This is a genomic window from Pantoea graminicola (genome assembly GCF_048452665.1).
Lineage (GTDB): Bacteria > Pseudomonadota > Gammaproteobacteria > Enterobacterales > Enterobacteriaceae > Pantoea.
In genome coordinates, this window is the sequence record NZ_JBLWSJ010000001.1 from 623,024 (window position 1) to 680,694 (window position 57,671).

At 57.7% G+C, this 57,671-nt stretch carries 55 protein-coding genes (2 of these 55 running past the window's edge); 39 read left to right on the forward strand and 16 right to left on the reverse strand.

Annotated elements, in window-relative coordinates:
- From ACNY69_RS03090 to grxB, 9 genes are all read right to left on the reverse strand, one after another.
- Positions 1–124 carry the 5' end (the start) of a YceI family protein gene (locus ACNY69_RS03090; protein WP_111138614.1) on the reverse strand. Its footprint begins 452 nt before the window's first position, so 124 of the gene's 576 nt are visible here — the first part of the coding sequence; it begins with the start codon at positions 122–124; its stop codon lies beyond the left edge, outside the window.
- A gap of 1 nt (position 125) precedes the next feature.
- Positions 126–701, reverse strand: coding sequence for a cytochrome b (locus ACNY69_RS03095; protein ID WP_367396240.1), 576 nt, complete (start codon positions 699–701; stop codon positions 126–128).
- 296 nt (positions 702–997) lie between these two features.
- Positions 998–2,110 carry an N-methyl-L-tryptophan oxidase gene (solA, locus tag ACNY69_RS03100; protein WP_293773987.1) on the reverse strand — a complete coding sequence of 371 codons (1,113 nt, stop codon included), beginning with the start codon at positions 2,108–2,110 and terminating at the stop codon, positions 998–1,000.
- A 94-nt stretch (positions 2,111–2,204) separates the two neighbouring features.
- Entirely contained in the window at positions 2,205–2,456 is a 252-nt protein-coding gene (gene bssS, locus ACNY69_RS03105; protein ID WP_111138617.1) for a biofilm formation regulator BssS, read from the reverse strand.
- Positions 2,457–2,698: 242 nt separating this feature from the next.
- Complete coding sequence (locus ACNY69_RS03110; RefSeq protein ID WP_111138618.1) at positions 2,699–2,971, reverse strand: hypothetical protein; 273 nt, start codon at positions 2,969–2,971, stop codon at positions 2,699–2,701.
- 144 nt (positions 2,972–3,115) lie between these two features.
- The gene (dinI, locus tag ACNY69_RS03115; protein ID WP_111138619.1) at positions 3,116–3,361 is read right to left on the reverse strand and encodes a DNA damage-inducible protein I; all 246 of its coding nucleotides are present in this window, start codon (positions 3,359–3,361) and stop codon (positions 3,116–3,118) included.
- Between the two features lie 62 nt (positions 3,362–3,423).
- Entirely contained in the window at positions 3,424–4,467 is a 1,044-nt protein-coding gene (gene pyrC / locus ACNY69_RS03120) for a dihydroorotase (protein WP_111138620.1), read from the reverse strand.
- 133 nt (positions 4,468–4,600) lie between these two features.
- The gene (locus ACNY69_RS03125; protein WP_111138621.1) at positions 4,601–5,164 is read right to left on the reverse strand and encodes a lipoprotein; all 564 of its coding nucleotides are present in this window, start codon (positions 5,162–5,164) and stop codon (positions 4,601–4,603) included.
- A gap of 113 nt (positions 5,165–5,277) precedes the next feature.
- On the reverse strand, positions 5,278–5,925 hold the full coding sequence (gene grxB / locus ACNY69_RS03130; RefSeq protein WP_293773993.1) for a glutaredoxin 2: 648 nt from the start codon (positions 5,923–5,925) through the stop codon (positions 5,278–5,280).
- A gap of 275 nt (positions 5,926–6,200) precedes the next feature.
- Between grxB and rimJ the strand changes: the two genes are divergently transcribed.
- From rimJ to murJ, 4 genes are all read left to right on the forward strand, one after another.
- A complete protein-coding gene (rimJ, locus tag ACNY69_RS03135; protein ID WP_111138623.1) occupies positions 6,201–6,794 on the forward strand; it encodes a ribosomal protein S5-alanine N-acetyltransferase in 594 nt (197 codons plus the stop codon).
- 13 nt (positions 6,795–6,807) lie between these two features.
- Entirely contained in the window at positions 6,808–7,446 is a 639-nt protein-coding gene (locus ACNY69_RS03140) for a DUF480 domain-containing protein (protein ID WP_418797293.1), read from the forward strand.
- Position 7,447: 1 nt separating this feature from the next.
- Positions 7,448–8,368 carry a Gfo/Idh/MocA family protein gene (locus ACNY69_RS03145; protein WP_111138625.1) on the forward strand — a complete coding sequence of 307 codons (921 nt, stop codon included), beginning with the start codon at positions 7,448–7,450 and terminating at the stop codon, positions 8,366–8,368.
- Positions 8,369–8,489: 121 nt separating this feature from the next.
- The gene (murJ, locus tag ACNY69_RS03150; RefSeq protein ID WP_367396243.1) at positions 8,490–10,028 is read left to right on the forward strand and encodes a murein biosynthesis integral membrane protein MurJ; all 1,539 of its coding nucleotides are present in this window, start codon (positions 8,490–8,492) and stop codon (positions 10,026–10,028) included.
- A 61-nt stretch (positions 10,029–10,089) separates the two neighbouring features.
- Here the strand turns inward: murJ and flgN are convergent, their stop codons facing one another.
- From flgN to flgA, 3 genes are all read right to left on the reverse strand, one after another.
- Positions 10,090–10,521: a flagellar export chaperone FlgN gene (flgN, locus tag ACNY69_RS03155; RefSeq protein WP_111138627.1), complete on the reverse strand. Its 432-nt coding sequence runs from the start codon at positions 10,519–10,521 to the stop codon at positions 10,090–10,092.
- Positions 10,522–10,526: 5 nt separating this feature from the next.
- Positions 10,527–10,829 (reverse strand): flagellar biosynthesis anti-sigma factor FlgM, encoded by a 303-nt coding sequence (gene flgM / locus ACNY69_RS03160; RefSeq protein ID WP_111138628.1) that lies wholly within the window; start codon positions 10,827–10,829, stop codon positions 10,527–10,529.
- A 104-nt stretch (positions 10,830–10,933) separates the two neighbouring features.
- Positions 10,934–11,593, reverse strand: coding sequence for a flagellar basal body P-ring formation chaperone FlgA (gene flgA / locus ACNY69_RS03165; protein ID WP_111138629.1), 660 nt, complete (start codon positions 11,591–11,593; stop codon positions 10,934–10,936).
- Between the two features lie 154 nt (positions 11,594–11,747).
- Between flgA and flgB the strand changes: the two genes are divergently transcribed.
- From flgB to flgL, 11 genes are all read left to right on the forward strand, one after another.
- Complete coding sequence (gene flgB, locus ACNY69_RS03170) at positions 11,748–12,161, forward strand: flagellar basal body rod protein FlgB (RefSeq protein WP_128085685.1); 414 nt, start codon at positions 11,748–11,750, stop codon at positions 12,159–12,161.
- Positions 12,162–12,163: 2 nt separating this feature from the next.
- The gene (gene flgC / locus ACNY69_RS03175) at positions 12,164–12,568 is read left to right on the forward strand and encodes a flagellar basal body rod protein FlgC (RefSeq protein WP_111138631.1); all 405 of its coding nucleotides are present in this window, start codon (positions 12,164–12,166) and stop codon (positions 12,566–12,568) included.
- A 12-nt stretch (positions 12,569–12,580) separates the two neighbouring features.
- Complete coding sequence (flgD, locus tag ACNY69_RS03180) at positions 12,581–13,252, forward strand: flagellar hook assembly protein FlgD (RefSeq protein WP_111138632.1); 672 nt, start codon at positions 12,581–12,583, stop codon at positions 13,250–13,252.
- Between the two features lie 26 nt (positions 13,253–13,278).
- Positions 13,279–14,535 (forward strand): flagellar hook protein FlgE, encoded by a 1,257-nt coding sequence (flgE, locus tag ACNY69_RS03185; RefSeq protein WP_418797294.1) that lies wholly within the window; start codon positions 13,279–13,281, stop codon positions 14,533–14,535.
- Positions 14,536–14,555: 20 nt separating this feature from the next.
- Complete coding sequence (locus tag ACNY69_RS03190) at positions 14,556–15,311, forward strand: flagellar basal body rod protein FlgF (RefSeq protein WP_111138634.1); 756 nt, start codon at positions 14,556–14,558, stop codon at positions 15,309–15,311.
- A 17-nt stretch (positions 15,312–15,328) separates the two neighbouring features.
- Positions 15,329–16,111: a flagellar basal-body rod protein FlgG gene (flgG, locus tag ACNY69_RS03195; RefSeq protein ID WP_009090877.1), complete on the forward strand. Its 783-nt coding sequence runs from the start codon at positions 15,329–15,331 to the stop codon at positions 16,109–16,111.
- Positions 16,112–16,171: 60 nt separating this feature from the next.
- Positions 16,172–16,882: a flagellar basal body L-ring protein FlgH gene (locus ACNY69_RS03200; protein ID WP_111138635.1), complete on the forward strand. Its 711-nt coding sequence runs from the start codon at positions 16,172–16,174 to the stop codon at positions 16,880–16,882.
- 9 nt (positions 16,883–16,891) lie between these two features.
- Entirely contained in the window at positions 16,892–18,001 is a 1,110-nt protein-coding gene (locus ACNY69_RS03205; RefSeq protein ID WP_111138636.1) for a flagellar basal body P-ring protein FlgI, read from the forward strand.
- Positions 18,001–18,960, forward strand: a complete 960-nt coding sequence (flgJ, locus tag ACNY69_RS03210) for a flagellar assembly peptidoglycan hydrolase FlgJ (RefSeq protein WP_111138637.1) — start codon at positions 18,001–18,003, stop codon at positions 18,958–18,960. Before ACNY69_RS03205 ends, flgJ begins: the two co-directional genes overlap by 1 nt.
- 123 nt (positions 18,961–19,083) lie before the next feature.
- Positions 19,084–20,733 (forward strand): flagellar hook-associated protein FlgK, encoded by a 1,650-nt coding sequence (flgK, locus tag ACNY69_RS03215; RefSeq protein WP_418797296.1) that lies wholly within the window; start codon positions 19,084–19,086, stop codon positions 20,731–20,733.
- A 14-nt stretch (positions 20,734–20,747) separates the two neighbouring features.
- Positions 20,748–21,716, forward strand: a complete 969-nt coding sequence (gene flgL, locus ACNY69_RS03220) for a flagellar hook-associated protein FlgL (protein WP_111138639.1) — start codon at positions 20,748–20,750, stop codon at positions 21,714–21,716.
- Positions 21,717–22,018: 302 nt separating this feature from the next.
- Here the strand turns inward: flgL and rne are convergent, their stop codons facing one another.
- Complete coding sequence (rne, locus tag ACNY69_RS03225; protein ID WP_418797298.1) at positions 22,019–25,441, reverse strand: ribonuclease E; 3,423 nt, start codon at positions 25,439–25,441, stop codon at positions 22,019–22,021.
- A 573-nt stretch (positions 25,442–26,014) separates the two neighbouring features.
- Here rne and rluC point away from each other — a divergent pair.
- A complete protein-coding gene (gene rluC, locus ACNY69_RS03230) occupies positions 26,015–26,971 on the forward strand; it encodes a 23S rRNA pseudouridine(955/2504/2580) synthase RluC (protein ID WP_111138642.1) in 957 nt (318 codons plus the stop codon).
- Positions 26,972–26,982: 11 nt separating this feature from the next.
- Here rluC and ACNY69_RS03235 read toward each other — a convergent pair whose 3' ends face one another.
- Positions 26,983–27,570, reverse strand: a complete 588-nt coding sequence (locus ACNY69_RS03235; RefSeq protein WP_418797300.1) for a Maf family protein — start codon at positions 27,568–27,570, stop codon at positions 26,983–26,985.
- 140 nt (positions 27,571–27,710) lie between these two features.
- On the opposite strand from ACNY69_RS03235, the gene yceD reads away from it, so the two are divergent.
- The 14 genes from yceD to ptsG all read left to right on the forward strand — a co-directional run bounded on the left by yceD (position 27,711) and on the right by ptsG (position 39,922).
- Positions 27,711–28,232, forward strand: coding sequence for a 23S rRNA accumulation protein YceD (yceD, locus tag ACNY69_RS03240; RefSeq protein ID WP_111138644.1), 522 nt, complete (start codon positions 27,711–27,713; stop codon positions 28,230–28,232).
- Between the two features lie 14 nt (positions 28,233–28,246).
- Positions 28,247–28,417, forward strand: a complete 171-nt coding sequence (gene rpmF, locus ACNY69_RS03245; RefSeq protein ID WP_003849870.1) for a 50S ribosomal protein L32 — start codon at positions 28,247–28,249, stop codon at positions 28,415–28,417.
- A gap of 25 nt (positions 28,418–28,442) precedes the next feature.
- Positions 28,443–29,483 (forward strand): phosphate acyltransferase PlsX, encoded by a 1,041-nt coding sequence (plsX, locus tag ACNY69_RS03250; RefSeq protein ID WP_367396247.1) that lies wholly within the window; start codon positions 28,443–28,445, stop codon positions 29,481–29,483.
- Positions 29,484–30,437, forward strand: coding sequence for a beta-ketoacyl-ACP synthase III (locus ACNY69_RS03255; protein ID WP_098050954.1), 954 nt, complete (start codon positions 29,484–29,486; stop codon positions 30,435–30,437).
- A gap of 16 nt (positions 30,438–30,453) precedes the next feature.
- The gene (gene fabD / locus ACNY69_RS03260; RefSeq protein WP_111138646.1) at positions 30,454–31,386 is read left to right on the forward strand and encodes an ACP S-malonyltransferase; all 933 of its coding nucleotides are present in this window, start codon (positions 30,454–30,456) and stop codon (positions 31,384–31,386) included.
- 10 nt (positions 31,387–31,396) lie between these two features.
- The gene (gene fabG / locus ACNY69_RS03265) at positions 31,397–32,131 is read left to right on the forward strand and encodes a 3-oxoacyl-ACP reductase FabG (protein ID WP_111138647.1); all 735 of its coding nucleotides are present in this window, start codon (positions 31,397–31,399) and stop codon (positions 32,129–32,131) included.
- Between the two features lie 154 nt (positions 32,132–32,285).
- Positions 32,286–32,522 (forward strand): acyl carrier protein, encoded by a 237-nt coding sequence (gene acpP / locus ACNY69_RS03270; RefSeq protein WP_003849865.1) that lies wholly within the window; start codon positions 32,286–32,288, stop codon positions 32,520–32,522.
- 86 nt (positions 32,523–32,608) lie between these two features.
- On the forward strand, positions 32,609–33,850 hold the full coding sequence (fabF, locus tag ACNY69_RS03275) for a beta-ketoacyl-ACP synthase II (RefSeq protein ID WP_111138648.1): 1,242 nt from the start codon (positions 32,609–32,611) through the stop codon (positions 33,848–33,850).
- 91 nt (positions 33,851–33,941) lie between these two features.
- Positions 33,942–34,757: an aminodeoxychorismate lyase gene (gene pabC, locus ACNY69_RS03280; RefSeq protein WP_111138649.1), complete on the forward strand. Its 816-nt coding sequence runs from the start codon at positions 33,942–33,944 to the stop codon at positions 34,755–34,757.
- Positions 34,754–35,773, forward strand: coding sequence for an endolytic transglycosylase MltG (gene mltG, locus ACNY69_RS03285; RefSeq protein ID WP_418797301.1), 1,020 nt, complete (start codon positions 34,754–34,756; stop codon positions 35,771–35,773). Before pabC ends, mltG begins: the two co-directional genes overlap by 4 nt.
- Entirely contained in the window at positions 35,763–36,395 is a 633-nt protein-coding gene (gene tmk, locus ACNY69_RS03290; RefSeq protein WP_111138651.1) for a dTMP kinase, read from the forward strand. Before mltG ends, tmk begins: the two co-directional genes overlap by 11 nt.
- Positions 36,395–37,384 carry a DNA polymerase III subunit delta' gene (gene holB / locus ACNY69_RS03295; protein WP_111138652.1) on the forward strand — a complete coding sequence of 330 codons (990 nt, stop codon included), beginning with the start codon at positions 36,395–36,397 and terminating at the stop codon, positions 37,382–37,384. The genes tmk and holB overlap by 1 nt, the downstream gene beginning before the upstream one ends.
- 18 nt (positions 37,385–37,402) lie before the next feature.
- Positions 37,403–38,194, forward strand: a complete 792-nt coding sequence (locus ACNY69_RS03300) for a metal-dependent hydrolase (protein ID WP_111138653.1) — start codon at positions 37,403–37,405, stop codon at positions 38,192–38,194.
- 291 nt (positions 38,195–38,485) lie between these two features.
- Positions 38,486–39,922 (forward strand): PTS glucose transporter subunit IIBC, encoded by a 1,437-nt coding sequence (gene ptsG, locus ACNY69_RS03305; RefSeq protein WP_111138654.1) that lies wholly within the window; start codon positions 38,486–38,488, stop codon positions 39,920–39,922.
- A 54-nt stretch (positions 39,923–39,976) separates the two neighbouring features.
- Here ptsG and bglB read toward each other — a convergent pair whose 3' ends face one another.
- Together bglB and ACNY69_RS03315 are read right to left on the reverse strand one after the other, a co-directional pair.
- Positions 39,977–41,116, reverse strand: a complete 1,140-nt coding sequence (bglB, locus tag ACNY69_RS03310) for a beta-galactosidase BglB (protein ID WP_418797302.1) — start codon at positions 41,114–41,116, stop codon at positions 39,977–39,979.
- Positions 41,113–42,714, reverse strand: a complete 1,602-nt coding sequence (locus tag ACNY69_RS03315; RefSeq protein WP_111138656.1) for an MFS transporter — start codon at positions 42,712–42,714, stop codon at positions 41,113–41,115. The genes bglB and ACNY69_RS03315 overlap by 4 nt, the downstream gene beginning before the upstream one ends.
- A gap of 359 nt (positions 42,715–43,073) precedes the next feature.
- Here ACNY69_RS03315 and hinT point away from each other — a divergent pair, with 359 nt between their 5' ends.
- From hinT to ACNY69_RS03360, 9 genes are all read left to right on the forward strand, one after another.
- Positions 43,074–43,424: a purine nucleoside phosphoramidase gene (gene hinT, locus ACNY69_RS03320; protein WP_111138657.1), complete on the forward strand. Its 351-nt coding sequence runs from the start codon at positions 43,074–43,076 to the stop codon at positions 43,422–43,424.
- A gap of 18 nt (positions 43,425–43,442) precedes the next feature.
- Positions 43,443–43,811, forward strand: a complete 369-nt coding sequence (locus ACNY69_RS03325) for a YcfL family putative periplasmic lipoprotein (RefSeq protein ID WP_111138658.1) — start codon at positions 43,443–43,445, stop codon at positions 43,809–43,811.
- Between the two features lie 11 nt (positions 43,812–43,822).
- Positions 43,823–44,422 (forward strand): penicillin-binding protein activator LpoB, encoded by a 600-nt coding sequence (gene lpoB / locus ACNY69_RS03330; RefSeq protein ID WP_111138659.1) that lies wholly within the window; start codon positions 43,823–43,825, stop codon positions 44,420–44,422.
- Between the two features lie 16 nt (positions 44,423–44,438).
- A complete protein-coding gene (gene thiK / locus ACNY69_RS03335; RefSeq protein WP_418797363.1) occupies positions 44,439–45,221 on the forward strand; it encodes a thiamine kinase in 783 nt (260 codons plus the stop codon).
- A 39-nt stretch (positions 45,222–45,260) separates the two neighbouring features.
- On the forward strand, positions 45,261–46,301 hold the full coding sequence (gene nagZ / locus ACNY69_RS03340) for a beta-N-acetylhexosaminidase (protein WP_293774036.1): 1,041 nt from the start codon (positions 45,261–45,263) through the stop codon (positions 46,299–46,301).
- A gap of 40 nt (positions 46,302–46,341) precedes the next feature.
- Positions 46,342–46,884: an alpha/beta hydrolase YcfP gene (gene ycfP, locus ACNY69_RS03345; protein WP_111138661.1), complete on the forward strand. Its 543-nt coding sequence runs from the start codon at positions 46,342–46,344 to the stop codon at positions 46,882–46,884.
- 212 nt (positions 46,885–47,096) lie between these two features.
- Positions 47,097–48,401: an NAD(P)/FAD-dependent oxidoreductase gene (locus ACNY69_RS03350; protein WP_111138662.1), complete on the forward strand. Its 1,305-nt coding sequence runs from the start codon at positions 47,097–47,099 to the stop codon at positions 48,399–48,401.
- A gap of 581 nt (positions 48,402–48,982) precedes the next feature.
- Positions 48,983–50,692 (forward strand): ShlB/FhaC/HecB family hemolysin secretion/activation protein, encoded by a 1,710-nt coding sequence (locus ACNY69_RS03355; protein WP_418797303.1) that lies wholly within the window; start codon positions 48,983–48,985, stop codon positions 50,690–50,692.
- A gap of 39 nt (positions 50,693–50,731) precedes the next feature.
- Positions 50,732–57,671, forward strand: the 5' portion of a protein-coding gene (locus tag ACNY69_RS03360; RefSeq protein WP_418797304.1) for a hemagglutinin repeat-containing protein. Its footprint extends 3,155 nt past the window's final position; only the first 6,940 of its 10,095 coding nucleotides appear in the window; its start codon is at positions 50,732–50,734; the stop codon falls past the right edge of the window.

Genomic DNA, 57,671 nt, shown 5'->3' on the forward strand with positions numbered 1-57,671 from the left:
GAATACGGAACTGGATAAAGGCGTGCTGGCCCTCCTTGTCGATTTTATAGTCTGCCGCATGGGCGCTCAGTGAGCCAAGCAGCAGGCTGGCGCTGGTCATCGCCAGCAACGTTTTCCTGAACATATTATCTATCCTTTTCAAGGGGAGTGGAGAGAGGGTAACCGGACATTCGTTTCAGGGTAATGTCGCGGTCGACGAAATGGTGTTTGAGCGCCGCGAGCCCATGCAGAACCGAAAGAATGATCACTGTCCAGGCGAGCCAGAGGTGAATATCGCCCGCCAGATCGGCCTGTTCACCTGCACCGCTGAACAGGGCGGGCAGAGTAAAGAGGTTAAAGACGGTGATGGGCTTTCCGTCCGCGGTGGAGATCAGATAGCCGCTAATCAGAATCGCCAGCAGCAGGGTGTAGAGCAGCAGGTGCGCCACCACGGCGCTGATGCGCACCAGCGGCGAATATGAGCTGAGCGGTTCTGGCGGCGGAGAAATAACGCGCCACAGCAGGCGAACAATCAGCGTCAGAAACAGGATCACGCCAATGCTTTTATGAATCTCCGGGGCGTCGTGATACCAGCTGTCGTAATAGCCAAGACCGACCATCCATAATCCCAGCGCAAACATGGCATATATCGCCAGCGCCATTGTCCAGTGCAGCAGCACAGCAATCAGTCCGAACTGATGAGAGGTATTCCGTATTAACATAATGAGGCGTTCACAGGGAAATAATATGAAATAAGCATCTACATTATGAAATATAAAAGCAATCGTCCTTACGCTTCTATAAATTCTGGCGTGGCCCAATAAATGACTGAATAAAAGTCGGGATAATGCGCAATATTATTGAATGAGAATTTTCCAGGACAGGACGCGGTCAACGAAATAGCGGGGAAATTAACATTAAGGGCGAAACAGCCGTGCCCTTATCTGTCAGTAATAATCAGGTTTCGTCAATTTTTGTCAGCCGGAGGCGTGCGTGACGATCCCCTCCGGCTGCAATATCAGAAGCGGGAAAGTCGGAAGGGCGTTAAATCAAAGGAGAAGGGTTTTCCCTGAGCAAATTCCGCCGCCAGCTCGCCTAAGACGCTGGCAAATTTAAACCCGTGTCCGCTGAGACCGGTAATCACCAGCCGATCGGGTTCCCCCGGCAGGGTATCAATAATAAAATCTTCATCCGGACTGAAGTCATAGCTGCACGCTTCACCGTGCAGACAGACGCCCACTCCCGGCAAAAACTGACGCAGGAAGCTAAAGGCTTCGCTGCCATCGGAGGCGACAGTGCCAAAGGGTCTGCGATCCTCTGGCTGCTGCATCCGCTGGCCGCCATCATGACGGCCCACTTTCAGGGCGTTGTTATCTGCCGGGAAACCGTAGAACTGGCTGCCGTCGCGCATCTCCACGGTAAAACCGGGGAACTGGTTATTTTCACTGTAGCGGCCATCGGCCTGATACCAGGCAAATACTTTGCGGGTCGGGGCGACCGGCAGATCCGGGACCAGTTTTCCGACCCAGGTGCCCGCGCTGACCAGCATTTTACGCCCCCGGTAGACACCATCCAGCGTAGTCACCTGCTGCAGGTCGCCATCGCGGCCCAGCGCGGAAACCGGGCAGTTGAACAGCTGCGCACAGCCTGCCTGTTCGGCCAGCTGGATCCAGCTGCGAACCGCCTGTTCGCATTTCAGAAAACCGGACTGCGGTTCGAATACGCCCAGATAACCCTCCGGCACGTTAATCTGCGGCCAGCGTTTGCGCACCTCATCGGGCTGCATCACCTGAATATTGAGCTGCCAGCGGGTGGCGCTGTCGATGACGTTGCGGATAAACGGCGACGCCTGCGGGGCCAGGTTTAGCACGCCACTGCGATGCATGATGCGTTCACCAGCCTGCTGCTCCAGCTCATCCCACAGCGTCTGCGCCCGCAGCACCAGCGGAACATAGCGTTCGCCTTCGCCATAAGCGTGACGAATCAGGCGGCTCTCGCCATGATGAGTGCCCTGCTGATGGGGAGGGTGGGCACTGTCGATCATCAGCACCGATAAACCCGCCTGGGTGGCATAGTAGCCTGCCGCCGCGCCCACCGAGCCGCTGCCAACGACAATAAGATCATAAATCATGATAACCACGCTCTAAGAGTCAGATAATCAAAAGCATACCAGAAACAGAAACGAAAAAGGCACCCCTGAGGGTGCCTGTCTGATGTGGCAGAAATTAATGCTTACTGAGGAGTCGCTCTATCTGTTCGGCTGATTCTATCTTGGCAATCCCCGCTTCGAGGATCGAGATAAACTGCCTTGCCACATCCGTTGTCAGCCAGTAGGTAGGGCCAACATCCGCTTCTTCTTCTTTTTGATCCTGCGACGACAACGAGTGCAGGCGGATCATCATGGCGTCATAACTGTCAACGGTACTGATATCCCAGCCCACCAGCGGGTGAGTCTGAATCACATCTTTTCTGTCCATTATAACCTCCTTATTACTCGTTAAACGAAGTGCATGGTGAGGTTCAATGCGGCTTTTTTATTCCAGTCGAAAAACAATTATAACAGTAATCCCGGGTATCACTGTTTAAAAAGTGCCGTGAAACAGCTTCTCACAGAACATTCGTGTTTAACAGGCCGGAGATGAAAAATAAAATGCCTGACGGGCAGGCATTTTTATCATGATTCAATGGACAGGCAAAAAGCGGATAAGGCCAGATCGGATCAAAGCGTCGGCGTTTCCGGCACGATGCCGCCGCCACGTCTCTGAACGCTTTCTGCCAGACGGGCAAAGTGCTGCTGGAGCTGCTCATCGTGATTCTGGTTCTGGGCTTCCAGCGACAGATTATGCGCCAGCAGCTGGCTGGCCCGATCGTCAAGACAGAACATCAGACTGGAAAAGGCATTTTCCAGCACCGTTAAACGACGCTGCTGGTCGCCAATCAGTGCCAGCAACTCACCAAAGGTCATCGCCTCTTCTGGTTTATCAGTAGTCATGGTGTCGCATCTCCTGTTATGCGTGACGAGCGCAAGCATAGGGCATTGATCATTCAGAGTCTAGATGCTGGGCGGGGGAAGCGCGAGAGGGGAGAAAAGATAAAAAAACCGGGTGGCGACACCCGGAAAAAAACACAGTGGCGGTTAATCAGTAATGAACCAGTCGTCAGCGCTTTCCCACGTCTGCTGCAGGATCTCGCTGATCTGGTCGCGCGTCTCTTTTCCACCGCCCAGCACGCTGAGATTGTTGGTACTGGCGTAACGCACCTTGACGTGGTTGGTCGAGTCAGGGAACTGTTCATCGATGCGGCGCGACAGCTCGTCGCTTAATGCTTCGATTGCGCCAGCAGGAAGAGGTCGGGTATTTGATACGGTAATTTCAACGCGCATAACAGCCTCCGGTTAATATACTGTATATATTTACAGTATCCGCAGGCCGGAGGCAAGCGAAATTATGCGATGCGCCAGTTCAGCGTCTCACCGGCCAGGAACGGCACCAGTGAGTGGCTGCCCAGAGCGATGGTGTCCGGCACCTGCCAGGTTTCACGCACCAGCGTAATTGTGCCTTCATTCAGCGGCAGGCCATAAAAACGCGGGCCATTCTCCGAACAGAACGCCTCAAAGTGCTCCAGCGCCCCCAGCTCTTCAAATACGGTGGCGTAGGCGGGCAGTGACGTCGGCGCATTAAATACCCCGGCACAGCCGCAGCTGGACTCTTTGAGATGGCGCAGATGCGGCGCGGTGTCGGTGCCCAGGAAGAAGCGTGGATGGCCGCTCGCCACCACCTTGCGCAGCGCCTCCTGATGCACGTTGCGCTTGAGGATCGGCAGGCAGTAGAGATGCGGACGGATGCCGCCTACCAGCATGTGGTTACGGTTAAACATCAGATGCTGCGGGGTGATGGTCGCCCCCAGGTTCTCATCGGCAGCGGCAACGTAGTCCGCGGCATCCTGGGTAGTAATATGCTCCATTACCACTTTCAGCGCCGGGAACTGGCGGCGCAGCGGCTCCATCACCGTTTCGATAAAGCGCGCTTCACGATCAAAGATATCGACATGCGCCGCGGTCACCTCACCGTGCACCAGCAGCGGCATGCCCAGCGTCTGCATCCGCTCCAGCACCCGCGCAATCGAGGCGATGTCGGTCACGCCGTGGCTGGAGTTGGTGGTCGCGTGGGCCGGATAGAGTTTGGCGGCAGTGAACAGACCGGCGGTGAAACCGCGCTCAAGCTCATCCGGGTCGAGGGAGTCGGTCAGATAGCAGGTCATCAGCGGGGTAAACTTATGATCGTCGGGCAGTGCCGCCAGAATACGCTCGCGATAGGCTTCCCCCGCCGCAACGCTGGTCACAGGCGGCACCAGGTTTGGCATCACAATGGCACGACCATTTACCGCGCTGGTATAGGGCAGGACCGTTTTGAGCATCTCATCGTCGCGCAGATGAATATGCCAGTCGTCAGGGCGACGCAGGGTAAGTTGCTGAGGGTGTGCTGTCATCAGTGAAGCTCCGGCAGAAGAGAAAACAAAAGGCGTGTTTTGGCCGGGGTCTAAGCATAAGGATTCAGGCAACCGTTTGCACCTGCTTTTTATGCAGAAAAGAAAAACCGCGCCAGAGGCGCGGCATTCGGGCTTACTGCGTAAAAGGGATCACCAGCTCGCCAGGCTTCACTTCCAGCCCTTTCGCGAACCGCTTCGCCAGCGACTCGCCTTTGCTGCGGTCGGCGCTGAGCACGTAGGCGGGCTTCTGATCAAAATAGCTCTTCAGCGACTGATTGAGGTAGGGGGTAAGCGTCTTCATGATCGCGGCCATTTTTTCCGGTGCCACCTGCGCATCGGTAATCTCCAGATCGCGCAGATAGATGGCACCCTGTTGCGGATCGTAGACCGGCTGAGCCCGCATCTTCAGCTGCATATCGGCCTGCTGTGGCCCGAACAGCGAGGTGACGTTGATTTTGGCACTGCCGGAGAGGGTCACTTTGCCCGGCTCTTCGCGACCAATCTGACTGCTGAGATTGTTCAGCACGATGTGCGCGTTAACCAGTCCGGAAACGCCAATATCTTTCTCATAGTTGTTATGCTTCTGCAGCGCCTGGTTAACTTCCTGCTCGCTGATGGTGTATTGCATCAGCTTATTACAGCCGCTCAGCAGCAGGGCGAACAGCAGGGCGGTCAGCCCGAAAAAAGCCTTTTTCATCGATCGATATCCTGAATATCAGAGCCAGTAAACAGGCCATAGCCTGCCTGAATGTAGGGCGGGTGTCATCAGGAAAGGGATGAGAAACGCCGCAGCGCCTCTCATCTGGCATGTCAGTGGGCGATGGAGGAGAGCAGATTGACCTGGGTCTGTTTTGCCATGTTATCGCGATAGTCGGCGACCCGGGCGGGCCAGTCGATACCGGCTACCAGCGTCAGCGAGCGCAGCAGGGGGAAGAGGCTAAAATCGTCTTCCGATAGCTCGCCGTTGACCGCATTGGGCTGGACGATAAGCCTGTCGAGCTTGCGCAGGTCATCGCTGACATTTTTGATCAATCCGGCCGAATGGCTCTTCAATGCGGCAAAGTCGCCTATGCTCACCTGCTTTTTCGTGCGGAAATAGTTGCGCGCCTCTGGCGTAGCAAACTCGGCAAACGCCGCCTCTGCAATGCGTGGCAGTAGCAGCTTGTTCACATAGCTGTTCATGTGACGCAGCCAGTCGGCGATGGCCGGATTCAGCGCGCCGGTGATCAGCGGCGCGTGATCCTGTTGATCCACGTAGTGGACAATCTCCATGCTCTCCGGCATGGCGCTGCCATCCTGCTTCTGCAGAATTGGCACCATTTTTTTGCCAACCAGACGGACTGGCGTCTCTTCATCATCGTTGAGCATCACCACCAGCTCAACCGGCACATTTTTCAGACCAAAAATCATGCGCGCTTTCACGCAGAAAGGGCAGTGGTCATAGATATAGAGCTTCATCCTGATCTCCCGTATAGCAGGTTTAGGGTTTAACAGCATGAATCAATTCATGCTGTTTTGCGGACCCATAAAAAGTATGGAAGAGATTAGTGGACAGGGCAAACCGGGGTCGCGGGCGGCCAGCAGCGTCACCGTCGCAGGTGGCGATAACCGTGCGAAATCAACCGCTTTATGGCAGAACCGCAGTAACGTTTTACCCTAGCCCGGGTGGCGGTTATAGTGAAGGCCGGGTAATGACGGCTCATCTCTATCAGCCATTGATTTCAGGAGTCAGGATGTTTGGCTATCGTTCTGCCGCGCCCAGGGTGCGCTTAACCACCGACAGGCTGGTGGTTCGTCTGGTTCACGAACGTGATGCCTGGCGAATGGCAGATTACTATGCGGAAAACCGCCTTTTTCTCAAACCGTGGGAGCCGGTGCGCGATGACAGCCACTGCTACCCCTCTGGCTGGCAGGCGCGACTCGGCCTCATTACTGACCTGCATAAACAGGGGTCGGCCTTCTATTTCATTCTGATGGACAGCGAAGAAACCGAAGTGCGGGGCGTGGCGAACTTCAGCAACGTGCTGCGCGGCTCCTTTCACGCCTGTTACCTTGGCTATTCACTGGGTGAAAAGTGGCAGGGCCAGGGACTGATGTTCGAAGCACTGCAGGCGGCTATCCGCTATATGCAGCGCCAGCAGCATATGCATCGCATCATGGCCAACTACATGCCACACAATCAGCGCAGCGGCGATCTGCTGGCGCGGCTCGGGTTTGAAAAAGAGGGCTACGCGAAAGATTATCTTCTGATCGACGGGCGCTGGCAGGATCACGTACTGACGGCGTTAACCCAGCGGGAATGGACGCCTGACCGGCGTGGACACTAATGAGGATGCGAACATGAAGATGGCTTTATCGGCGCAGGCGCAGCGGGTGCTGGGCTGCCTGCTGGAGAAGCAGGTCACAACGCCGGAGCAGTATCCGCTGTCACTGAATGGAGTAGTGGTGGCCTGCAACCAGAAATCGAATCGCGAGCCGGTAATGGAGCTAAGCGAGAGTGAGGTGCAGGATCAGCTCGATCAGCTGGAGAAGCGACATCTGATCACCGCCAGCAGTGGCGGCGGGCAGCGGGTCATGAAGTATGGGCAGCGTTTCTGCAACTCCGCCTTTGGCGCGCTGAAGCTGAACAGCGCCGAAGTCGCCATCCTCACGCTGCTTTTGCTGCGCGGGCCGCAGACGCCAGGTGAGCTGCGCACCCGCAGCGGACGGCTGCATGACTTCAGTGATGTCAGCGAAGTTGAACAGACGCTGGAGGCGCTGATGCAGCGTGACGACAGTGCGCAGGTAATGAGGCTGGCGCGCGAGCCGGGCAAGCGCGAAAGCCGCTTTATGCATCTGCTGGGTGACGAGAGTGAGACGCCCCCGTCTGCAGCGTCAGCGGAGATACAGGACGATCTGGCGGCGCGCGTTGCCACGCTGGAAACCCAGGTCGCCCGGCTTCAGGCCCGGCTTGATCAACTGCTGTCACCGGAGAGCTGAGATGAGCGTACGTATTGGCGTAGTGGGACTCGGCGGGATTGCGCAGAAAGCCTGGTTGCCGGTACTGTCGGCGGCAACGGACTGGACGCTGGTGGGTGCCTTTTCCCCGAACCAGACCAAAGCCCGTCCAATCTGCGACAGCTATCGCATGCACTGTTTTGGATCGCTGGATGACTTAGCCGCGGCCTGCGATGCGGTGTTTGTCCACAGCAGCACCGCCACCCATTATGAGGTGGTCAGGACACTGCTGCTGGCCGGAAAGGATGTCTGCGTCGATAAGCCGCTGGCCGACACGCTGGATCAGGCAGAGGCGCTGGTGGCGCTGGCGGAAAAACGGCAGCGTAAACTGATGGTGGGGTTTAACCGCCGGTTCGCGCCGCGCTATCAGCAACTGCGGGCGGAAATGGCAGGCGCGGCGTCGCTGCGGATTGAAAAGCATCGCAGCGACAGCGTCGGGCCGCAGGATCTGCGTTTTACCCTGCTTGACGACTACCTGCATGTGGTGGACACCGCACTCTGGCTGGGCGGCAAACCCTTTCGTGAGGTTCAGGGGCGCATCGATACCAACGAGCAGGGGCAGATGCTCTATGCCGAACATCACTTCTCGCTGGCGGGATTGTCGATCACGACCAGCATGCACCGGCGCGCGGGCAGTCAGCGCGAACGGGTCAGCGTGGTGGGTGCAGGAAAGTGTATCGACATCAGCGAGATGCGTGACTGGCAGGAGGAGCAGGGCGGTCAACTGCTGATCCCGCCGCCCCCTGCCTGGCAGAGCCATCTGGCTCAGCGCGGCTTCAGCGGAGCCGCCCGCCATTTTATCGACTGCGTACAAAATCAGACGAAGCCTGAAACCAGCGGTGAGCAGGCGCTGATGGCGCAGCGCGTGGTGGAAAAACTGTGGCGCGATGCGACCCGTGAATAACGCCTTGTAACACTCCGTGCTGGTCATTTCCGGCTGTGGCAGTAGACTGTCGCCGGGCACCTTTTGGTGTCCGCGCTAATTCTCCTTTTTTGCTGATTCTTTTCAGGATGCGCCGTCAATTATGAATCTGTTGAAATCGCTGGCAGCGGTCAGTTCCATGACCCTGTTTTCCCGCGTTCTGGGCTTTGCCCGTGATGCCATTGTGGCGCGGGTGTTTGGCGCCGGCATGGCGACCGATGCCTTCTTTGTTGCCTTTAAACTGCCCAACCTCCTGCGGCGTATCTTCGCCGAAGGTGCCTTTTCCCAGGCCTTTGTGCCTATTCTGGCTGAATATAAAAGCAAACAGGGTGACGAGGCGACAAAACTGTTTCTGGCCTACGTCTCCGGTCTGCTGACGCTGGTCCTGGCGCTGGTGACCGTGGCGGGCATGATTGCGGCTCCCTGGGTCATCATGGTGACGGCGCCGGGTTTCGCCGACAGCGCAGATAAGTTTGCCCTGACCAGCTCGCTGCTGCGGGTAACCTTTCCTTACATCATGCTGATTTCGCTGGCCTCACTGGCGGGGGCGGTGCTGAACACCTGGAACCGCTTTTCGGTGCCTGCCTTTGCGCCGACCCTGCTGAACGTCAGCATGATCGGGTTTGCCCTGTTTGCCGCGCCGCACTTCCATCCGCCGGTGATGGCGCTGGCCTGGGCGGTGGTCGCGGGCGGGGTGCTGCAGCTCGGCTATCAGCTGCCTCACCTGAAAAAACTCGGTATGCTGGTCCTGCCGCGCCTGAACCTGCGTGACGCGGGCGTCTGGCGGGTAATGCGCCAGATGGGCCCGGCCATTCTGGGCGTCTCGGTCAGCCAGATCTCGCTGATTATCAACACCATCTTCGCCTCGTTTCTGGTGTCGGGATCGGTCTCCTGGATGTACTACGCGGATCGCCTGATGGAGTTTCCGTCGGGGGTGCTGGGCGTGGCGCTGGGCACCATCCTGCTGCCGTCGCTGGCGAAGAGTTTTGCCAGCGGCAATCACGATGAGTATTCACGGCTGATGGACTGGGGCCTGCGCCTCTGCTTCCTGCTGGCGCTGCCCAGCGCGGTGGCGCTGGGCATGCTCTCCGGCCCGCTGACCGTGGCGTTGTTCCAGTACGGTAAATTCACGGCATTTGATGCGGCCATGACGCAGCGCGCCCTGATCGCCTATTCGGTCGGCCTGATGGGCCTGATCGTGGTGAAAGTGCTGGCGCCAGGTTTCTACTCCCGTCAGGACATCAAAACTCCGGTTAAGATCGCCATTATTACGCTGATCATGACGCAGATGATGAACCTGGCGTTTATCGGTCCGTTAAAACATGCGGGCCTGTCGCTGTCGATTGGTCTGGCGGCGTGCCTGAATGCGGCGCTGCTCTACTGGCAGCTGCGCAAGCGGAAGATCTTTATGCCGCAGCCAGGCTGGGGCAGTTTCCTGATTCGTCTGCTGATTGCGGTAGTGGCGATGGCAGGGGCGCTGTTTGCGGTGCTGCAGTGGATGCCGGCCTGGGAGCATGGCTCGATGCTGTGGCGCCTGCTGCGTCTGGCGGCGGTCTGTGCGGTCGGCGGTGGCGCGTACTTCCTCGCGCTGGGGCTGCTGGGCTTCCGGCTGCGCGACTACGCCCGCCGCACGGCGGTGTAACCCGCTGCGAAAGTACATAATAAAAAATCCCGCATCAGGCGGGATTTTTTATGTCCGGATTTCAGGCTTTGCGACTCAGCGTCGCCAGGCCTTTTCCCCGACCATCCGGGCCATAAAAGGCCTGGGTCTGATGCGGCTTCAGCACATTAAGCGCCTCTTCGGTATAGCGGATCTGATGTTGCAGCAGCAGGCCATTATGCACATTGGCATCCTGCAGACGACGGGTATGCTGCTGGATGGTCTCCCAGCGGCGCGCCATGTCGTTCTGACCACGATAAGGTGCGGATGTCGCCTGACTCTGTTCGGCGGTCCGGCGCATCTCATCCAGATAATTCAGCGTAGTGAGCAGCGCACTCTTATCTTCGGTAATACGCTGCAACAGATGGCTGTTAATGCTGCCCGCTGCCAGCTGCTGCTGCTCTTCTTCCAGCACAGCGGAGAGCGACGCCAGCACATCCTGCATCTTATCTAATGTGGTCTGCAAATTACTCATGGGAATTAATTACCCTCTAAATACGCTTTAGTGTCGGCAATCAGCGCATCGGCGATTTTGCCGGTATCCATCTTCAGTTCGCCATTGCGAATGGCGGTTTTCAGTTGTTCAACGCGCTCGACGTTAATGTCTTTGCTGCTCGGCTGCATCAGCTGTGACTGCGCGCTGCTCAGGCTGACCTGGGCTGCCGCAGGCGCGCTCGCGACCGGGCTGGCACTCTGACGCACCTTGCTGCTGCCAGGCTCGCTGTTATCACGGCTCTGTACGGTGCTGGCGGGTTTCAGAGGTTGCGTTCTGTCAATGCTCATATTCGGGCTCCTGTAGGGTCAGGGGAAGTCTGCCACCTGAATCATAATAGCGTAATCGCTTTGTTGATTCTTCTATCGGCAGCATGAGGGGCTTCTTTAACACTTTACAGCGTTATAAGAATATTCCCATCCTCGCGCACCTTACCGCTGACAATCTGGCCATTTCCCATCCTGACCCGCACCCACTGCGATCGGGCGGCATTGTTGAGCGCCTGCCCCTCGCCACTGGCATCAAAACCGTCGCCGCTGGCAATCACAATCACGTTCTGACCGGCCTTGACCCGCCACGGCTGACGCAGCGTGGAGGGGTTAATCGGCTGACCGGGCTGTATATCGCGCAGCACCACGGCATCGGCAACGGCGTCGCTGTTCAGCAGGGCGCGGGCGGGCAGGGTATCCAGGCGGCCTGTCTGCAGCGTGAAGTCGCTCTCGCTGACGCTGCTGCCACGGCTCAGCAGACGGTTTGCCACCAGGTAGGTGCCGGTCACCTGCACCTGTACCTGAAGATAACGACGGTTCTCACCGCAGTTGGCCGCCACGCTCATATTGCCCCAGAGCCGGCTGTTGCCGGGCAGGCTGAACTGCGGTGACTCACAGGCGGGCCACTGCTCCTGCGGCGTGCGAATCACCACCACCATGCCAGCAGCATGCTGCACGTCACGCGCTTTAAAAAACTGATTCAGTTGTGCCGTGAGATCCCCGGCAGAAGCCGGCAGGGCGATTGCGACCAGCAGGCTGGCCAGCAGAGTCAGATATCGACGCATTTTGCATCTCCTCACCGATAATGCCGACGAGTGTACCCCTTCCCGAAAATCCTCAAGAGTTAAAATAGCGGTCATTTGAGGCGTTATTCAGACGATGACCTCTTGCTTTTTCAAATTAAGCTGCCAGCTCGAAATTCTCATTTGCGGAGGAAACATGCTCGACAAACTGGATGCGGCGCTGAAATTTGGAACCGAGGCCCTCAACCTGCGTGCTCAGCGTCAGGAGATCCTGGCGTCAAACATTGCCAACGCCGATACCCCTGGCTATCAGGCCCGGGATATCGACTTTGCCAGCGAGCTGAGTCGGGTGATGTCCAACGGTCGTGCGGAAGGCAGCAGCATGGCGTTAAAAGTCACGTCAGCCCGCCACATTGAAGCGCAGACCAACAGTGCGCCCTCGATGGACATGCTTTATCGGATCCCCGATCAGCCTTCTGCCGACGGCAACACCGTAGATATGGACCGTGAACGTACCCAGTTCGCGGATAACAGCCTGAAATATCAAACCGACCTCACCCTCATCAGCAGCCAGATCAAAGGCATGATGAGCGTGTTACAAGGGCAATAATTATGGCCTTGCTGAACATTTTTGACATTGCCGGCTCAGCGATGACCGCGCAATCACAGCGATTAAACGTCAGTGCCAGTAACCTGGCCAACGCCGACAGCGTCACCGGCCCCGATGGTAAACCCTACGTGGCCAAACAGGTGGTCTTCCAGACCGATGCGGCGCCAGGCGCCGCGACCGGTGGCGTGAAAGTGGCGAAAGTGGTGGATGACCCCACGCCGCCGAAGCTGGTCTACGACCCGGGCAATCCCATGGCGGATGCCAAAGGCTACGTGAAAATGCCCAACGTGGATGTGGTCTCGGAAAGCGTCAACACCATGTCGGCGTCCCGCAGTTACCAGGCCAACGTTGAAGTGCTCAACACCGTGAAGTCGATGATGATGAAAACCCTGACGATCGGGCAATAACGGAGAAAGATAATGGCTATCGCGGTAGGCGTTAACGAAAAGCTGGACCCCACGGTCCTGAGCTCATCCAGCACCGGCACCAGTAACAGTGCGCAGGATCTGCAGAATCAGTTCCTGACCATGCTGGTGACGCAGTTACAAAACCAGGATCCCACCAATCCGATGGATAACAGCCAGCTCACCACACAGCTGGCACAGATCAATACCCTGAGCGGCATTGAAAAACTGAATACCACGCTGGGATCGATCTCCGGACAGATCAACACCAGCCAGTCGCTGCAGAGCTCCACGCTGATTGGTCATGGCGTCATGGTTAACGGCGGGCAGATTCTGGTTGGCAAGGGCACCACCACCCCCTTTGGCGTTGAGCTGACCTCCGCGTCGACGGCAGCCACCGCCACCATTAAGGATGCCAGCGGTTCCGTGGTCAACACCGTGGACCTGGGCGCGCTGAGCGCAGGCGTTCACACCTTCTCCTGGGATGGCAAGCTGAGCGATGGCTCTGTCGCCCCGGATGGGAAATATACCGTTGCTATTGCCGCAAGCAATGGCAGCACACAACTGGTGGCACAACCGCTTAACTACGCCTACGTCAACGGGGTGAGTACGGCCAACGACACCACAAAACTGGATCTCGGCACCATGGGCTCCGCCACCCTTGACGACGTACGTCAGATTCTCTGATTAACCTGTAGACAGGACACACACACATGTCATTTTCCCAAGCGGTCAGCGGCCTTGGTGCTGCTTCAAGTAACCTTGATGTCATCGGTAACAACATCGCCAACTCCGCGACAGCGGGCTTTAAATCCAGCACCATCGCGTTCGCCGATATGTTTGCCGGTTCTAACGTCGGCCTCGGCACCAAAGTCGCGGCGGTCATTCAGAACTTCAACGACGGTGCGACCACCACCACCAGCCGCGGGCTGGATGTGGCGCTGAGCGGTAACGGCTTCTTCCGTATGACCGACAGCAGCGGCGGCGTATTCTATTCCCGTAACGGCCAGTTCACGCTGGATGCCAACCGTAACCTAATCAACACCCAGGGCCTGAACGTGACCGGCTATCCGGCCAGCGGTTCACCGGCCACCATTCAGGCGGGTGCGAACCCGGTGGCGCTGCGTATTGCAACCGAGCAGATGTCCGCGCGTGCCACGACCACCGCCGGTCTGGTTGCTAACCTGAACTCCACGGATACCACGCCTTCCGTCACCACCTTCTCGACGGCGAACGCGGACAGCTACAACAAGAAAACCACCGTGACCGTGTTCGACTCGCAGGGTAATGACCACGCGCTCGACATGTATTTCTCGAAAGATGCCACCAGCAACAGCTGGACCGTGCGCACCATCGATGGCGAAACCGGCAGCTCGGCGGGTGACTTCCGCATGGCGTTTGACACCAGCGGTAAGCTGACCAGCGTTTCTAAGCTGGACGCCAGCGGCGCAGTTGTCAGCACCACCACAGATGGCACCGTCGGCCTGACGCTGAACGCGGGCGGCGCCAATGGTGCGGTCGCAAACCAGCCCATTACCATGAGCATGCTGGGCAGTCTGCAGCAGAACACCGGCGCCACCACTTTTGGCAGCCCGACTCAGGATGGCTATGCGCCAGGCGATCTGACCAGCTACGCGATCAATAACGACGGCACCATCACCGGCACCTACTCAAACCAGAAAACCCAGCTGCTGGGTCAGATTGTGCTGGCGAGCTTCTCTAACCCGGAAGGTCTGCAGTCGAAGGGCGACAACGTCTGGCAGGCTTCGAACGCCTCCGGTCAGGCAGCGGTTGGCCTGGCGAACACCGGCACCTTTGGTTCACTGACGGCGGGCGCGCTGGAATCGTCAAACGTCGATATGAGTAAAGAGCTGGTGAACATGATCGTTGCGCAGCGTAACTATCAGGCGAACGCGCAGACCATCAAAACTCAGGACCAGATTCTCAACACGCTGGTTAACTTACGTTAATTCGCTAACAGGATTGCCTTATGGATCACGCGATATATACCGCGATGGGCGCGGCCAGCCAGACGCTGGATCAGCAGGCGGTGACCGCCAGCAACCTCGCCAACGCCTCAACACCCGGCTTTCGTGCGCAGCTCAACGCGCTGCGCGCCGTGCCGGTGAGTGGCTGGTCTCTGCCAACCCGTACGCTGGTGGCTGCCTCAACGCCGGGTGCAGACATGAGCCAGGGCGCGATGGATTACACCGAGCGTCCGCTGGATGTGGCGGTGCAGCAGGATGGCTGGCTGGCGGTACGTACCGCAGACGGCAGTGAAGCCTATACCCGCAACGGCAATATGCAGATCAGCCCGAACGGCACGCTGACGGTTCAGGGCAATCCTGTGATGGGCGATGGCGGCCCGATTGTGATCCCACAGGGCACGGAGATCACCATCGCGGCAGATGGCTCCATTACCGGGCTGAATGCCGGTGATTCACCTAACGCCACGGTTCAGCTGGGCAAGCTCAAACTGGTGCGGGCGACCGGCCAGGAGTTGCAGCGCAGCGATGATGGCATGTTCCGGCCGACGGCCGCAACGCAGGCCACCCGCGGCGCGGCCCTGCAGGCGGACGCCACCATGCAGGTTATGCCGGGCGTGCTGGAAGGCAGCAACGTCAAACCGGTGGAAACCATGGTCGATATGATCGCCAACGCCCGACGTTTTGAGATGCAGATGAAAGTCATCACCAACGTCGACGAAAATGAACAAAAAGCCAACCAGCTCCTGAACATGAGCTAAGGCGCGAGGATAACAACATGATTCGTTCTTTATGGATCGCTAAGACCGGTCTTGATGCGCAGCAGATGAACATGGACGTCATTGCCAACAACCTGGCAAACGTCAGCACCAACGGTTTTAAACGTTCGCGTGCCGTGTTTGAAGATCTGATGTACCAGACCATGCGTCAGCCGGGCACGCAGTCGTCTGAACAGACGACGCTGCCTTCCGGCCTGCAGATTGGTACTGGTGTGCGTCCGGTGACCACAGAGCGTCTGCACACCCAGGGCAACCTGTCGCAGACCAGTAACTCAAAAGATATCGCCATTAACGGCCAGGGCTATTTTCAGATTCAGATGCCGGATGGCACCTCTGCTTATACCCGTGACGGCGCGTTTCAGGTGGATCAGAACGGCCAGCTGGTGACCAACTCCGGTTTCCCGGTGCAGCCCGGCATTACCATTCCGGCTAACGCCACCAGCATCACGGTTTCCCGTGACGGTGTGGTCAGCGTGACCCAGCAGGGTCAGGCGCAGGCCGCGCAGGTGGGTCAGTTAACCCTGAGCACCTTTATGAACGATGCCGGTCTCGATAGCGTGGGTGAAAACCTCTACAAGGAGACCCAGGCATCGGGTGCGCCGACTGACAGCACGCCAGGCCAGAACGGTGCCGGTCTGCTCTATCAGGGCTACACCGAAACTTCGAACGTTAACGTGGCGGAAGAGCTGGTCACCATGATCCAGACGCAGCGCGCCTACGAAATCAACAGCAAGGCGATCAGCACCTCTGATCAGATGCTGGCGAAATTAACCCAGATTTAATCCCGAACAGGGCCAGCGCCTGCTGGCCTGAAACAGAGACATGAATAAGGTCGTGACACCGTGGCGAAGCAACAGATTCTCAAGCCTGGACATTGGTTAGTCGCCTCACTGCTGCTAACTCTTAACGGATGTGCGCTGGTCCCGCGGACCCCGCTGGTCGAGGGCGCAACCACGGCGCAGCCGCTGCCGTCCGCGCCACCGGTGGTTAACGGATCGATTTTTCAGGGCGTTGCGCCGCTTAACTACGGCTATCAGCCGCTGTTTGAAGATCGCCGTCCACGCAACATTGGCGATACCCTGACCATCACCCTGCAGGAAAACGTCAGCGCCAGCAAAAGCTCGTCGGCGAATGCCAGCCGCGATGGCAAAAACAGCTTTGGCCTGAGCGCCGTTCCAACCGGACTGGCTGGTCTGGTAGGGGCAGGTGGCGAAAAAGCCAACCTCAGTGCCGAAGGCAAAAACGACTTCGCGGGTAAAGGCGGCGCATCCGCTAACAACACCTTTACCGGCACTATTACCGTCACCGTGGATCAGGTGCTGTCGAACGGCAACCTGCACGTAGTCGGTGAAAAACAGATCGCCATTAATCAGGGCACAGAGTTCATCCGCTTCTCGGGCGTGGTCAACCCACGCACCATCAGCGCCAGCAACGCTGTGTTATCTACCGCGGTCGCCGATGCACGTATTGAGTACGTCGGTAATGGCTATATCAATGAGGCGCAGACCATGGGCTGGTTGCAGCGCTTCTTCCTGAACATCTCTCCGATGTAAGAGGCTTCAATGAAAAAGTTAACGCTGTTACGCGCCGGGCTGGCGCTGCTCCTGAGTGTCAGCCTGCTGGCCAGGGCCGATTTGATTCGCGATCTCACCACGGTACAGGGCGTACGTGATAACCAGCTGCTGGGCTATGGCCTGGTGGTGGGCCTCGATGGCACCGGTGACCAGACGACTCAGACACCTTTTACTACTCAGACCGTGAGCAACATGCTGTCACAGCTGGGGATCACCGTACCGGCCGGAACCAACATGCAGCTGAAGAACGTGGCCGCAGTCATGGTGACGGCAAAACTGCCTGCGTTTGCCCGTCAGGGTCAGAATCTGGACGTGGTGGTCTCATCGCTGGGTAACGCCAAGAGCCTGCGCGGCGGCACGCTGTTAATGACGCCGCTGAAAGGGGTCGATAACCAGGTTTACGCCCTGGCGCAGGGCAACATCCTGGTCGGTGGTGCGGGCGCCTCCGCAGGCGGCAGCAGCGTTCAGGTAAACCAGCTTAACGGTGGCCGTATCACGGGCGGGGCGACCGTTGAACGTGAACTGCAGAGCAACTTTGGCTCGCAGAACACCATCAACCTGCAGCTGAACAACGAAGATTTTTCGATGGCGCAGCGTATTGCTGATGCGATTAACGCGCGCGGCGGTTATGGCTCGGCGCAGCCGCTGGATGCCCGTACCGTTCAGATCCGCGTGTCGCCGAACAATGGCGCGCAGGTGCGCCTGCTGGCTGATATCCAGAACATCAACGTCTCGATTCCGGTTGAGGATGCGAAAGTGATCATCAACTCACGCACCGGCTCGGTGGTGATGAACCGCGAAGTGACGCTGAATCAGTGTGCGGTGGCGCAGGGCAACCTGTCGGTCACGGTCAATCAGCAGCAGAACGTCAGCCAGCCTGACACGCCGCTGGCCGGTGGACAGACGGTGGCGACCACGCAGACCCAGATCGATCTGCGCCAGTCCGGTGGTGCGCTGCAGCGTGTCAATGCCAGCGCCAGCCTGAACAACGTGGTACGTGCGCTGAACGCACTGGGTGCATCGCCTATCGAACTGATGTCGATTCTGCAGTCGATGCAGAGTGCCGGCTGTCTGCGTGCCAAACTGGAAATTATCTGATGGCTGATATGCAATCTGTAATGAGTGCGGCTTACGACAGCCGCTCCCTGAATGAACTGAAACACCAGGCCAGCAACGATCCGAAAGGCCATGCGTTGCAGGTGGCGCGTCAGGTCGAAGGGATGTTTGTACAGATGATGCTGAAGAGTATGCGTGAAGCGTTGCCGCAGGACGGGATTATGAGCAACGAACAGACCAAACTCTTTACCTCAATGTATGACCAGCAGATTGCCCAGGAGATGGGGAAGCGCGGTCTTGGCCTGGCGGAAACCATCGTCAAACAGATGCAGCCCGCCACTGCCCCGGATGAAACCGCCGGTACAGTGCCGATGAAGCTGGATAAAAGCTTCATCCTCAGTACCAGTGGGGCAATACCGATGCATGCGCAGCAGCTGGAGCAGATTGTGCGTAAGGCGATGCCGCGTCTGCCCGCCGCGTCCCCGACCGGCCTGCCTGGCGACAGCCGCGAGTTTATCGCCCAGCTGATGCAACCGGCGCAGGCAGCGAGCCAGCAGAGCGGCATCCCTCATCACCTGATTCTGGCGCAGGCCGCGCTGGAGTCGGGCTGGGGACAGCGCCAGATCCTGACCCGCGACGGCAAACCGAGCTATAACGTGTTCGGGATTAAAGCCAGCGGTGACTGGAAAGGGGAGACGACGGATATCATGACCACCGAATATGAGCAGGGCGAAGCGAAAAAAGTCCGCGCCAGCTTCCGGGTCTATAACTCCTATTTTGAGGCGCTGACCGACTACGTCAAACTGCTGACCAAAAACCCGCGCTATGCGGCGGTAACGAACGCCGCCAGCGCAGAGCAGGGTGCGCAGGCACTGCAGGCGGCAGGCTATGCCACCGATCCGAAATATGCGCAAAAGCTGGTGGGAATGATTCAGCAATTCAAAAGCATGGGTGAAAAGGTCGTTAAAGCCTACACCCAGGATGTGGGCGATCTGTTCTGATCATTGAGCCTCAAGTTTCACTTAAGCAAGCCGATAACAGGCCTATAGCCAGATGCGTTTTCGCCTGCTGGCGCCCACTTTGATGTTTGCCAGCCCGGTTGACGGGGAACGTAAGGAACCGAGATGTCCAGCATAATTAACTCCGCCATGAGCGGACTGAGTGCCGCGCAGGCCGCCCTGAGCACCACCAGTAGCAACATTAGCAACTACACCGTGGCGGGCTATTCGCGTCAGACTACGCTGTTAGCGCAGGCCAGCAGCACGCTGCAGGGCAATAGCTATTACGGTAACGGTGTCAACGTGACCGGGGTACAGCGTGAATATGACGCGTTTATCGCCACGCAGCTGCGCGGTGCCAGCGCGAACTACAGTGCAGTGGATACCCAGCACAGCCAGATTTCAAACATTGACGACCTGCTGTCGACCTCCACTACCAGCCTGTCGACCTCGCTGCAGGGCTTTTTCACCAACCTGCAGAACGTGGTCAGCAACGCCAACGATCCCTCAGCACGTCAGTCGATGCTCAGCAATGCGCAGGGACTGGTCAGCCAGTTCCAGAGCACGGCGCAGTATCTGAATAACATGCAGAACAGCGTCAATGCGGATATCGGTTCAGACGTCAAACAGGTGAATACCCTGACCAGCCAGATTGCCGATCTCAACAAGCAGATTGGCAAACTGACCACCGGAAACGGCGCAACGCCCAATGATCTGCTGGATAAACGCGATCAGCTCGTCAGTGACCTGAACAAGATGGTGGGCGTTAACGTCTCTGAGCAGGAGGGGAACTACACCGTCTCGATGGCGAACGGCCTGACGCTGGTCAACGGCTATAAATCGAACGATCTGGTGGCGATGACCTCCAGCAGCGATCCGACCCGGACGACCCTTGGCTATGTCGATAAGCAGGCGGGCAACGTTGAGATCCCGGAAAAACTGATCACCACCGGTTCGCTGGGCGGTCTGCTGTCATTCCGGTCGCAGGATCTGGATCTGGCGCAGAATCAGCTGGGACAGTTAGCCGCCGCCTTTACCACCAGCTTCAATGATGTTCACAAGCAGGGCTTCGACAGCCAGGGCAATCAGGGCGTCGATTTCTTTAAGATTGGCAGCCCGCTGGTCGTCAGTAACAGCAAAAACAGCACTGGCGCGTCCGTTACCGCAGAGTGGACCGACACCAGCGCGCTGAAAGCGTCCAACTACACCGTCAGCTATGACGGCACAAACTGGAGCGCCACCCGCGCGGCAGACGGCACGGCCGTGACGCTGACAAAGGGAACCGATGCCAGCGGCAACACTACGCTGAGCTTCGACGGTCTGAAGCTGACAGTCGGCGCCTCGCCTGCGCCTGCCGCGAAAGACAGTTTCCTGGTGAAGCCGGTGCAGAACGTGATCAACGATATGTCAGTGGCGATTACCAGCGAATCTCAGGTCGCGGCGGCGGCTGGCGTCGGCGGAGAGAGCGATAACCGCAACGCGCAGAAACTGCTGAACCTGCAGGACGTGAAGCTGGTCGGTGGCAACGCCACGCTGTCGCAGGCTTACGCCAGCATCGTCAGCACCGTGGGTAACAAAACCAGTTCGCTGGAAACCACCAGCACCACCCAGAAAAGCGTGGTCAGCCAGCTGACCGAGCGCCAGCAGTCAGTCTCTGGTGTCAACCTCGACGAGGAGTACGCCAACCTGACCAGATATCAGCAATATTACATGGCTAATGCGCAGGTGCTGCAGACGGCCAGCACCGTGTTTAACGCATTGATCAATATTCGCTAAGGGCAGGAGATAACATGCGAGTCAGTACAAATATGATTTTTGACCAGCAGGTGCGCGGGATTACCGACTCGCAGGCCTCCTGGCTTAAAGTCGGCGAACAGCTCTCCAGCGGTCGCCGCGTCACCAACCCGTCGGACGACCCGATTGCCGCCTCGCGCGCGGTCGCGTTGTCGCAGACGCAACAGCAGGGAAAACAGTATGCGCTGGCGCGTACCTTTGCTGAGCAGGGTCTGTCACTGGAAGAGAATGCGCTGAAAGGTGTCACTGAGAGTATCCAGAATGCGCAGACGCTGATCGTTAACGGTTCCACCGGCACGCTGAGTGACGATGACCGGGGATCGATCGCGACCCAGCTGGAGGGGATCCGTGCGCAGTTGCTGAACCAGGCTAACAGTAAAGATGCCAACGGCCGTTACATCTTTGCTGGCTATAAGACGGACAGCGCGCCATTCGCGGATACGGCGGGCACGGGTGTCGCTTACACCGGTGGCACCGAGGCGATTACCCAGAAGGTTGACACCAGCCGGACCATGACGGTGGCACACACCGGCGATGCTATCTTTATGTCGATTACAAGCAATGCCAAAAAAGAGCCGGATGGCAGCGCCAGCGAAACCAACCTGTTTAAGATGCTGGATAGCGCCATCGCTGCGCTGAAAGTCCCGCAGGATAATGCGGATGCCGCGACTAAACAGACGTTCCAGGCGGCGATGGATAAAACCAACCGGGGTCTGGGCAATTCGCTGAACAATGTCTTAGCCGTGCGTTCTGAAATCGGTATCCAGCTGTCAGAGATCACCGATACCCTGAATCCCCAGGGCGATGACCGCAGCGTGATCTATAACTCGCAGATGAGCGATCTGGTCAACGTCGATTACACCGAGGCAGCCTCCAGCTACACCATGCAGCAGACCGCGCTGCAGGCCTCTTATAAGACCTTTACCGACATGTCGAAGATGTCGCTGTTTAAGATGAATTCGTAATCTGACCTGAAAATTTGAGCGTACTTTAACCGGATGCGCTTACTTTTCCCCACCCGCCTGGTAAAGGCGCGTGGGGTTTTTTTTGCCTGGCGTTCAGCCCGTGAAGGGGCGCTGTCGCAGGGAGAACCTCAGCCGGAAACCGTCGGGCGGAAAGCCAGACCTGACGAGCGGCCCCGTCAGCGCCATCAGACTTCAGTATGCGGCCCGGAAACCGGTGTCTGTCACGCAGCATTAAGCAGATCCACAACCATAAAAAAACCCCGGCGAATCAGGCCGGGGTTGTGTTTACAACGGCGTCTGCGTTACGGCTTGGTAGCCGGCGCGGTGGCCTGATGGGTGGCGCTGTGACCGCCCGCAGAACCACGACCGTCGAACTGGTACGGGGCACGCACCCAGTCACTGTGCCGCGCAGGCTCGGACTGCCAGGCTGGCGCAGGCGCTTTGGTCATCGGTGCCGATGCGAAGTGCTTCCAGCGGGTGCCATCATTCGCTGGTGCCTCCGCAGCGGGGGCTGGCTGTTCGGTCACGACAACCGGCGCAGCCGGGGCGACATCGCGGGCGGCTACCGGTGCATGCGGCTCGCTGACAGGGGCAGATTCTGCTTCTGCGGCGACCGGAGCATTCAGCACTTCCTCGACTTCTGTGGTGATAGCGTCGCTGACATCGCTGGCGGTCTGCTCTGCCACTTTTGCTGGCACGGCAGCGTCTGCGGGTTCAGCCGGTGCAGCCTCTGCGGGTTCAGACACCTCTGCGGTTTCAGCGGCAGGTTTTGCAACCGGTGAGGCTTCAGCGACAGGTTCAGCCGGCACGGCTTCGGCCGCAACGGCTTCCGCTTTCGCCTCTTCGGCGGCCGGAACCACAGAAGGCTGCTCATCAACCGGCGCGTCGATAGCGCGGGTGTCGTCAGTGTTCACAACCGGCACTGGCGTTTCTGCCTGTGGCTCAGCCTGCTGAACAGGTGCATCCTGCGCAACGGCGTCGACAGCGGCGGCAACCGGGGCTGCAGCGACCTCTGCTGGCTCTTCACGGTGGTACGCCGGGGTTTCTGTCGCTGCGTTCTGAACCTGCTCATCGCTGGCCTGGCTTACCGGATAGCGAACCCAGACTTTACCGGATGCCATCTCAGGTGAGGCGGCCGCAGCGGCCAGCGGCATCGCTGACTGCGTCGGATAACGCTCATCACGGTAACGACGACGACGCTGTCCGCTGACGCGCAGATGACGCGGCGAACGGCGTGAACGGCGCGGCATATTGGCGCTGTCACGGTTGTCGTTATCATCCTGCTCATCGTTCTGCTGTGCTGGCAGCTCAGGCTGAGAAACGTTGCTCTGCTGCGGCTGACGCGCCTCAGCGGGCTGTGCAGCCGCTTCGGCAGTCACAGGTTGACGATTGTCATCCACACGCACTTTCTGGTTAAGCTGACGCGGCTTACGACGCGGCATAACCTGCACGCGCTCGTCATCCTGTGCCTCGCCGACCTCCTGAGACTCAGCCACGACGGCGGCCTGCTCCGCCGCTTTGGCGGCCTCTTCACCGGCACGTTTCTCTTCCTGACGACGACGCTGACGCTCAGCACGCTGCTCACGACGCTGCTGTTGCTGCTCATCACGCTGCTGACGCGCTTCTTCGCTCAGCGCCGGACGCTCTTCACGGGTCTCGGCAGACTGAGACTGACGCTTGTTACGACGGTTGTCGTTGCCATCGCGCGGCTCGCGGCTTTCACGCGGTTCACGGCTCTCGCGCGGTTCACGCGGCTCGCGGCTTTCGCGCGGTTCACGGCCTTCACGCGACTGCGTGTTGTCGCCGTTGCGCGGTGTGCGCTCGCGACGATTGTTGTTACGACGGTTGTTATTATTGTTACTGCGGCGCTCGCCACGGCTGTTGTTCTGCTGCTGCTCACTTTCAGCCGCCTTCTGCGGTTCCGCAACCTCAGTCGCCACAGGTGCGGCAGCTGGCGCTTCTTCGCCCGCAAACATCTTCTTCAGACCGCCAATCAGACGACCGAAGAAACCGGTGCTGACGGCAGCCGGTGCGGCCACTTCCGGCGTGGTTTTGGCAGCAGACTGCGTTTTCGCCTGCTTCGCTTCAGGCGCGACCTCGACCGGCGCCGGCGGGGCGTCAGGCATGACGAAGGCGGCCAGAGCCGGCTGCTCAGGACGACGACGCTCAGCGTGCTCCTCGTCGGATGGCATCGCCATTTCCGCTTCGTGCAGCTTCGGCAGGTGATAGCTCAGGGTCTGCGTCTCTTCGCCTTTGCGCACACGCAGTACGGAGTAGTGCGGGGTCTGCATCTTGTCATCCGGTACGATGACCGCGCGCACGCCACCCTGGCGTTTCTCGATGGCGTTGACCGCTTCACGTTTCTCGTTCAGCAGGTAAGAGGCGACCTGAACCGGCACGATCGCGTGCACTTCTTTGGTGTTGTCTTTCAGCGCTTCTTCTTCAATCAGACGCAGAATCGACAGCGCCAGTGACTCGTTATCACGGATGGTGCCGGTGCCGCTACAGCGAGGGCAGACGTGATGACTGGATTCGCCTAATGACGGGCTCAGACGCTGACGGGACATCTCCAGCAGGCCGAAGCGGGAAATATGACTGATCTGGATACGGGCGCGATCCTGACGGACGGCCTCACGCAGACGGTTTTCAACGGCGCGCTGATGGCGAACCGGGGTCATATCGATAAAGTCGATAACGATCAGGCCGCCCAGGTCACGCAGACGCAGCTGGCGCGCAATCTCGTCGGCCGCTTCCAGGTTGGTGTTGAACGCGGTCTCTTCGATATCGCCGCCGCGTGTGGCGCGAGCGGAGTTGATATCGATGGCGGTCAGCGCTTCGGTGCTGTCGATGACAATCGAGCCGCCGGAAGGCAGACGGACTTCGCGCTGAAAAGCGGATTCGATCTGCGATTCGATCTGATAGTGGCTGAACAGCGGGATCTCACCGGTGTAGAGCTTGATTTTGCTGCTGAAGTCCGGGCGGCCGAGCGCAGCGATATGCTGACGCGCCAGCTCCAGCACTTTCGGGTTATCGATGAGGATTTCGCCGATATCCTGACGCAGATAGTCGCGGAAGGCGCGCACAATCACGTTACTTTCCTGATGGATCAGGAAAGGTGCAGGGCGGTTTTCAGCGGCTTTCTTGATCGCGTCCCAGTGCTTGAGACGGAAACTTAAGTCCCACTGCAGCGATTCGGCAGATTTACCGACGCCCGCGGTACGGACAATCAGACCCATGCCTTCCGGCAGCTCCAGCGCCGACAGCGCCTCTTTCAGTTCGGTGCGGTCGTCGCCTTCGATGCGACGGGAAATGCCACCCGCGCGCGGGTTATTCGGCATCAGCACCAGGTAGCTGCCTGCCAGCGAGATAAAGGTGGTCAGCGCAGCGCCTTTGTTGCCGCGCTCTTCTTTGTCGATCTGAACAATGACTTCCTGACCTTCACGCAGCACATCTTTAATATTAGGACGACCATGTGCGTTGTAGCTGGCAGGGAAATATTCGCGGGAAATTTCTTTTAACGGGAGGAAACCGTGACGCTCTGCGCCGTAATCGACAAACGCAGCTTCAAGACTGGGTTCAATGCGAGTGATTTTACCTTTGTAAATGTTGGCTTTTTTCTGTTCGTGTCCGGGACTTTCGATATCCAGATCGTACAGGCGCTGACCGTCAACCAGTGCAACGCGCAACTCCTCCTGCTGAGTTGCGTTTATTAACATTCTTTTCATCGTGACTTACTCGTTATTCTTTCATGAGTGATTACAGCTGCGGGCATAGTTACCCTGGACGAGTATCAACCGATGGCCCCGTGACTTAGTGCAGTGTCGTCTGCCTCACGGCTGTCGACCGCGCGAGGGGCGCAAATAACGTCGGTGGCCTGTTTTTCATAAGGGAAAACAGCACCAGATAGGGGAAATGCCTGAGAGAATAAAGAAAACCCGTGCATCCCAACCTGTTGTCCAGGCCGCAACCCGCAGCCCGCTAAGTGCCTGATTTCGCATTACGTCTTACGCCATTGCTGCGTGTCTGCTCAATCCGGCAAAATGACAATTTCGCTCTTTTTCTGCCCTGAAATGCTTCAGGTAAGAAACTCAAGCATTATTCCATTGCTAACCTTCATATAGCAAGGCGACTTTAGCCAGCTTGTGAAGTTTCTTTACATTTAACGCGCTAATGTGTCGGACAAAGCAGCGCATTGCTGAAAAAGCCAGCAGAGAAGCCGCCTGCCGTCACATCAACCCCAGAGTTAAGCACAGAAAAAGGGGTGGCGCTATCAGGGGACACTATTTAGAATCGCCGCCATGAAAACAGAGAATCCCGGCGTACAGTTTGTCGCCATCACGGCTGAAAATGCCGGACAACGCATTGATAACTTTTTGCGCACCCAGCTTAAGGGTGTGCCTAAAAGCATGATTTATCGCATCGTTCGCAAAGGCGAGGTGCGGGTGAATAAAAAGCGCATTAAGCCTGAGTACAAACTGGAGGAGGGCGACGAGGTGCGCATTCCGCCGGTTCGGGTGGCGGAACGCGATGAAGACGCTGTTTCCCCTAAACTGGCGAAGGTCGCGTCGCTGGCAGAGGCGATCCTCTATGAGGATGAGTCACTGCTGGTGATGAACAAGCCTTCCGGCACCGCTGTCCACGGCGGCAGCGGGCTGACCTTCGGCGTCATCGAAGGGCTGCGCGCATTACGGCCTGACGCGCGTTTCCTGGAGCTGGTGCATCGCCTGGACCGGGATACCTCCGGTATTCTGCTGGTCGCCAAAAAGCGGTCGGCGCTGCGTTCCCTGCATGAGCAGCTGCGGGAAAAAGGGATGCAGAAAGATTATCTGGCGCTGGTGCGCGGTAACTGGCCGTCACACCTCAAGGTGGTGCAGGCGCCGCTGCTGAAAAACATTCTGCAGAGCGGCGAGCGCGTGGTGCGCGTCAGCAGTGAAGGCAAGCCCTCGGAAACCCGCTTTAAAGTGGAAGAGCGGTTCGACTTCGCCACGCTGGTTAAGGCAAGCCCGGTGACGGGGCGCACGCATCAGATCCGTGTGCATACGCTGCACGCCGGGCATCCGATTGCCTTTGACGATCGCTATGGCGAACGCGAGTTCGACAGCCAGCTGGCGTCAACCGGCTTAACGCGCCTGTTCCTGCATGCGGCGGCGCTGACCTTTACCCATCCCGGCACGGGAGAAGTGATGCGGGTAGAAGCGCCACTGGATGAGGGCCTGAAGCAGTGCCTGCAGAAGCTGCGCCAGCGGAAAGCGTAATCGCGCTGGCATCACGCCGTTAACGGGTTGATGCCGGCCTGCTGCAACATCGCGCTGAGCGCCATCAGCGGCAGTCCGATCAGCGTATTGGGATCGCGTCCCTCCAGCCGGTCAAACAGACAAATCCCCAGCCCCTCGCTTTTAAAGCTGCCCGCGCACTGCAGCGGCTGCTCCTTTTCCACATAGCCTGCGATTTCCGCGTCGGTCAGCGTGCGGAAATGGACCACAAAAGGTTCACAGCACTGCAGCAGCCTGCCGCTGGCCGGATGAAAAAGGGCCAGCCCGGTATAGAAGGTAATCGCCTTGCCGCTGGCGGCACGCAGCTGTGCCCGGGCATTCTCTGCGGTATGCGGCTTGCCGGTGATCGCCCCCTCCAGCACGCAGACCTGATCGGAGCCGATGATCCAGTGGTCGGGATGGCTTCCGGCCAGTGCCTGCGCTTTCGCTACGGCAAGTCGTGTCACCAGCGCCTCTGCGCTTTCCGCGGGACGAGGCGACTCATCCACCTCTGGCGCGGCCGTGATAAAAGGCAGCCCCAGCTTATGCAGCAATGCCTGCCGGAAGGGAGAGGTGGAAGCTAAAAGAATTGATGGTGTCATTTTTTTTCAATAGTGATAGCGAATTGGTGACAGTCATTTTAAACTGTGCGCCGCACTGGATGCGAATAGTGGTTGAAAGATGCTGTTTAACGGCCTTTTTCTTTGACTCTATGACATTACAAAGTTAATATGCGCGCCCTATGCAAAAGGTAAAATTACCCCTAACGCTGGACCCTGTCCGCACCGCTCAGAAGCGCCTTGATTATCAGGGTGTCTACACATCTGTACAGGTGGAGCGTGTGGCCGAGTCGGTCGTTAGTGTGGACAGTGATGTGGATTGTGCCATGTCGTTTGCGGTTGACAGCCAGCGTCTGGCGGTACTGACGGGTACTGCTGAAGTCAATGTGACGTTGCGCTGCCAGCGCTGCAACCAGACCTTTCCCCATCACGTAAAAGTAAGTTATTGCTTCAGCCCTGTCTCTTCTGAAGAGCAGGCCGAGGCATTGCCGGAAGCGTACGAGCCGGTCGATGTTAATGAGTTTGGTGAGATCGATCTGCTGGCGGTTGTTGAGGATGAACTGATTCTCGCGCTGCCGGTCGTTCCGGTGCACGATTCTGAACACTGTGAAGTGTCCGAGGCGGACATGGTCTTTGGCAAACTGCCTGCAGAGGCGGAGAAACCAAATCCATTTGCCGTATTAGCCAGTTTAAAGCGTAAGTAATAGGAGTAAGGTCCATGGCCGTACAACAGAATAAACCCACCCGTTCTAAGCGTGGTATGCGTCGTTCGCACGATGCGCTGACCACTGCTGCTCTGTCAGTAGATAAAGTTTCTGGCGAAACTCATCTGCGTCACCACATCACTGCGGACGGTTACTACCGCGGTCGCAAGGTTATCGTTAAGTAAGTTTCTTGCTTAGCAAGGCGATACCTTGACACGTTTGACCCTGGCGATTGATGCCATGGGCGGGGATTTCGGTCCCTGCGTGACAGTGCCTGCAGCATTGCAGGCACTGGCCTCTCATTCGGATCTATTCCTTCTTCTGGTCGGACATCCCGACACTCTCATGCCATTGCTTGCCAAAGCGGATTCCTCCCTCACGGGGCGTTTGCAGGTTATCCCTGCCGAATCGGTTATTGCAAGTGATGCGCGGCCCGCTCAGGCCATCCGGAACAGTCGCGGCAGTTCGATGCGCGTCGCTCTGGAGATGGTCAAAGAGGGACGTGCAGCGGCCTGCATCAGCGCCGGAAATACCGGTGCGCTGATGGGGCTGTCGACGCTGTTATTAAAGCCGCTGGATGGCATTAAACGTCCGGCGCTGATGTCCGTTTTACCGCATCAGCAGCAGGGTAAAACCGTGGTGCTGGATCTGGGTGCGAATGTGGGCTCAGACAGTGCGATGCTGGTGCAGTTTGCGGTGATGGGGTCGGTGATGGCTGAGCATGTGCTGGGCATCCCACGGCCCCGCGTGGCCTTGCTCAATATTGGTCATGAAGAGACCAAAGGGCTGGAAACGATCCGCGATGCCGCGGTAATGCTGCGGGAATCACCGCAGATCAACTATATTGGTTACCTCGAAGGTAACGAGTTGCTCACCGGCAAAACGGATGTCATGGTCTGTGACGGTTTTGTCGGAAATGTCACGCTGAAGACGATGGAAGGCGTGGTAAGAATGTTTCTTTCTCTGCTGAAGTCATCAGGGGAAGGCAAAAAACGGTCATGGTGGCTGACGTTGCTGGGACGCTGGATTCAGAAACGTCTGGCGAAGCGATTCGGGCAACTCAACCCTGACCAGTACAATGGCGCTTGTCTGTTAGGATTGCGCGGAACAGTGATCAAGAGTCACGGCGCAGCAAATCAACACGCCTTCGCCGTGGCGATAGAACAGGCAGAGCAGGCGGTGAGGCAGCACATTCCCGAGCGAATTGCTGCGCGCCTTGATGCTGTATTAGCCAGGAGTGACAAAGCCTAGATGTATACCAAAATTATCGGTACGGGCAGTTATCTGCCCAGCCAGGTTCGCACCAATGCCGATCTGGAAAAAATGGTGGAGACGTCGGACGAGTGGATTGTTACCCGTACCGGCATCCGTGAGCGTCGCATTGCCGCGCCAGATGAAACCGTCGCCACCATGGGATTCAGCGCGGCACAACGCGCCCTTGAAATGGCAGGGATCGATGCGAACGACGTTGGGCTGATCATTGTCGCCACAACCTCTTCCAGCCATGCTTTCCCCAGTTCCGCCTGCATGATCCAGCAAATGCTGGAGATTAAAGATTGCGCGGCGTTTGACCTTGCGGCCGCCTGTGCAGGTTTCACCTATGCTCTGAGCGTCGCCGATCAATACATCAAAAATGGCGCGGTTAAGCATGCGCTGGTGATCGGCGCTGACGTGCTGGCGCGCGCGCTGGATCCGGAAGATCGCGGCACGATTATCCTGTTTGGCGATGGGGCCGGAGCCGTTGTGCTGGGTCAGAGCGAAGAGCAGGGGATCATCTCTACTCATCTTCATGCGGATGGCCGCTATGCGCAGCTGCTGACGCTGCCTTATCAGGACCGAGCTCATCAGGATCAGCCCGCCTATGTCACCATGGCCGGCAATGAAGTCTTCAAGGTCGCCGTGACCGAACTGGCGCACATCGTCGATGAAACGCTGCAGGCCAATAACCTCGATCGTGAAATGCTCGACTGGCTGGTGCCTCACCAGGCGAACCTGCGCATCATCAGCGCCACGGCGAAAAAACTTGGCATGACCATGGATAAAGTGGTCGTCACGCTGGATCGTCACGGCAACACCTCTGCCGCCTCAGTGCCAAGCGCACTGGATGAAGCGGTGCGCGATGGCCGCATCAAACCCGGACACCTTATTCTGCTGGAAGCCTTTGGTGGTGGATTCACCTGGGGTTCTGCGCTGGTTCGCTTTTGATTGACAGGAACGAAAGATGACGCAATTTGCATTTGTTTTTCCCGGTCAGGGTTCACAGACCGTGGGCATGCTGACTGAATTAGCAGCAAGCTATCCGCTGGTGGAAGAGACCTTCCGTGAAGCTTCTGACGCACTGGGATATGACCTGTGGCAGTTAGTCAGTCAGGGTCCGGCCGAAGAGCTGAACAAAACCTGGCAGACGCAGCCTGCGCTGCTAGCCGCGTCCGTGGCCATCTACCGGATCTGGCAGCAGCAGGGCGGTGAACAGCCTCGCCTGATGGCCGGTCACAGCCTCGGCGAATATTCGGCGCTGGTCTGTGCGGGCGTGATTAACTTCGCCGATGCCGTGAAGCTGGTTGAACTGCGCGGCAAGCTGATGCAGGAAGCGGTGCCGGAAGGCACGGGCGCAATGCAGGCGATTATCGGCCTGGATGACGCGGCGATCCGCCAGGCGTGTGAAGAGAGCGCGCAGGGTCAGGTCGTTTCACCGGTGAACTTCAACTCGCCGGGTCAGGTGGTCATCGCGGGTAACAAAGAAGCCGTTGAGCGTGCCGGTGCGGCCTGTAAAGCGGCGGGCGCGAAGCGTGCTCTGCCACTGCCGGTCAGCGTGCCGTCTCACTGCGCACTGATGAAGCCGGCTGCGGATAAGCTGGCCGTGGCGCTGGAAAACATCACGTTTAATGCGCCTGCGGTGCCGGTGATCAATAACGTCGATGTGAAAGCCGAAACTGACGCGGCGGCAATCCGTCATGCGCTGGTTCGCCAGCTCTACAGCCCGGTTCGCTGGACCGAAAGCGTGGAAGCGATGGCGGCCCAGGGCGTCTCGCAGCTGCTGGAGATAGGCCCAGGCAAAGTCCTGACCGGACTGACGAAACGCATTGTCGATAGTCTGACCGCGGCTGCCGTAAACGATACGGCCTCCCTGTCAGCGGCACTCGGTAAGGAATAAGAGGAAAATCATGAGCTTTGAAGGTAAAGTTGCGCTGGTAACCGGCGCGAGTCGCGGCATTGGTCGTGCGATTGCAGAAACCCTGGCGGCGCGTGGCGCCAAAGTAGTCGGGACTGCAACCAGCCAGAGTGGCGCCGACGCCATCAGTGCTTACCTTGGCGACAAGGGAAAAGGTCTGTTACTGAATGTGACTGACGCTGGCTCAATCGACAGCGTTTTAGAGAATATTCGCGCGGAATTTGGCGAAGTGGATATCTTAGTCAATAATGCAGGCATTACGCGTGATAATCTTCTCATGCGCATGAAGGACGATGAGTGGCAGGATATCCTGGATACCAACCTCACATCGGTATTCCGCCTTTCTAAGGCGGTTCTGCGTGCCATGATGAAAAAGCGCGTGGGCCGTATCATCACCATTGGTTCCGTTGTCGGCACCATGGGTAATGCGGGCCAGGCAAACTACGCGGCAGCAAAAGCGGGTTTAATTGGCTTTAGCAAATCACTGGCGCGCGAAATCGCGTCACGTGGCATTACCGTCAACGTCGTGGCTCCAGGCTTCATTGAGACTGACATGACGCGGGCACTGAACGAAGATCAGCGTTCCGGTATTTTGGCGGAAGTCCCTGCGGGTCGCTTAGGCGATGCACAGGAAATCGCCAATGCTGTGGCATTTTTAGCCTCTGACGAAGCAGCCTACATCACTGGTGAAACGCTGCACGTCAATGGCGGAATGTACATGGTCTGATAAATCACGAAAACATTTGCTTTATTTGCGGTTAAAACCGCAAAATAACGCAAAATCGTGGTTCGACCAGCCGGGATTTTGTTGCATCTTTTTCACCATTTTATACACTACGAAAACCATCGCGTAAGCGAGTTTTGATAGGAAATTAAATAGTATGAGCGATATCGAACAACGCGTTAAGAAAATCATCAGTGAGCAGCTGGGTGTGAAAGAGGAAGAAGTCACCAACTCTGCATCTTTCGTAGAAGACCTGGGTGCCGATTCTCTTGATACCGTTGAGCTGGTGATGGCTCTGGAAGAAGAGTTTGATACTGAGATTCCAGACGAAGAAGCTGAGAAAATCACTACCGTTCAGGCAGCGATCGACTACATCAATAGCCATAAAGGCTAATGAATACCTTCAGGCGGTCGCTCGACCGCCTGATTTTTTTTATTTGTCCCACATAGTTCCCTATTTTCCCTCCCTGGAGGACGAACGTGTCTAAGCGTCGTGTAGTTGTGACTGGTCTTGGCATGTTGTCTCCTGTCGGCAATACCGTAGAGTCTACCTGGAGTGCTCTCCTTGCCGGTCAGAGCGGCATTAACCTGATCGACCATTTTGATACCAGTGCTTATGCAACGCGTTTTGCAGGTCTGGTAAGAGATTTCAATTGTGATGATTTCATCTCGCGCAAAGATCAGCGCAAGATGGATGAATTCATCCAGTACGGCATTGTGGCCGGTATTCAGGCTATGCAGGATAGCGGTCTGGTTGTGACCGAGGAAAATGCAAGCCGTATGGGTGCAGCAATTGGTTCCGGCATCGGTGGCCTGGGCCTGATTGAAGAGAACCACTCTTCACTGGTCAACGGCGGCCCACGCAAAATCAGTCCGTTCTTTGTGCCTTCAACCATCGTCAACATGGTGGCGGGTCATCTCACCATTATGTATGGCCTGAAAGGTCCAAGCATCTCTATCGCGACAGCCTGTACCTCTGGTGTGCATAACATCGGTCATGCCGCACGTATCATCGCCTATAACGATGCTGACGTGATGCTGGCAGGTGGCACAGAGAAAGCCAGTACGCCATTAGGCGTAGGTGGTTTTGGCGCGGCGCGTGCTCTCTCAACCCGTAACGACAATCCGCAAGCGGCCAGCCGCCCGTGGGATAAAGATCGTGATGGTTTCGTGCTGGGTGACGGCGCGGGCATCGTGGTACTTGAAGAGTACGAACATGCGAAGAAACGTGGTGCGAAAATCTATGCGGAAATCGTCGGTTTTGGCATGAGCAGCGATGCTTACCACATGACATCACCTCCCGAAGATGGCTCAGGCGCTGCGGCGGCGATGGTCAACGCGCTGCGCGATGCGCAGCTCACGCCAGAGCAGATCGGCTATGTCAACGCACACGGCACTTCCACGCCAGCGGGTGATAAGGCCGAAGCCCAGGCGGTGAAATCAGTGTTTGGCGCAGCGGCCAGTAAAGTCATGGTGAGCTCAACCAAATCCATGACCGGGCATCTGCTCGGCGCAGCGGGCGCGGTAGAATCGATCTACTCGATTCTGGCACTGCGCGACCAGGCGGTTCCACCGACCATTAACCTCGACAATCCGGATGAAGGCTGCGATCTCGATTTCGTGCCGCACACCGCGCGTCAGGTTTCTGGCCTGGAGTATACGCTGTGTAACTCCTTTGGCTTCGGCGGTACCAACGGTTCCCTGATCTTCCGCAAGGTGTAATCGTTGCAGATAGCTGACAAGGCCCGCGATGCGGGCCTTTTTTTATCCTGCGGCGGACGCTGACAGGGTGGAACGGGCTCAGGAGAGAACCATGTGGATTAACGGGATCAGAAAACCGACGCTGGCTGCCACTGACCGGGGGCTGCAGTTCGGGGATGGCTGCTTTACCACCGCCGCCGTGCAGCAGGGCAACATTGTGCTGCTGGAAAGCCATCTGCAGCGGCTCAGACAGGGCTGCGAGCGGCTATGGATCGAGGGCGTTGACTGGCATCGGCTCGAAACAGAGATGAGAGCGGCTGCGCACCAGCAGCCTCAGGCGGTGCTGAAGGTCATCATCAGCGCGGGCAGTGGCGGACGCGGCTACAGTCGTCATGGCTGTGGCGAACCGACCCGAATCGTTTCGCTGGCACCCTGGCCGCAGCACTACGCCGGATTACAGCAGCGGGGCGCCTCCCTCCGCATCAGCCCAATCCGCCTGGCGCGAAACGCGCAGTTTGCCGGTATCAAACACCTGAATCGCCTTGAGCAGGTGATGATCAGAGCTCATCTTGACCAGACGGACGCCGACGAGGCGCTGGTGCTTGACACTGAAGGTTGGGTGGTGGAATGCTGTGCGGCCAATTTATTCTGGCGCCAGGGCAGTCAGATTTTCACGCCCGATCTCTCCGCGTCGGGGGTGGATGGCATTATGCGGCGGAGTCTGATGGCGCAACTTGCGGCCACGGGCCAGGCTTGCCATGTCGTACAAAGCGAACCGGCGCAGCTGCTGGCTGCGGATGAAGTCGTCATCTGTAATGCGCTGATGCCGGTTCTGCCGGTCCGACAGATCGAGGCGGTACAGTTTACTGAGCGCCTGCTGTTTACTCAGTTACAGGCAGGCTGTGAAAAGATAATGGAAGCATCATGACTCGAAGCAAAAAAATTCTCGTGACGTTGCTGGCGGTAGCAGGGCTCGCGGCGGGAGTGAGCTACTGGCAGATTAAGCAGTTTGCGGCGACCCCGTTAACGCTGCAGCAGGAGAAGATCTACACACTGCCCGCCGGTACGGGCCGGGTGGCGCTGGAGGCGCAGCTGGAAGATCAGAAGATCATTCCGCGCAGCATCTGGTTTGGTGCGCTATTGCGTCTGGAGCCGGAACTGGCCACCTTCAAGGCGGGAACCTATCGCCTGGAGCCAAAGATGACGGTACGCGCGCTGTTACAGCTGCTGGCGAGCGGTAAAGAGGCGCAGTTTCCGGTGCGGTTTGTGGAGGGGCAGCGGCTCAAAGAGTGGCTGAGTGAGCTGCGTAAAGCGCCCTATATCCGTCATACGCTGAAAGACGATCAGTTTTCCACCCTGGCCAGCGCCCTCAAAGTTGAGCCTGCGCAGCTGGAGGGGAACTTCTTTCCGGACACCTATCTCTATACGGCGAACACCACGGACATGGCCCTGCTGGAACGCGCCCATGAGCGGATGAAAAAAACCATCGACGAGATCTGGCAGGGACGGGCGGATAATCTGCCCTATAAAACGCCTCAGGATCTGGTCACGATGGCCTCCATCATCGAAAAAGAGACGGGCGTCAGCCAGGAGCGCGCGCGCGTCGCTTCCGTCTTTATCAACCGGCTGCGGACCGGGATGCGCCTGCAGACCGACCCGACCGTGATCTACGGCATGGGCGATCGCTACAATGGGTCACTCACCCGTAAAGATCTTGAGACCGCCAGCGATTACAATACCTATATGATTAACGGCCTGCCGCCTGGCCCGATCGCGATGCCGGGTAAGGCTTCTCTGCTGGCGGCCGCGCATCCCGAGAAAACCAACTATCTCTACTTCGTGGCGGACGGCAAGGGCGGTCATACCTTTACTACCAATCTGGCCAGTCACAACCAGGCGGTGCAGGTGTACCGGCAGTCGCTAAAGGAAAAAAATGAACAGTAAGTTTATCGTCATCGAAGGCCTGGAAGGCGCCGGCAAAACCACCGCGCGCGACGCCATCGTTGCCACGCTGCACGCCCGCGGCATCACCGATCTGGTCTTTACCCGTGAACCTGGCGGCACGCCGCTGGCCGAACAGCTCCGGGTGCTGGTGAAGCAGGGTATTGAGGGCGAGCAGGTCACGGATAAAGCGGAACTGCTGATGCTCTATGCGGCGCGGGTTCAGCTGGTGGAGACCGTGATCAAACCGGCGCTGGCCCGCGGCGCCTGGGTGATCGGCGATCGCCACGATCTCTCCTCTCAGGCCTATCAGGGGGGCGGTCGCGGACTCGACAGCGATCTGATGCAGACGCTGCGCGATGCCGTGCTGGGCGACTTCCGCCCTGATCTGACGCTTTACCTGGATGTCACCCCGGAAATCGGCCTGCAGCGTGCGCGGGCGCGTGGTGAGCTGGACCGCATTGAGCAGGAGTCGCTGCGCTTCTTTGAGCGTACCCGCGCGCGTTACCTGGCGCTGGCGGACAACGACCCGACGATTCTGACCATTGATGCAACGCAATCGCTGGATGACGTGACAGCGTCACTTCAGTCGGCCCTGGATCAGTGGCTGCTGGAGCAGGCGTAATGAACTGGTATCCGTGGCTGAACCAGCCTTATCGCCATGTGATTGGCCAGCATCAGGAGGATCGGGCGCATCATGCGCTGCTGATCCAGGCGATGTCTGGCATGGGCGATGAGGCGCTGGTCTGGGGGATAAGTCGCTGGCTGATGTGCCAGCAGCCAGACGGCCTGAAAAGTTGCGGCGTGTGTCACGGCTGCCAGCTGATGCAGGCGAATACCCACCCGGACTGGTATCGACTTGAGGCGGAGAAGGGCAAAAGTACCCTGGGCATCGATGCGGTGCGGCAGGTGACGGAAAAGCTTTATCACTTCGGTCAGCAGGGTGGCGCGAAAGTGGTCTGGCTGCCCGATGCCGCGCAGCTCTCGGAGGCGGCCGCCAACGCCCTGCTGAAAACGCTGGAAGAGCCGCCAGCCAACAGCTGGTTCTTCCTCAGCAGTCGCGATCCTTCGCGTCTGCTGGCGACACTGCGCAGTCGCTGTATGACGCTGTCGCTGACGCCACCGGATGAAAGCCAGAGCCTGCTCTGGCTGAAAAAGCACGCTTCGCACGATGAACAGATGCTGCTGGCGGCACTGCGGCTGAGCGCCGGTGCGCCCGGTGCGGCGTTAAATCTGCTGGAAACCGGGCCGTGGCAGGCCCGGCAGAAGCTGTGCGATGCGCTGCCTGCGGCGCTGCAGCACGACATCCTGCAACTGCTGCCGGTGCTGAATGCGGAAGATGCGGCTACCCGCATCGGCTGGCTGCTCTCCCTGCTGCTGGATGCGATGAAGTGGCAGCAGAATGCGACGCAGTGGCTGAGCAACGGCGACCGCCAGGATGTGGTGGCGCTGCTGGCCGCCCACTTCCCGGCCAGCGCACTCGATAACAGCACCCGCGCCTGGATGCGCTGTCGTGAGCAGCTACTGCATGTCGCGTCGGTGAACCGTGAACTCCTGCTGACGGATCAGCTTCTCTGCTGGGCAGAGACCGAAAAGCCCACCCTGATCCGCTAAACCTGTCTGAGACTACTTATGTTTATTGTTGATTCCCATTGCCATCTTGATGGCCTGGATTATGAAAAGAACCACCGCGACCTCGATGATGTGATCGCCAAAGCGGCGGCCCGGGATGTGAAATTCATGCTGGCCATCGCCACCACGCTGCCGGGTTTTCATACCCTGAAAAAGCTGGTCGGCGATCGGCAGAACATTGCGCTCTCCTGCGGTGTTCATCCGCTGAATCAGGAAGAGGCTTATGACGTTGAGGAGTTCCGCCGGCTCTCCGCCGATCCCCGTGTGGTGGCGCTGGGTGAAACCGGGCTGGATTACCACTATCAGCCCGAGACCAGAGAGCAGCAGCAGCGCTCATTCCGGGAACATATCCGTACCGGTATTGCACTGAACAAGCCGATCATCGTCCACACTCGTGATGCGCGTGACGACACGCTGGCCATTCTGCGTGAAGAGCAGGTTGAGCGCTGCGGCGGCGTGCTACACTGCTTTACCGAGGATCAGCCCACTGCCGCGAAGCTGCTGGATATGGGCTTTTATATCTCCTTCTCCGGGATTGTCACCTTCCGTAATGCCGAACAGTTGCGGGAAGCCGCTCGCTACGTGCCGCTGGATCGGATGCTGGTGGAAACAGATTCGCCTTATCTGGCGCCGGTGCCTTACCGGGGTAAAGAGAATCAGCCTGCCTATACCCGCGACGTGGCCGAATATCTGGCCGTGCTGAAAGGGGTGGATATGGAAACCCTGGCCGCCGCCACCACGCAGAACTTCTCTACACTGTTCCATATTCCGATGAGCCAGCTGGGTGCCTGAACCCGGTTTTTATTTCAGCCTCTGTAATTAATCTGTCATCTGCTCATATGACCCTGTTTTTAAAGACAGGGTCAGCTTTTTATCGCCGGTTTATCGTGCAGGTCAGTGAGAAATTTCGTAAAGTGCGCAGCCGGGATTGTTGAAACGTGATAGCCGTCAAAGTAACAGGGCGGTATTTATTTTACCCTTCGTAATAAATCAAAAGGCGGTTACCGCCACCCCGGCAAAGAATCCTCCCTCTTTGCCACGCGCACTGCGCAAATATGCACTCATACTCAGGAGCTTCACGCTATGTTCAAAAATGCTTTTGCCAACCTTCAAAAGGTCGGTAAATCGCTGATGCTGCCGGTTTCGGTTCTGCCGATCGCCGGTATTTTATTAGGGGTCGGTTCAGCCAATTTCAGCTGGTTGCCTGCAGTGGTTTCGCATGTAATGGCAGAAGCGGGTGGATCGGTGTTTGCCAACATGCCGCTGATCTTCGCGATCGGTGTCGCGCTGGGCTTTACCAATAATGACGGCGTGTCGGCGCTGGCCGCCGTTGTCGCCTATGGCATCATGGTGAAAACCATGGCGGTTGTGGCACCTCTGGTGCTGCATCTCTCTGCGGCGGAGATCGAGGCAAAACACCTCGCCGACACCGGGGTTCTCGGCGGGATTATCGCCGGTTCCATCGCGGCCTACATGTTCAACCGCTTCTACCGTATCAAGCTGCCTGAATATCTGGGCTTCTTCGCCGGTAAACGCTTTGTGCCGATCATCTCTGGTCTGGCAGCGATTGTGCTGGGCGTGCTGCTCTCCTTCATCTGGCCACCTGTCGGTGCGGCGATTCAGGAGTTCTCACAGTGGGCAGCCTACCAGAACCCGGTTGTGGCCTTTGGTATCTATGGCGTCGTTGAGCGTTCGCTGGTGCCATTTGGTCTGCATCACATCTGGAACGTGCCTTTCCAGATGCAGATTGGTGAATACACCAATGCGGCAGGCCAGGTATTCCACGGCGATATCCCACGCTACATGGCGGGTGACCCGACCGCAGGTAAACTCTCTGGCGGCTTCCTGTTCAAAATGTACGGTCTGCCGGCTGCGGCGATTGCTATCTGGCACTCAGCGAAACCGGAAAACCGTGCCAAAGTGGGCGGTATCATGATCTCCGCTGCGCTGACCTCATTCCTGACCGGTATCACCGAACCGATTGAATTCTCATTCATGTTCGTGGCGCCGATCCTGTATGTGATTCATGCGCTGCTGGCCGGTCTGGCATTCCCAATCTGTATCCTGCTTGGCATGCGTGATGGCACCAGCTTCTCACACGGTCTGATCGACTTTATCGTGCTGAGCGGTAACAGTAGCAAAATCTGGCTGTTCCCGATTATCGGTATCATCTACGGCCTGGTTTACTACACCATCTTCCGTGTTCTGATTGCGAAGCTGGACCTGAAAACCCCAGGCCGCGAAGAGAGCAGCAGCAGTGAGCAGTCTGCTGCGACCGGTTCTGAGATGGCGGGCAAACTGGTGGCTGCGTTTGGTGGTAAAGAGAACATCACTAACCTGGACGCCTGTATCACACGTCTGCGCGTCAGCGTTGCCGATGTGGGTAAAGTTGACCAGACCGAACTGAAAAACCTCGGCGCCCGTGGCGTGGTGGTGGCTGGTTCCGGTGTACAGGCTATCTTCGGTACCAAATCGGATAACCTGAAAACAGATATGGATGATTACATCCGCAGCATGTGATGATTCACCGCTGTGAAAAAGCCCCGCTGTGCGGGGCTTTTTTTTGGGCGCGATTCAGAGATAGACGCGCAGATACTCTGTCAGGCAGAGCAGGGCCATCGCCTGACCGTAAGGCATGGAGGTCAGGGGAACTCCGCGGTAGTAATCCAGGTCGCTGCCCATTGCGGTACCAAATGAGACCTGCTTCAGCTCGCCATCCTCATCAATATGGGCGATCACGCCGAGCAGCGCCTTTTCGGCCACCTCGCGATACGCCGCGGGCAGATAACGTTTGCGGACGGCTTTCAGAATGCCATATGCAAACCCGGCGGTAGCCGATGCCTCAAGATAACTGTCGGGATCGTCGAGCAGGGTGTGCCACAAGCCGCTGGGGTGCTGGCAGGCTCGGAGTGCGTCAGCCTGCGTCTCCAGCACCTGCTGCAGAAAACGGCGTGTGGCGTGCTGCTCAGGCCAGTTCATCATCTCCAGGAAGTCGGGTATCACGATCGTTACCCAGCTGTTGCCGCGCGCCCAGCGCGCCCTGGCGAAATTATGGCGGCCGTCGAAGTTCCAGCCGTGAAACCACAGGCCGGTTTCGCGATCCATCAGATACTGCGTGTGCAGCAGGAACTGATAGCTTGCTTCCTCGACCCACGCATCGCGCTTCAACAGCTGTCCGATTTTAGCCAGCGCCATCACGCTCATCATCAGCGTGTCATCCCAGAGCTGCTGGCTGTTTTCGTTGTTGTAGACGATGTGCTGCAGGCCGCCCTGTTCGGTGCGCGGCATCTCATACATGACCCATTCTGCCCAGCGCTCCAGCACCGGCACCCAGGCCGGGTTACGGGTCTCTTCGTAACGATAAGCCAGCGTCAGAAAAGGGCAGACGGTATTCACATTTTTGGTCGGTGTTCCCTCCGCCAGACGCTGCGCGAACCATGTATCGATGAGCGCCAGCGTCTCCGCGTCACCGGTCTGCTGATAGTAGTGCAGCATGCCATACAGACCAATACCGTGCGTCCATTCCCAGCCCGCCCAGCCTTTGGTATCGATCACCCGGCCATCGTCCAGCCGCAGCAGAAACTCGCCGGTTTCGTCGGTGATATTAATCAGATTTTGCGTCAGCTTCTGAATCAGCTGAACCAGTTCGCTGCGCGGCAGCAGCCAGGTCGGCTGGCGCAGGAGGAGGCTCTGTTTAACGGGGTAGAGTGTCATGATTTATTCCTGTTCAGGGTCGGGTTCAGAGAAGGGGAGACCGGAGAGCGGGCCGGGTATTTTGCCGCTGCAGGCTTGTGACGATTCAGAAAACCGATGTTGTTGTTGCCCCACAGATTTTCATAGGGCATGCCTGCCAGAGTCTCCACGATATCGCGCGCCGCTGGCGTGAGATTTTCCGGCACGGTGCGGTTCGCTTCACGCATCTTCAGCGTCTCCTGACGCAGCACGGTGTGGGTCTGCAGGTTGAGCCTGAAGCGCAGTGACACCAAAAAGCCGCAGGCCAGCACGGATAAGGTGCCGAGGCTCAGGATCGCCAGTATGGTGTGGCTGACGGAGGGGGTCTGTGTCGCCTGACCTGAGACAAAGCCGGAGAGTTGCAATACGATTCCGACCAGCATGACGGCACCGGCCTGAGAGGCTTTGCGGGTCAGGGTCATGATGCCGGCAAAGATCCCCTCGCGACGCTGACCGGTGATCACCTCATCCACATCGGCGATATAGGTATAGGTGTTCCACGGCACATAGTTGATGCCGCCGCGTCCCAGTCCGGCCAGGGCGGAGATCGCTAACAGCAGCGAAAGATTGTCGTTCATGCCGGCATACCACAATCCGGCGTAAGAGAGCGCCGCCAGGCCGAACAGAATGGCTACCAGACGGTAGGCGGGGGCAGGCCCGATACGGATGCAGAGCGGGATCATCGCCATGACGGCAATAAACTGCAGCACCGCCATGGTGCCCATCATGCTGGAGGCCACCTGTGCGCTCTGCATCAGCACAAACACGACATACCAGGTGAAGACGGCGTTGAACACATCCTGGGCGATATAGCCGCCGAGATACATCCCGAGGTGCTGGCGAAAAATGCGGATGCGCAGCGTTGAAGCCAGTTCAACATAGAGTCGTCTGAGGTTCTGCGTCAGCGTCAGCTGCTGCTTTTCCAGCTCTGCCCGGCGTGACTCGGCAGAAAAGTCATCGGGATGGCGCTCCCAGGTAAAATACCAGACCAGTGCCAGAACCAGGGCGCAGATCACCGAGAACACCAGGCTGGCATAGAAAAAGGAGAGAGGGTTATCTTTGCCCAGCATTCCCAGCAGAATGCCAGGCAGAAAGGCAGCCAGAATCGCTGAGAGCTGCGCCAGGCCGATGCGGGCACCGGAGAAACGGGTTTTCTGCTTGAAGTCGTCAGTCATTTCCGGCACCAGCGTTTCATAGGGCACCAGAATCATGGTGTAGACGATATCAAACAGCAGGTAAGTGGTGAGATACCACCAGAAACTCATGTCGCTGACCCACATCAGGCTGTAACTGAAAACGCAGGGGATGCCGAGCAGAATAAAGAATCTGCGGCGGCCAAAGCGTTTTCCCAGCCAGGTCGATCCGAAATTGTCGGTCAGAAAGCCCATCAAAGGGCTGACCACGGCATCCAGCACGCGCGCTGCCGCAAATATCAGCGTGGCCTGTATCGGGGTTAAGCCACAAAAAGTGGTGTAGAAATAGAGCAGCCAGGCGGCGGTGAGCGCCGTGGTGCCTGCTCCCAGAAAGTCTCCGGAACCATAGGCCAGATAGTGGCCAAGACCAATTTTACGTGAGCGCATGTCGGATGCTCCTTGAGGTTGTATGGCGATTTATCCCTGGTGATGCCGGCCATCTCACCCGGTCTGGTTAGAAAAGTAGAGCTGACGGCGGCGCTAAACCTTCGCAATCTGGCTACGACTGGCAAATAAGTGGCAATCAGATAAAGAAAAGGGGGGCGAAAATCTAATTTATAAAACAGTGTTTCATTTTTAAAGGTTTCCGGCGGGTAGCTGTTCAGGTGGACCCTGTATCAGCGGAGGCGAAGTGTCGCTGCTGCAAAGGCAGGCGAACAATGCAAGAAAAGTGGTCCTGAGGTTGAAAGAAAACAAATTTCTCCCGCATACTCATTGATTACGACTCAGGCTACAGGAATTGCACCATGGCTGAAGAAACCATTTTTAGTAAAATTATTCGCCGCGAAATCCCCGCTGATGTGGTTTATCAGGATGAGCTGGTCACTGCCTTCCGCGATATCTCCCCCAAAGCACCGACCCATATTTTAATCGTGCCGAATGTGCTGATTCCGACGGTCAACGAGGTGGAAGCGGCGCATGAACATGCGCTGGGACGGATGTTCACCACCGCAGCGAAAATTGCCCGGCAGGAAGGGATCGACCAGGATGGTTACCGTCTGATTGTGAACTGCAATCAACATGGGGGTCAGGAGGTTTATCACATCCATATGCATCTGGTGGGTGGCGAACCGCTGGGCCCGATGCTCTCAAACTGACCATAACGGAAGCGTGCTATGCGATCCTGGCTGACCGGCCTGCCGATCCTGCTCTGCCTGACGGGCTGCAGCAGTGATAAACCGATGATCAATACCTCACAGTCACTGGTGATGGAATCCTCTGTGCTGTCGGCAGGGATCATTACCGACGAGCCCGCGCTGGATGAGCACGATGGACTGAAACGTGCCACCAGCGTGCTCTATAATCAGCGCGAAGCCCCGGTCGTTGTTCACTATCGTTACTACTGGTATGACGATAAAGGACTGGAAATTACGCCGCAGGAACCGGCGCAGACCGTGACTGTTCCGGCGCAGGGAAGCATTGTCGCCGCCTCGCAACTGGGTAACCTGACAGCCAGCAAGGTTCGTCTTTATCTCTATCTTTAAGGATCTTCTACGTGATACGCAGTGTGAATCGTACCGGAGCGCTTCTGATGGCGCTCATCCTGACCGGCTGTGTGGTGAAACAGCAGCAGCCTGCACCGGTTGAACCGACCCAGCCTGTGGAGCCGGTCCAGCCCGTTCCGCAACCTGAACCGCAGCCCGTTCCGCAGCCGCAGCCGGTGCCCCAGCCGCCGAAACTGGTCACCATTAACTGGGATGCCAGCGTTCAGCCGCTGGTGGCGAAGATGTTGCAGGCCGCCAGCGCCGAACCGGGCAGCGTGCTGCTGGTCGATCGGATTAAAAACAGCACCAACGGTGCGCTGCAGAGCGAGAAAGCCACCGCGGCTATCCAGAATGCGCTGAACAACAACGGCAAATTTACCCTGGTTTCCGCCGATCAGCTGGCGCAGGCCAAGCAGGCGCTGGGCTTATCGCCGGATGACAGCCTTAATTCTCGCAGCAAAGCGATTGGTCTGGCGCGCAACGTCAATGCGCAGTATGTGCTGTACAGTAACGCCAGCGGTGATGTCAAAGCACCCACCCTGCAGATGCAACTGATGCTGGTGCAGACCGGCGAGATCGTCTGGTCCGGCAACGGCATTGCCCAGAATTAATGCCGCGCTGCAGCGGATGATTCAGCAGGTCGCCGGCGACTCTGATAAGGCGTCCATTATCCCGCTCGCGGGTCTGACCGGACACAGCCAGAAAATTGTCACCCCGCGCGCCACCTTTATCGCGCGGGCGGCCCCGCAGCCGGTTATTCCGTTTGTGGAGCGGCAGCGCGAATTCCGGCTGTTACGAAAATTGCGTGCCAGCGGTGTCACGCCGCATCCCGTGGCGGGCAACCGGCAGGGAATTATCCTGAGCTGGTGTCCGGGCGAGACGCTGGATGAATCGCGTTTCAGTCAGCAGCGTCCGCAGATTCTGGCGCTGCTGCAACGGCTGCATCAGCAGCCGCTGACGGGCTATCGCCTGCTGCTGCTGCCGCTGTTATGGCGCTACTGGCAACTTACGCCGCAGCGCAATCACCGCTGGCTGCGGTCGCTCAGACGCCTGACACAGCAGGGGGAACCGCAGCCGCTGCGGCTGGCACCGCTGCATATGGATCTGCACGCCGGGAATGTTATACAGAGCCCGGCGGGACTGCAGCTGATCGACTGGGAGTATGCCGCCGATGGCGACGTTGCGCTGGAACTGGCGGCGATCTGTGCCTGCGATCCGCAGCATCAGCACGACTGGCTGGCTAGCTATGCCGCCGCGATGCAGCTGCCGCTCACCGCGCTGGCGCAGCAGGTCAGACGCTGGCAGCCCTGGCTGCGTCTGCTGATGGCCAGCTGGTATCAGCTCCGCGCCGATCAGTGTGACGACGCCACATTACAACAGCTGGCTCGACAGAGCTGGGAACAGATTTAACCGCGTGACGCCCCTGCGTTGCGCTACAGGATTCAGGTTATGAAATCACATTTGCCCGGCCCGCTGATGCTTGACGTCGGCGGCTATGAACTGGATGGCGAAGATCGCGAGATCCTGCAACATCCGCTGGTCGGCGGGTTAATTTTGTTTGCCCGCAACTATCACGATCCCGCCCAGCTTGCCGAGCTGGTGCGTCAGATCCGCGCCGCGTCGCACACCCGGCTGGTGGTGGCGGTGGATCAGGAGGGGGGACGCGTGCAGCGTTTCCGCGACGGTTTCACCCAGCTGCCCGCCATGCAATCTTTTGCGGCGCTGCACGACGCAGAGAGCGCCGGCGAGCTGGCACAGCAGGCGGGCTGGCAGATGGCAGCTGAGATGATCGCGATGGATATCGATATCAGCTTCGCGCCGGTGCTCGACGTGGGCCATATCAGCGCCGCAATTGGCGATCGATCCTTCCATGCCGATCCGGCGATCGCGCTGGCCGTGGCGCGCCGCTTTATTGCGGGAATGCATGAGGCAGGCATGAAAACCACCGGCAAACATTTTCCGGGGCATGGCGCGGTCAGCGCCGATTCGCATAAAGAGACGCCGCGCGATCCACGCGATGAGAAGACGCTGCGTGAGCATGACATGGCGATCTTCAGCAGCCTGATTACGGAGCAGGCCCTGGATGCCATCATGCCTGCCCACGTCATCTATACCGACGTTGATCCCCTGCCTGCCAGCGGTTCGCCCTACTGGCTCAAAACCGTGCTGCGCGAGGAGCTGCGCTTTGACGGCGTGATTTTCTCCGACGATCTGTCGATGGAGGGGGCCGCCGTGATGGGCAGTTATGCGGAGCGGGCGCAGCAGTCTCTTAATGCGGGATGTGACATGGTGCTGGTCTGCAATCAGCGTCAGGGGGCGATCAGTGTGCTGGATAACCTGATCCCGGTCGGGTCAGAGCGGGTCACGCGGTTGTATCATCAGGGCAGATTTACCCGCGATGAACTGCAGGCAACGCATCGCTGGAAAAACAATGCCCAGCAACTGAGCGCGCTTCAGGAACGCTGGCTGGCTCATAAGGCGTCGTGGTAAACAGTGACTGCCCGGCGCTATCACTACCTTGAGGATTATCATGATCATCTATCTGCACGGTTTTGATTCCAACAGTCCGGGTAATCACGAAAAAGTGCTGCAACTGCAGTTTATTGACTCTGACGTCAGGTTACTCAGTTACAGCACCCGCCATCCGAAACATGATATGCAGTTTCTGCTGAAAGAGACGGATAAGATGCTGACGCAGTCTGGCGACGATCATCCACTGATCTGCGGCGTCGGGCTTGGCGGTTTCTGGTCAGAGCGCATCGGCTTCCTGTGCGGCATCCGGCAGGCGATTTTTAATCCCAACCTCTTTCCGCATGAGAATATGGAAGGGAAGATTGATCGGCCGGAAGAGTATCTGGATATCGCCACTAAATGCGTCAGCGATTTCCGCGAACGCAACCGTGGCCGCTGTCTCACCTTTCTCTCACGTCAGGATGAGGTGCTCGACAGCCAGCGCAGCGCTGATCATCTCCGGCCTTTTTATGAGATCGTCTGGGATGAGACGGAAGGGCACAAATTTAAAAACCTCTCTTCCCATCTTCAGCGGATAAAAGCATTCAAAACAGCAGGTTAAACAGAACAGGCACCGCAGGGTGCCTGATTTCGTTACGTAATTATCTGACTTTTATTTTCCTGTTTTGATCTATATCAATATTCTTATGTTCTCCTCTTCCCGCCATGCTATTCTGCCAGCAGATTGCGATTTTAACTTCGCCAACCCTATGTTTCTTAAGGTTTAATTTAACCTTTGGTTAACTTTTGGTTCACAATTTGAGGGGGTCTTTGTTGACTACGTCAGTTAAGAAAATTGTTATTGTCGGAGGGGGAGCCGGCGGTCTTGAGATGGCTACGCAACTGGGCCATAAACTGGGGCGCAAAAAAAAGGCCGAGATTATTCTGGTCGACCGTAACCACAGCCATCTGTGGAAGCCGCTGCTGCATGAAGTCGCGACCGGCTCCATGGATGAGGGCATTGATGCACTGAGCTATCTGGCGCATGCCCGCAATCACGGGTTTGAGTTTCAGCTGGGTTCCCTCACCGACATCGACCGCAGCCGGAAAGTCATCCGTCTGGCTGAAGTGGTGAACGCGCAGGGCGAAGTGCTGGTGCCGCAGCGGGAAGTCGCCTATGACCAGCTGGTGATGGCGCTGGGCAGTACCTCAAATGATTTCGGCACCCCGGGTGTCAAAGATCACTGCATCTTCCTGGACAACCCGCATCAGGCGCGCCGCTTCCACAATGAGATGCTCAATCTGTTCCTGAAATTCTCCGCCAGCGAAGGCAGGCAGGAGAAAGTGAACATCGCCATCGTCGGTGGCGGCGCGACCGGCGTTGAACTCTCTGCTGAACTGCATAATGCGGTGAAGCAGCTGCACAGCTATGGATTCAAAGGCCTGGGGCGTGAAGCGCTGAATGTGACGCTGGTCGAGGCGGGCGAACGTATTCTGCCTGCGCTGCCACCGCGCATCTCCGCCGCGGCGCATCAGGAGCTGACCAAACTGGGCGTGCGTGTTCTGACACAGACCATGGTCACCAGCGCTGAGCACAACGGCCTGAACACCAAAGGCGGCGAGTTTATCGAAGCCGACCTGATGGTCTGGGCCGCCGGGATCAAGGCGCCTGACTTTATGAAAGAGATTGGCGGACTGGAAACCAACCGTATCAATCAGCTGGTGGTTAAAGAGACGCTGCAGACCACGCTGGACGATGACATCTACGCGATTGGTGACTGCGCCTCCTGCGCACTACCGGGCGGCGGTTTCGTGCCGCCTCGCGCCCAGTCTGCGCATCAGATGGCCTCACGCGCGATGGATAATATTCTGGCGCAGCGTGCCGGTAAGCCGCTGAAAGCCTATGTCTATAAAGATCACGGCTCGCTGGTGTCGCTCTCGCGCTTCAGCACGGTCGGCAGCCTGATGGGTAACCTGATGCGCGGCTCGATGATGGTGGAAGGGCGGATTGCGCGCTTTGTCTATATCTCGCTCTATCGTATGCACCAGATCGCGCTGCACGGTTACTTTAAAACCGGCCTGATGATGCTGGTCGGCAGCCTCAACCGGGTGATCCGCCCGCGGCTTAAGCTGCACTAAGCTTCCGCGCTGAACCGGGTTAAAAACGAGCCTCCTCTATGCTGAGGGGGCTTTTTTATGGCCGTAACAGGCGCTTAACAACAATAGCCGCTCAGGAACCGCCTCCGCTTTTACAGACTGCATTGCTTAACTTTATTTGATGATTTCTGAATGTGGTGAGAAAGGCCCTTTCAGAAAAACTGCAAAATACAGCTCCATAGAAAAATAGAGATTGACAGCGAGGTACTGCGTAGTAAGTGACGTCTTATTCAGTCAACATCTGCATTCTGAGATCGGATTAACCCTTCGAAAACCCATTTTCTTTTAAGTTAATGAATATATTGCTATTTAAATGGGGCTGTCCCTTTCCCCTGCATTTCAGCAGCCTGTTGAAACCGCCTGATGAAATGAGACCGGGCACCATGAAATAGCTTTATTTAGGATGAAATGGCCCGATTTGAAGTGTCTGTATCGCACTGGTGTGTAAGGTTATTGTAAATTTTTCTACATTTTTTCTTGAGGTTTTCAATTCCAGCGCCATAATGTGCGCATAAAAAATACCAGATATACATTTTGTAACACATTTGCTACATGGACAGGTTATGCAGCTCGAAACAAAAGGACTTATTAAAGCGCTGGCATTTCTGCCTTGCGCCCTCCTGATTAATGCGCAGGTAGTGCAGGCTGCACCGGGTGATGAGCAGTTGCAGCATCAGCAGGAGCAACAGAAAGCGCGTCAGCAGCGGCTGATGCCGCAGGTACCTGATATTCGTCTTTCGGAGAAGGTTCCTTCACCTTCCCATCTGAATTTTCCGCAGGAAACACCCTGTTTTGTTATCCAGCAGGTCAGCCTGTCCGGGCTGGAGGCGATGCCGCACTGGGTGCCACTACGGCGCCTGGCCAGTCAGGCAAATGGCCACTGTCTCGGTGTAAAAGGGATTAGCCAGTTGATGGGCACGCTGCAAAACCGGCTGATTAATCACGGCTGGGTAACGACGCGCGTACTGGCACCGCAGCAGGATTTGCGTCAGGGTGTACTGCACCTGCTGATCGTGCCTGGCAAAATCCGCAAGGTAGAGCTTTCATCATCTTCCTCCCGTTACGTCAGCCTGTGGCCAGCATTGCCAGCCCATGCCGGTAATCTCCTGGATTTGCGCGATATCGAGCAGGGGCTGGAAAATCTGCAGCGCCTGCCGACTGTGGAAGCGCGTATGGCGCTGCGTCCGGGACTCAATCCGGGTGAGAGCGACATTGTGATTGAACGCACTCAGCATCGCTTCTGGCGCCTCGGCGTGTGGCTCGATGACTCGGGTACTGAAAGTACCGGCCGCTATCAGAGCGGAATTATGCTGGCGCTTGATAATCCGACTTCACTGAGCGATCTCTTCTATCTGACCGCCAGCCGCGACCTGGGATTTGCGGGCAGAAAAAGCAGCAAAAGCCTGTCGGGGCATTATTCGGTGCCTTTTGGCTACTGGTTATTTGGTCTTACCGCCAGCGATTACGACTATCACCAGACTGTCGCAGGTTACAGCCGCGATTTTCTCTATGCCGGGAAGAGCCGAACGCTGGATGCGCAGGTCAGCCGGGTGATCTATCGTAACGCCGCCGCTAAAACCAGCGTCAGTGCCGACGTACTGGTTAAAGCGTCGCGTAACTTCATCAATGATACGGAAATTACCAGCCAGGAGCGTCGAACCAGCGCATGGCGGCTTGGTCTGTCTCACCGGCATTATATCGGCCCGGCCACGCTGGACGCCGGTGTCAGTTATCAGCGTGGTACCCGCTGGTTCGGGGCACTGCCTGCGTGGGAGGAGTCATATCACGACTCCACCTACGCTACCGCGCTATCTAAAATTCTCACCTGGCAGGCGGGCCTCACTACGCCGTTTTCGCTGGGAAATCAGCGTTTAAGTTACAACATCCAATACCGACGCCAGATGAGTAACACCCCGCTGACACCGCAGGATGAGTTCGCGATTGGCAATCGCTGGACAGTGCGTGGTTTCGATGGGGAACGCACCCTCAGTGCCAGCCGGGGCTGGACTGTACAGAACACGCTGGCCTGGCAGACGCCGCTGCCTGCTCAGGAACTTTATCTGGGTGCTGACTATGGCGAGGTGGGAGGCAACAGTGCCTCTCAGGGCGGGCCGCTGGGACGTCATCTGGCGGGTGGTGTTGTCGGATTACGCGGCGGCATCATACCTGCCGGGGTCAGTTACGACTTTTTTGCGGGAATTCCGCTGTCGAAACCGGACGGCTTCAAAACCGATCCTGTGACTTTTGGTTTCAGCGTGAACTGGAATTACTGAATCCTTCATCAATATTGCTGACAATGGACTGTGCGCATTATGAATAAACTTTGCTATCGCCTTATTTTCAATCGGGTTCGCGGCATGTTAGTGGTGGTATCTGACATCACCCGCAGCGGCTATTCGCGCGTTGCCCGATGCCGTCAGCGCACCTCTCATTCAGAGACGCAGGTACGGATTTCACCGCTCAGCTTTGTACTCTGGCTGGCGGCAGGGGTGGTCAGCCTGCCGGCGCAGGCCAATATTGTGGCCGACAGCAGTGCGCCAGGCAGCCAGCAGCCCACCGTCATGGCCACTGCTAACGGTCTGCCGCAAATCAACATTCAGACGCCAAACAGTCAGGGCGTCTCACGCAATCAGTACAGTCAGCTCGACGTCGATGCGCGTGGCGCAATCCTGAACAACAGTCATCAGAACAGCGCCACTCAACTTGGCGGCATGGTGGCGGCTAACCCATGGCTTTCAAAGCAGGAAGCGACGGTCATACTCAACGAAGTGAATAGCCGTAATCCCAGCCAGCTGAACGGGTTTATTGAAGTGGCGGGTAAACGGGCTGCCGTAGTTATCGCTAACCCCTCAGGCATTACCTGTAACGGCTGTGGATTTATTAACGCCAGCCGCAATACGCTTACCACCGGCCAGGCACTGATCGAAAACGGTCAGCTCAAGGGGTTTGATGTGAATGGCGGCCGCATCAATATCGAAGGTAAGGGCCTGAATGACAGCGATGCGGACTATACCCAGATCATCGCGCAGTCGGTGGCGGTTAACGCAAAAGTTCATGCCCGTGAACTTAATGTGGTTACGGGCAGGAATCAGGTTACGGCTGAAGGCAACGTCACCACAGTAAAAACGGATGATGGGGCAACACGCCCTGAGTTTGCACTGGACGTCGCGGCAATCGGTGGTATGTATGCCCATAAAATCACCCTGACCGGTACCGAGAAAGGTGTGGGTGTGCGCAATGCTGGCGAGCTGGGGGCCAGCGCAGGTGAACTGCATCTGACGGCAGATGGCAGGCTGGAAAACAGTGGTACCTTGCAAAGTCAGGCTGCACTGCAGATAGCCAGCACTGGCGATCTACATAATAAGGGAAAGATCGTCTCACAGCAGGATGTGACGCTGACCTCCGGCGGCACGCTGCGCAACAGCGGACTGGTAAGCGCTGGCAGTAACACAACGCTCACTGCCAGCACGCTTGAGAATACCGCTGACAGCACCCTGGCGGCAGGCGTTGACAGCAATGGCACATTGAGTCAGCCCGGCAATTTACTGCTGACCAGTCAGGGTAACCTTACAGCACAGGGCAAAAATCTGGCGCATAACCAGATTCAGGCGCGGGGAGCCCAGGTCGATATGACCGGCAGCCAGACTTCGGCTGATGCTATTGTGCTGACGTCTACCCAGACAAACATCAGCACCCAGGGGGCAACCATAGCGGGCAGCACGCTCGAAGTTCAGTCTGCAACGAACCTTAATAATGATGATGGCAAGCTGGCTGCTGGCAGACTGACTGTTTCAGCGCAAAACATCAGTAACAATCGTGGTCTGCTACGCCAGCAAAACCGTGAAACCCTGGCTATTTCCACTGGTTCATTGTTTAACAATCAGGGCACGCTGAGCAATGAGGGCGATACCCGGCTGCGGGCTCAGCACATTGAAAACCGGGGCGGACTCATTTCAGGTAACGGCGATTCACTGTGGCTTGAAACGCCATCGCTTGATAATCAGGGCGGCACGGTGCAACTGGCAGGCAGCGGCGCGCTGAATCTAAATGCGACTCGCCTCGATGGAAATAAGGGCAATCTGTTATCAGCGGGTGCGCTAACACTCAGCGGTGAAAGGATTGATCTTTCAGAGGGACATACCCAGGCAGAGGCGCTGACACTGACAGCGGGCACGCTGGATAACCATCAGGGTCTGCTGTCGCAGCGTGGTACAGGCGAGATGGCGATCATGGCTTCAGGCGGCGCAGACAACCGCGATGGACGGATTGAGAGCGGCGGTAACCTGCATCTCACTTCAGGCAGCCTGGATAACAGTAGCGGCACGTTGCTGGCTGCTGGCAGTGGCAATCTGCAACTGCAGGTTCAGGAGACCCTGACAAACGCTCAGGGGGCGATACAGGCCAGCCGCAATCTGCAACTTACGGGTGGGCATCTGAATAATCAGCAGGGCCTTATTGCCTCAACTGGCGGTGATGCTACGCTGAAAACCCGCGAGGCTATTGATAACACGCAGGGCCGTATCGAAGCGAGCCGGCAGGTGACTCTGCGCAGTCAGGCGCTGAATAATCAGCGTGGAACCGTGCTGGGTAATGATGTAGATATCGATACGCAGCGGGGCGAACTGAACAATGTCAGCGGCAATCTGGTCGCGCGTACCGCTCTCAGCATTTCCAGTGGAAAAACGGACAATCAAACCGGACTGATCCAGTCAGGCGACGCTCTTACGCTCGATACACATGGGCAGGTGCTGAATAACCGCAACAGTGGCAAAGCAGGACTCATCAGCGGTGGCGCGTTACTTCTGTACAGTGGCGACCTTGATAACCAGAACGGCGTCATCGCCGCTGCGCAGCCTGCCCATATCAGCAGTGACCTGCTGACTAACATTGACGGCATCCTGATGTCGGACGGCGCAATGACGCTCAAGACAGGCAGGCTCGACAATCAGCGAGGCTTATTACAATCAGGTCAGGCGCTTTCTCTGGATACGCAGGGCGCGCAGCTGAACAATAGCGACAGCGGCGATCGTGGCGGCATTGTTGCGCGTGGCGATCTGCAACTCGTCACCGGAACGATACTGAGCGACCGGGGTATTATTCAGGGGCAGAACCTGCTGATCGATACTCAGGGGCAGGCTGCTGATTTCAGGTCTGGCCTGATGAGTGCCAGAGGTGCGCTGGAGCTGAACAGCGGTGCGCTGGATAATCGTGGCGGTCGATTGCAGTCTGGCGGGGATATGCAGCTGAATACGCACGGAAAAGCCCTGAACAACGCGATGTCGGGGGGCATTGTTGCGGGAGCTAATCTTCAGGTCAGCAGTGGCGATCTCGACAACAGCAGCGGCACGCTGGTCTCGGCAGGTTCTGTACAACTGAATAGCGGCGTGCTGAAGAACGCGGATGGAATAATCAATGCCGATCGTGGACTGACGATTGAAAGCAGCCGCATTGATAATCAGCATGGTCTGCTTCAGGCGGGCCAGGCGTTATCAGTTAACACTCAGGGCGGAGAACTGCTTAACCGCGACAGCGGCGAGCGCGGTGGGCTGATTGCAGGAGGCGATCTGCTTCTGTTGAGCGGCCAGATCGATGGCCGTAATGGTGTAATGCTGGGCCAGAATGTCCGCATCGACACCCATCAGCAGACCTTCGATCATCAGCAGGGGCAACTGGGCGCTAAAGGCACGCTGCAACTGGACAGCGGATTGCTCAACAACCGTGCAGGCAGGATGGAGTCGGGTGGCGATCTCAATCTGGATACCCATGGCAACGAGCTCATTAACCGTGACAGTGGCGCGGCAGGCGGCCTGTTCAGTGCGGGTATCCTGAAGCTCTACAGCGGCACGCTGGATAACCTGCGTGGTTTTATCACCGGCAGCAAAGGGGCACAGATTGCGGCAGGCGACATTCACAACCAGTCCGGCACGCTGACGGGCGGTAAAGGACGGCTTAATCTCACCAGTGGCGAGCTGCAGAACCAGGGCGGCCTGTTACAGGCCGGCAGCGACATGACGCTGGACACCCAGGGCCACGCCCTGATCAATCGCGACAGTGGCAGCCAGCGCGGCATCGTTGCCCTGAACAGTCTGGATCTGCGCAGTGGTGCGATTGATAACCAGACGGGCTTTATTGCCGCCGGAAACCAGGCCACGATCGGTGCCTCTGAGCTGAACAACAGTCAGGGACAAATCGCAGGTAATGGCGGCCTGTTGTTCAGCGGTCAGGCACTGAACAACAGTGACGGGAAACTGCAGTCGGCGGGGGATATCACCCTTAACACGTCCGGCCAGACGCTGGCCAACCAGCGCGGACTGATTGCCAGTGGCGGTAACCTTCACATCGACAGTGGCGCGCTGGATAACCAGCAGGGGCAGATACAGGGCGGCACCGATCTGACGCTCAATGCGGGACAAAATGCGCTGCTTAATCAGACAGGCAAACTCCTCTCGGCAGGCACGCTATCACTGACGGCAGGTCAGCTCACCAACAGCGACGGGCTGGTGCAAAGCGTCGGTGATGGCTTACTGTCGCTGAGCCAGCAACTCGATAACCGCAGCGGGCTGATTCAGGGCGGCCAGCAGATGACGATTACCACGCCATCGCTGATCAACCGCGATACCCGACAGAGCGGCAAAGGGATCGAAGCGGGCAGCTTAACCCTCGAAGCCGATACCCTGGATAACAGCCAGGGTGCGTTACGTGCAAACCAGCGGCTGGCATTAATCGTGAAGCAGGCGCTGGACAACGTCAGCGGGCTGATCTCCTCCGCCGATACCCTGACCATCCAGCAGAGTGCGCCAGCCCGGTCTGTGGCCTCTAAAACCCAGCAGCGTCGGACACTGGCCATCAATAATGCGCCGGGTCAGACGCTGACTATCAACAACCAGCAGGGCACCCTGATCGCCGATCACGACGTACAGATCAATGCGGCTGCGCTGAGCGGCGACGGGCAGGTGCTATCGCAGGGTGATCTTGGCATCGCCCTGGCGGGTGATTTCCATAATACCTCAGCGGTCAAAGCCAACGGCACACTGCGCCTGACGACAGGGGGCGACGTCACCAACGACGGCACCCTCGCGGCCCAGCAGGCGCTCTACCTGACTGCACAGAACGTCAATAATCAGGCAGGTGGTGAGATCAGCGGCGGACAGACCGACATCACGGCAGCGGACACCCTGAATAATCGCGGTCTGATTGATGGTGGCCTGACGCATCTGGTGGCGGGCGTGCTGAATAACAGCGGCACCGGTCGCATCTTTGGAGATCACATTGCCATTGCGGCTTCGCTGCTCAATAACCTCAGTGAAGAGGGCAAAGCGGCGGTGATTGCTGCCCGACAGCGAATGGATATTGCGGCGGGCACCCTGAACAACCGCGACCATGCGCTGATTTACAGTGATGGCGATCTGCATATTGGCGGCCAGCTGGATGCGAATTATCAGGCTACCGGACAGGGGCAGCAGCTCAACAATGACGGGGCAACCATTGAGGCCGGGCAGGATGCCACGATAGGTATGGCGGAAATCAACAACACCAACCGCCATCTGACTACTCAGATCGTTACGACTGAAGATAGTCAGCACCATGACGCGGTGCTCAAAGGCCATACTGACCGCTTCGACTGGGCCAAAGTGGACACCAGCAAAAAAAATAAATATGGCGTGCACACGGCAAAAATGCCGGACGGCACCAGCGGCAGCGAGTTTTATGAGTATGACTACCGAAGAGTAGTGAAAGAAACCCAGATCCAGGAGAGCGATCCAGGCAAAATCCTGTCGGGCGGTAACATGACCTTTAGCGCTGACCGTCTCAACAACCACGACAGCCAGATCGTCGCAGGGGCCGTGCTGGGCGGGCAGATAGGCGAGCTGAATAATCAGGCGACGAAAGGAACGCGCGTCACCACGGACGACGGGAAATCGGTACGCTGGTACGCGAAGAAGAAGAAAAAGAAATTTGGCGGAACCAAAACGTCACAAGGTAGAGATAAAAAAACGTATCGCCCGGCACCAGTGACAGAGACCATCGATCTGCAGACGCTGAGCTGGCAGGCTAACGCCGCGCCGCAGGGAAATGGCTACCAGACCGGCAACCGGCAGCAGCAGGGCGTTACTGCGCAGGCCGACAGTATTGGCTCGCCTTCTCTTCAGCAGGCAGTTACCGCCGTGGCGCTGAGTGCCACGGATAGCGGCAGTACCTTACTGCCCGCCGGATTACGCTATGACAGCGCACTGACGCTGGACAAACTCGGCAGCCTCAAAGACCGGCCGCTGCTGTTACCAGCCGGTCAGCAGTTCTCGCTTACGCTGCCCGCAACAGTGGTCGACGGACAGACCATTACGCCGGTGATCCGCGCTGTCTCACCGGACATCCGTCTGCCGGATAACAGCCTCTACCAGTTGCAACCCGGCAGTGACAGCCACTACCTGGTCGAGACCGATCCGCGCTTTGTGAATCAGAAGCAGTGGCTCAGCAGCGACTACATGCAGAATGCCCTGACCACCGACAGCAGCCTGATTCTGAAGCGGCTGGGTGATGGTTATTACGAGCAGCGGCTGGTGCGCGATCAGATTATTCAGCTGACCGGCAGCCGCTACATCAGCGGATATGGCAGCGATGAAGATCAGTATCGCGGGCTGATGAATAATGGGGTAGCCTTTGGCAAAGCCTACAACCTGGAACTCGGCGTGGCGCTGACCCCGGCGCAGATGGCACTGCTCACCAGCGACATCGTCTGGCTGGTGAACCAGACCGTGACGCTGCCGGATGGCACACAGCAGACCGTGCTGGTGCCGCAGGTTTATGCGAAGGTAAAACAGGGTGACTTAACCGGCGACGGCGCGTTGATCGGGGGCGGTAGCGTGGCGCTGTACGCCCGCAACGACATCACCAACAGCGGGACCATTCAGGGCCGCGACGTGACGCAGCTGACGGCGCAGTCGCTGACTAACAGCGGTTACATCAGCGGCAACACGGTTAATCTTACCGCCCGTCAGGATATCACTAACCTCGGCGGCACCCTGCGTGGCGACAGTCAGCTTACGCTGCTGGCGGGGCGCGACATCACCAGCCAGTCCACGCTGCGCGGCGACGGCATCGACCGCTGGATCGATCGTCCGGCCGGTATCTACGTGCAGGGCAGTGACGGTGCGCTGACGCTGAGTGCGCTGAACAATATCACTCTGGCCGCCAGCGATATCGGCAACGCCGGAGAGAAGAGCACCACGAAGATTCAGGCGGGCAATGACCTGA

Coding starts and splice junctions, on each gene's coding strand:
- ACNY69_RS03095 (WP_367396240.1), bottom strand. CDS start 701: ATGTTAATACGGAATACCTCTCATCAGTTCGGACTGATTGCTGTGCTG.
- solA (WP_293773987.1), bottom strand. CDS start 2,110: ATGATTTATGATCTTATTGTCGTTGGCAGCGGCTCGGTGGGCGCGGCG.
- bssS (WP_111138617.1), bottom strand. CDS start 2,456: ATGGACAGAAAAGATGTGATTCAGACTCACCCGCTGGTGGGCTGGGAT.
- ACNY69_RS03110 (WP_111138618.1), bottom strand. CDS start 2,971: ATGACTACTGATAAACCAGAAGAGGCGATGACCTTTGGTGAGTTGCTG.
- dinI (WP_111138619.1), bottom strand. CDS start 3,361: ATGCGCGTTGAAATTACCGTATCAAATACCCGACCTCTTCCTGCTGGC.
- pyrC (WP_111138620.1), bottom strand. CDS start 4,467: ATGACAGCACACCCTCAGCAACTTACCCTGCGTCGCCCTGACGACTGG.
- ACNY69_RS03125 (WP_111138621.1), bottom strand. CDS start 5,164: ATGAAAAAGGCTTTTTTCGGGCTGACCGCCCTGCTGTTCGCCCTGCTG.
- grxB (WP_293773993.1), bottom strand. CDS start 5,925: ATGAAGCTCTATATCTATGACCACTGCCCTTTCTGCGTGAAAGCGCGC.
- rimJ (WP_111138623.1), top strand. CDS start 6,201: ATGTTTGGCTATCGTTCTGCCGCGCCCAGGGTGCGCTTAACCACCGAC.
- ACNY69_RS03140 (WP_418797293.1), top strand. CDS start 6,808: ATGAAGATGGCTTTATCGGCGCAGGCGCAGCGGGTGCTGGGCTGCCTG.
- ACNY69_RS03145 (WP_111138625.1), top strand. CDS start 7,448: ATGAGCGTACGTATTGGCGTAGTGGGACTCGGCGGGATTGCGCAGAAA.
- murJ (WP_367396243.1), top strand. CDS start 8,490: ATGAATCTGTTGAAATCGCTGGCAGCGGTCAGTTCCATGACCCTGTTT.
- flgN (WP_111138627.1), bottom strand. CDS start 10,521: ATGAGTAATTTGCAGACCACATTAGATAAGATGCAGGATGTGCTGGCG.
- flgM (WP_111138628.1), bottom strand. CDS start 10,829: ATGAGCATTGACAGAACGCAACCTCTGAAACCCGCCAGCACCGTACAG.
- flgA (WP_111138629.1), bottom strand. CDS start 11,593: ATGCGTCGATATCTGACTCTGCTGGCCAGCCTGCTGGTCGCAATCGCC.
- flgB (WP_128085685.1), top strand. CDS start 11,748: ATGCTCGACAAACTGGATGCGGCGCTGAAATTTGGAACCGAGGCCCTC.
- flgC (WP_111138631.1), top strand. CDS start 12,164: ATGGCCTTGCTGAACATTTTTGACATTGCCGGCTCAGCGATGACCGCG.
- flgD (WP_111138632.1), top strand. CDS start 12,581: ATGGCTATCGCGGTAGGCGTTAACGAAAAGCTGGACCCCACGGTCCTG.
- flgE (WP_418797294.1), top strand. CDS start 13,279: ATGTCATTTTCCCAAGCGGTCAGCGGCCTTGGTGCTGCTTCAAGTAAC.
- ACNY69_RS03190 (WP_111138634.1), top strand. CDS start 14,556: ATGGATCACGCGATATATACCGCGATGGGCGCGGCCAGCCAGACGCTG.
- flgG (WP_009090877.1), top strand. CDS start 15,329: ATGATTCGTTCTTTATGGATCGCTAAGACCGGTCTTGATGCGCAGCAG.
- ACNY69_RS03205 (WP_111138636.1), top strand. CDS start 16,892: ATGAAAAAGTTAACGCTGTTACGCGCCGGGCTGGCGCTGCTCCTGAGT.
- flgJ (WP_111138637.1), top strand. CDS start 18,001: ATGGCTGATATGCAATCTGTAATGAGTGCGGCTTACGACAGCCGCTCC.
- flgK (WP_418797296.1), top strand. CDS start 19,084: ATGTCCAGCATAATTAACTCCGCCATGAGCGGACTGAGTGCCGCGCAG.
- flgL (WP_111138639.1), top strand. CDS start 20,748: ATGCGAGTCAGTACAAATATGATTTTTGACCAGCAGGTGCGCGGGATT.
- rne (WP_418797298.1), bottom strand. CDS start 25,441: ATGAAAAGAATGTTAATAAACGCAACTCAGCAGGAGGAGTTGCGCGTT.
- rluC (WP_111138642.1), top strand. CDS start 26,015: ATGAAAACAGAGAATCCCGGCGTACAGTTTGTCGCCATCACGGCTGAA.
- ACNY69_RS03235 (WP_418797300.1), bottom strand. CDS start 27,570: ATGACACCATCAATTCTTTTAGCTTCCACCTCTCCCTTCCGGCAGGCA.
- yceD (WP_111138644.1), top strand. CDS start 27,711: ATGCAAAAGGTAAAATTACCCCTAACGCTGGACCCTGTCCGCACCGCT.
- rpmF (WP_003849870.1), top strand. CDS start 28,247: ATGGCCGTACAACAGAATAAACCCACCCGTTCTAAGCGTGGTATGCGT.
- ACNY69_RS03255 (WP_098050954.1), top strand. CDS start 29,484: ATGTATACCAAAATTATCGGTACGGGCAGTTATCTGCCCAGCCAGGTT.
- fabD (WP_111138646.1), top strand. CDS start 30,454: ATGACGCAATTTGCATTTGTTTTTCCCGGTCAGGGTTCACAGACCGTG.
- fabG (WP_111138647.1), top strand. CDS start 31,397: ATGAGCTTTGAAGGTAAAGTTGCGCTGGTAACCGGCGCGAGTCGCGGC.
- acpP (WP_003849865.1), top strand. CDS start 32,286: ATGAGCGATATCGAACAACGCGTTAAGAAAATCATCAGTGAGCAGCTG.
- pabC (WP_111138649.1), top strand. CDS start 33,942: ATGTGGATTAACGGGATCAGAAAACCGACGCTGGCTGCCACTGACCGG.
- mltG (WP_418797301.1), top strand. CDS start 34,754: ATGACTCGAAGCAAAAAAATTCTCGTGACGTTGCTGGCGGTAGCAGGG.
- tmk (WP_111138651.1), top strand. CDS start 35,763: ATGAACAGTAAGTTTATCGTCATCGAAGGCCTGGAAGGCGCCGGCAAA.
- holB (WP_111138652.1), top strand. CDS start 36,395: ATGAACTGGTATCCGTGGCTGAACCAGCCTTATCGCCATGTGATTGGC.
- ACNY69_RS03300 (WP_111138653.1), top strand. CDS start 37,403: ATGTTTATTGTTGATTCCCATTGCCATCTTGATGGCCTGGATTATGAA.
- ptsG (WP_111138654.1), top strand. CDS start 38,486: ATGTTCAAAAATGCTTTTGCCAACCTTCAAAAGGTCGGTAAATCGCTG.
- bglB (WP_418797302.1), bottom strand. CDS start 41,116: ATGACACTCTACCCCGTTAAACAGAGCCTCCTCCTGCGCCAGCCGACC.
- ACNY69_RS03315 (WP_111138656.1), bottom strand. CDS start 42,714: ATGCGCTCACGTAAAATTGGTCTTGGCCACTATCTGGCCTATGGTTCC.
- hinT (WP_111138657.1), top strand. CDS start 43,074: ATGGCTGAAGAAACCATTTTTAGTAAAATTATTCGCCGCGAAATCCCC.
- ACNY69_RS03325 (WP_111138658.1), top strand. CDS start 43,443: ATGCGATCCTGGCTGACCGGCCTGCCGATCCTGCTCTGCCTGACGGGC.
- thiK (WP_418797363.1), top strand. CDS start 44,439: ATGATTCAGCAGGTCGCCGGCGACTCTGATAAGGCGTCCATTATCCCG.
- nagZ (WP_293774036.1), top strand. CDS start 45,261: ATGAAATCACATTTGCCCGGCCCGCTGATGCTTGACGTCGGCGGCTAT.
- ycfP (WP_111138661.1), top strand. CDS start 46,342: ATGATCATCTATCTGCACGGTTTTGATTCCAACAGTCCGGGTAATCAC.
- ACNY69_RS03355 (WP_418797303.1), top strand. CDS start 48,983: ATGCAGCTCGAAACAAAAGGACTTATTAAAGCGCTGGCATTTCTGCCT.